Raw genomic sequence first — 57,363 nt, 5'->3', positions numbered from 1 at the left:
ATGCTGTTGTGGAGTTCTTGTGCGTAAATTTGGCATGTGGTCTGCTTAAGCTTAATGATTACCCTGGAAAGCCGTTGATAGTTGATGTCAAGTTGGTGGAGGATTATTTGACCAATGGGGATGTCAGCCGAGGTTTCGATGTCGATGACATATGGAATATCCTATATTTTGTTGGTACAGAAAAACTTACGGATAACCTTGCTCGTCGGAATCTGTTGTCGTGGGATGCTATTGATATGGAGGAGAATTCGGATTTTATCGATTTTATAAAACGAAGCTACGCGGCCATTGAAATAAGTTGACAGAATCGGTTGGTCGTTTCCCAGGCGCCCATATTCGATTCTATGGTGCAAGCACTGTTTTAATGGTGAATTTTATCTTCCTCATTTTGCGTGTAATGTCACAGAATTGGTCTCGGAAACTAGTTGTTTTCGTTGGAATTGCGTGGTTTTCGACGGCTATCAATGCCCAAGTCCCACCTATACAATCTTTTGGCCTAACCAACGGCGAACAAGACCAACGCACGCGCCAACAACAAGAATCCCGCGAGCGCGCCGCCGCGATCAATGCCCCCGCCGTTCGCGGCGAGGCCATCGCGCGCGCTGAGTACCCTGCGTTGCACAATGAAGCCCCATGCTTCCGCATCACGCAGTCCCAGCTCGAAGTCCCAAAAGACCTCCCGCCTGCCATGCAAGCCATCGGCGCTTCGGCGTTGCCCATGGACCCGTTCGCCTTCGCCCAGCAATGGCTATCCCACTACGCAGGCGAATGCATCGGCAAGCAGGGCGAAAAATGAGAGCTATATCTAGCGCGGAAGCATCTCTTCTGAAATTCCTTTGCGGTATCGGCGAGCGAGTTGACCTTCCTGACAACTTAGAAGGCCTAATGGTGCAGAGTCTGGGCGATGGAGGGATGGGAAGTTTTCAGTTGGTAGCCGAGGTGCCTCCCGATTATCAGAGCAGCACATATAAAGAAATGGTCTCGACTGCGCAATCATTCGACTCGGATGGGGTGCTCGTCTTGGCTACGCTCTTCGTCGATAGGGAACATATTCCGTGCGAAATAGACATATGGAAAGTGGATTTTACATCCTTAAGATCTTTTCCAGTGAATTGGGATATTGCTGACATTCCTAGATTGCCGGGGAGTGGTCAAATGTAATGGATATGTGGAGTTTTTTCGAGGGTTTGTATTAACTTATTGTTCTATTTTATATTAGTTAAATAGGATGTGAGTTATCGCGGTTGATGAATTATCAGGCGAGATTTGGTACGGCAGACTTACAATCAACTAGTGACTCCCAACGTTGCGTAAGATCCCATCGGCACCACGGTAGCAGGAATTGGCATGATTGGACTTGGGTACTTGACTGGCGGTAGTGCAACCGCCCCAAGCGAACATATAAGAATCATAATGAAAAAGACGCAGGAAGAACCCGCAGCAAAGCCCGACGAAAGATAAAGGCTGATGGTCAAAGAAGGAGGGGTCTTGCTTCGGGCGGGCGCAACGGCAATGGCGATTGCGGCGGTCCTCTACTCATCTAACGGAATCACCCGAGGTCAGAATAAAAATGAATTGGATGAAAATCTTCTACGCATTGAAGATCTGCATCGTAGTTGGCGGTGCTGCGTCAGTTGGGGCTATTTTTTGGGGGATGGTTTTCGCAGGGGCAGCACAAAAAATAGTTGGATTCGATGAGCGAGAAAGCATGTTATTAGTATTCTGTCCAACGGCTGTCTTGGTGGGAATCTACTTGCTGATTTACCTTCCGTCGCCATTAAGAAACGCCAGGATATTGGGTCGTCCTCTTCGCGAAATGGGACCTTGGTGGAGGAATGGTTGAGGTGGCTCTGCCAGTTTCCCAAAAGTTGAAGAGTAAAAGATTCCGACAATCATTCTCATCCTTAAATGTTTCTGGATTGGCTGGTGAAGCAGCATTTGGCTTTAGCCCCACTCAGAATCCCGGCCTCGCTGGAGGGCTGGCAGCTGCATCTGCGGTAATCGGACCTGGCCTTCAATACGCTGCTCGGGGACCGGTCGGAGTGTTGCGAACCTACTGATCCAAATGAATGCAGGCCCCTTGCCGGGATAGAGAGTCGTCTTAAGGAACGGAAATGAGTTCGGCAGATAATCGTAAGAAAATATTCAAGCGCCTTATTGTGGGCTATCTCAGTCTGACGTATCTCGTTCTTGTGGCGGCAGGCTTCTCCTTGGCTCAGGGGGGCGGGTGGAGGCCGCTTATTGCCGGCTTGCCAGTTTTTCTCACATTCTTCGTGGCTATTACCTACTACTTCGTAAAGGATTTGCGAGCGCAGAAGCGGCGAGATCGTGGCGAATTGGAACCGCCTCCGCGGAGGGGACCATGGGAAGAGGAATAAAGTAGGTGTTTTTGTGTTATTGGAATGTAATCGATGTAGACATTAAGGCTCCCTTGATTACGGGTTTTCGGAGAGCCAGAGCGGAAAAAGGCTAAGCGAACATATCAGGATGATGCTGAAACGAAGCAGGAAGTACTCGTAGCGAAGTCCGATGAAGATAAAGGCTGATGTCGAAACGTTTTGATGCTGGCGTTAGTAGCGCCGCGGTTCGGTCACTGTTGCAAATTCCTATATGTCTCACAATCGCTTCCCCCTCGCGTCCGCAACGACGATTGCGGTCATCCTCTACGCATCCAACGCGATCGCTCAGGTTCCCCAACCTCCCAGTCAATCCGCCGCCCTAACCAACGCCGAACAAGACCAACGCACGCGCCAACAACAAGAATCCCGCGAGCGCGCCGCCGCGATCAATGCCTCTCCAAACATCTATTGAGAAAGATCTAAACAAAAAATAATAGGCATGAACGAAAATCGAAAAAAATTGTACAAAAAATTCTTAGTGGCTTATATCGCATGGATATCGATGCCGTTGTTTGCTCTTGCTTTTAGTCTCGTCCAAGGCGCCAGTTGGAGGCCGGTTCTTGTTGGAGTCCCCGTCTATTTGACGTTTTTTGTCGGACTTACTTATCAGTTTATCAAGGAGCTTCGAGCACTAGCCCGGGATGAGCGAGATGAGCCCCAACCTCCTCCGTGGAAGAGTCCTTGGGAAGAGGATTGAAAGGACGCCAGACGATATTTCGTAGTAATAAACATTTTTTGGGTGGTTGTTATCGAGTTGCGATGAAATGGATTAAATTCAATAAAAAAACTGTACTGGCCGCTTCAATCGGGGGGGCGATCTCTTCTTTCGCCAACGCTCAAATAATTCCAAATTCGAGCCTATCAGCGGCATTGAGCGCTGCCGAACAAGACCAACGCACGCGCCAACAACAAGAATCCCGCGAGCGCGCCGCCGCGATCAATGCCCCCGCCGTTCGCGGCGAGGCCATCGCGCGCGCTGAGTACCCTGCGTTGCACAATGAAGCCCCATGCTTCCGCATCACGCAGTTCCAGCTCGAAGTCCCAAAAGACCTCCCGCCTGCCATGCAAGCCATCGGCGCTTCGGCGTTGCCCATGGACCCGTTCGCCTTCGCCCAGCAATGGCTATCCCACTACGCAGGCGAATGCATCGGCAAGCAGGGCGTTGAAACGCTGGTAAAGGGCCTGTCGCAGACCATCCTGTCAAAAGGCTACGTCACCACCCGCGTCCTGATTCCGACTCAGGATCTATCGTCAGGCACGCTGATCCTGTCCCTGATCCCCGGCGTCATCGGTGACATTCGCTTCAGCGACCCCGACCTCTGGGGTACATGGAAGAGCGCGTTTCCCACCGCCCCGGGCGAACTGCTGAACCTCCGCGATCTCGAGCAAGGGCTCGAGCAGATGAAGCGCGTGGCGAGTCAGGACGTCGGCATGCAGATTGTCCCAACCGCTGTGCCCGGCCGCAGCGATGTCGTGATTGCGGTCAAACGCAACAAGCCATGGACCGTCGTAGCGTCGGTAGACAACTCTGGTTCCAGGTCCACCGGCAAATGGCAGGGCAACGTCAGCGTCGGCATCGACAACCCGCTGGGCCTGAGCGACATTTTCAACATCGGCTACAACCAGGACCTGATGTTCAGCAACAAGGAGCACGGCACGCGCGGATGGAACGGGTTCTATTCGGTGCCATGGGGCTACTGGACCGCAACGCTGTCGGCATACAGCAGCAACTACTTCCAGCAGATCGCGGGCGTGAACACGACGTTTGTGTCGAGCGGGAAGTCGGAGAACGTTGACCTGAAACTGCATCGGGTCCTGAGCCGCAGTCAGAACGACATCTTCGGCATGCAGGTCAGGCTGACGCGCCGTTTCGGCAAGAGCTACATCGAAGACACCGAAATTCCGCAGCAGCATCGCAACAACACGATCGTGGAAGTTGGCGTGACGGACCGCCATTACTTCGGTCAGTCGCAACTGGACGCGACGCTCTCCTTCCGTCAAGGCATCGGCGCGCTTGGGGCGCAGGACGATGCGTTGGCGTGGGATGGCGGCCCCACATGGCGCTACCGGATGATGGTGCTTGACGCCAACCTGTCGGTCCCCTTCAAGGTCGCCGAGCAGGCATTGCGATACGTGACCACCGTAAGAGGCCAGTTCACCAACGACCGCCTCTACTACATCGACGACCTGACAATCGGCAGCCGCTATACCGTGCGAGGTTTCGACGGAGAAAGCCAGTTGGCGGGCGAGAAAGGGTTCTACTGGCGCAACGAACTACAGGCGCCTCTGGGCGCAAGCAACCAGGCCGTGTACGTCGGCGTGGACTACGGCCGTGTCTATGGCCCCTCCACCGAGGCACTGGTCGGCACGCAACTCGCGGGCGCGGTCATTGGCCTGCGCGGCGGTATGGGTTCGGCAAAGTTTGGCGGGGTGTCATACGACGTGTTCCTCGGCACGCCGGTGTACAAGCCAGAGCAGTTCCACACAGCTTCGGTGACGGCAGGATTGCAGGTTGTTTATCAGTACTGAGCAAGACGAACACCGCAGTCGGCAAGCGGCGCCGCAGCGACTTAAATGGGCTTTTAAAATATTTTCCCGGGCCCCATTTGTAAGTTCATAAATCAGGTGACGCAGGTCGCCCCCGGATCAGTTCAGGTCGTTATCAATAAAATGGATGAAATTTCTAAAAAACGAAAAACTGTGTATAAAAAATTTGCGATTGGATATATATGTCTGCTGTGTCTTCCGCTTATGTTCTTAGTCGTTTCGTTGACGAAGGGTGCAGGATGGAAGCCAATTATCGGCGGTCTCCCCGTTTACGTAACAATATTCGTGGGTATAACTTACCAATTGATCAAGGAACTTCGTTCCATTTCCCGTGAAGAGAGAGGGGAGCCCCCCCTCCACCTAAGCGAGGGCCATGGGAAGAAGAATAAAGATAAACGGTGAAACGCCTGTGTGGGCTGTTACGGCGCGGCGATCGGTCAGGCCGAAGAGTATCGGGAGCGCACCATTGGGTAATGTGAGTGTCGAGTTCGAGGGGGGCATGGAAAATCGTGGCGTATTCGAATACCTGGTCAAAAATCAGGCGGATGCTACCGCAGCACTGCTAGCATCCATCCACTATGTAAATGATGTATTCCGTCAAAGTGGTGTTTTTCGCGATCTATTTGTTTTGATCGGCGATCCGATCTGGCAACCAAACACAAGAGTTGTCAAACATCATGGTGCGACAGGTAGACTGCGACTGCGTGGAATTGATTTCGGATCCCCACCCGAGATCACGGGCCTGGTGGAAAATGAAGAAGCGGGATTGAAGTTCTTTAGTATGACAAAAATCTCGGCCGACGCCCTCGATCAATTGCCCGCCGTGTTGACGGCGGGGGCTTGCTGCAATCTCGTTGCTCTCCCCAGCGATGAACACTGGCGCCCATCGTTGGACGAAGGCGGCCCGAGGCGATGTGGACCGCGCTGGGGCGCCGGCTCCATGCCGAGCAGGGCCTGCCGGTCGTGCTGCCGTGGGGCAGTGCCACGGAGCGACAACGTTCAGAGCGGCTGGCCGCGGCGATTCCCCACGCAATCGTGGCCCCGCATACCCGCATCAAGGACGCGGCCGCGCTCATGGGCCACGCCGCCGCGGTCATCGGCGTGGACACCGGCCTCACACATCTGGCCAATGCCCTGAACGTGCCACTGGTCGCGCTCTACACGGACACCGACCCGGCGCAAACGGGCGTGGTGGAGTCCCCCCGCGCGATGAACCTCGGCAATGTCGCACAGTGCCCAACGGTCGACAACGTATGGCACGCCCTCCGCGCGGTGCAGGGCGAATGGAATGACGCGTGAAATGCATGACCATGCTGAAATGCGTCGCTGACCGACTCCGCACCGTCGGGTTCGTGATCGTGGTTTTGCTAACGCTACTCTGGTCCCACCCACGCGCCGAGTTCGACGACGACACAGTCTGGCGGCGGCACATGGGCATTCCACACTTCACGCCCCCATGAAGCATCCCGCGGCTCCGCGTGTCATCATTCCCTGCATCCGCTGACACCACACCCATACCCATACCCATAACAACAAGGAGCCCCCATGATCGCCGTCATCTTCGAAGTCCAGCCCGCCGAGGGCAGGCAGAATGCCTACCTCGACATCGCCGCCACCCTCAAGCCGATACTGGAAACCATCGACGGGTTTATTTCCGTCGAGCGGTTCCAGAGTCTGACCACCCCCGGCAAGATCCTCTCGCTGTCGTTTTTCCGTGACGAGCAGGCGGTCATGGCGTGGCGGAATACGTTCGAGCATCGGCGCGCACAGGAGGCGGGACGCGGTGGCGTGTTTGCCGGCTACCGGCTGCGCGTGGCGCAGGTGCTGCGCGACTACGGCATGGACGAGCGCGACCAGGCGCCGGCCGATAGCCGTGCCGTTCACGATCGCTAATCCGGAACGCATACCAGCATGTCGATCGAACTCTACGTCTTTATCGCCTTCACGTTCCTGCTTGCCGGCTTCGTCAAGGGCGTCGTCGGGCTGGGCCTGCCGACCGTTGCCGTCGGTCTGCTGGGCCTGACCATGCCGCCCGCGCAGGCGGCGGCATTGCTCGTCGCCCCGTCGATGGTCACCAACATCGTCCAGCTGTTCAGCGGCCCGCGCTTCGGCCAACTGGTGCGGCGCCTATGGCCGATGCTCGTGATGATCTGCGCGGGCACGATCGCCTGCGCCGCGCTCGTGCCGGCGAAGATGATGGCTAACGCAACGCCCGCGCTCGGCGTGGCACTCGTGATCTACGCATTGATGGGGCTCGCCGCGGTCAAGCTCAACGTGCCGCCGCGCGCCGAGCGCTGGCTCGCCCCGATCGTCGGCTTCGTGACGGGCGCGATCACCGCCGTGACCGGCGTGTTCGTGATTCCCGCGGTCCCGTATCTGCAGGGCCTCGGGCTGGACAAGGAAAGCCTCATCCAGGCACTCGGCCTGTCGTTCTCGATCTCCACCATCGCGCTGGCCATCGGCCTGGCCATGAACGGCGAGCTGCTGCACACCCCGGTGCTCTGGACCTCGGCACTCGCGCTGGTGCCCGCGCTCGGGGGGATGTTTATCGGCCAATGGCTGCGCCACCGCATCAGCGCGGAACGCTTCCGCAAGCTGTTTTTCTCGGGTCTGCTGATTCTGGGTGCGGAACTCGCATTGCGCGGCGTTTTCTGACGACAGACGCCGCAAATAGCTGACACATTGCCGCCGCAAACTAGTGCACGATCATGGTTTGGCGGATCGGCAACCGTGACGGGCACGGCAAGGGAGGCGAGTCGGCATGAAGCGGCGCACAGGCAGCACCAAACTGTGGACCACGCTGGGCAAGCAGGCCGCGCGCAGTGCGCGGCGGCTGCAACGTAGCGTCACGGATTCGGTCCTGCGCACCGCGCGGCAGCAAAGCACCGCCGTCGGCAAGGCGGTAGGCAACGCCACGCGCCAGGCCCTGTCCGGCGTGGCCACGCCCGCGCGCCCGCCCGTCACCCGCAAGGACGGCACCGGCGGCATCTGGGAGGAAGGGCTATGGGGCCTGGGTTTCGGCCTCGGCCACACGCAGCGCCGCTATCGCCTATATGTCCCCCCCGGCGTCAGCGCCGCGCGCCCGGCGCCGCTGCTGGTCCTGCTGCACGGTTGCGGACAGGATGCCGCCAGCTTTGCGGCCAGCACCCGCGTCGCCACGATCGCGCGCGATGCGCGATGGATCGTGCTGATGCCCGAACAGTCGGTGCAAGCCAACGCGCAGCGTTGCTGGCAGTGGTTCACGCCCGCCACGCGCGGCGCGGCGGAAGCCGCCTTGCTGATGTCCATGATCGACCATATTTGCCGCCGCTATGCGGTGCTGGCGGATCGCGTCTGCGCGATGGGTCTCTCCGCCGGCGGTGCCATGGCCATGATGCTGGGCCTGCGCTATCCGGAACGCTTTGCCGCCATTGCCTCGCACTCGGGCGCGGCGCCATACAGCGCGACCAACGCGGCGCAGGCCGCGCGCGCGATGCGTGGCGAGCGTGGGGCCGATGCGGGCGCCGCGAAGCTCGCCCTTGCTGGCCGTCGTCCGCCGCCACTGGTATTGCTGCACGGCGATGAAGATCCTGTCGTGACGTATGACAGTGCGACGGGCGCGGCGGCGCTATGGCTGGAACTGATGCCTGCGGAAGCGGGCACGGCAACGGCAATGCCCGTCAAGCGCATCCGGCGCGGCGCGCGTCGCGCCATAGAGGTATTCGACTGGCAGGCGCGCGGTGGAGAGGTGCCCGACGGACAGGTCCGCGCTTCGGCGTCGCATCCGTTCCTGCGGCTCGTCAAGGTGAAAGGGCTCCGCCATGCATGGAGCGGCGGAGCGCCCGGACAGGCATTCTCCGATCCGACCGGACCGGACGCACTCAAGATCGCGCTGCGTTTTTTCTCGGTCAATGGACGCGGTGCCGTATGAACATCAGGTCGTGCCGACGGGCTCGAACACGACATCCTCGGCAGGACACGCCACGCAGGGCAGGATATAGCCGTCTTCCTTCTCGTCGAGACTGAGCCCCGGCCACTCGATCCGGTACCGCACGCTGCCTGAATGCAGCTTGCTGAGGCAGGCACGGCAGGTGCCATTGCGGCACGAGCTCGGCAGGCGCATGCCATCGAGCAGGGCGGCTTCCAGCAGGCTCAGGTCGGCCGGCGCCTCGAACGTCGTGCCGTCGGGCAGCACCGTGGCGTGGAACGTGCGATCGTCAGCCATGGTCACCACCATGGTCACCACCGTCGGCACCATCGTCAGGAAAGCGCGCACGCCCATGCGTGGCATCGCGCAACGCGTCGATGGCCTGCGCGCGCATCGCCGCGGGTAACTTGATATCGAGCCGCGCCAGCGCGCCATACGCGGTATCCGCGAGCGAACATCCCTGCGCGGCCGCCTGCTCGAGCCACCGGCGCACGCGCGGCTCGTCGGCATAGTCGACCTCGATGGCCAGCGTGGCGTACGCAATGCGCTCGATCCGTTCGGCCTGCTTCAGCGCCGCGGCAATCGCATCGGTATAGGCGCGCACGAGCCCACCCGCACCGAGCTTCACCCCACCGTAATAGCGCACCACGGTCGCCAGCACGCCGTCGAGGTCATGGTGACGCAGCACTTCGAGAATCGGCCGCCCGGCGGTACCTGATGGTTCGCCGTCATCGGACATGCCCGACTGGCCACCGGCCAGCAGCGCCCAGCAGACATGCGTCGCGGTGGGATGCTCGGCGCGCAGCCGCCCGATCTCCGCCATGGCGGCATCGCGATCGGCGACCGATATGGCCTGGGCGATAAATCGGCTCTTGCGGATTTCGATATCCGCATGCACCGCGGAGGCAAGCGTATAGGTTGGCAAGGCAGGGTTGGCAAGACAGCAGGGAAAAACCGGCGTGGAAGCCTGCAGTGTACCGCTCCGGTGCGAAAGCAGCCCCGGGCTCCTATGCCGAAGTTGTATAGCTGCTATAGCGCCAGCGGTGCTGCTTGCGCGGCATGCCTATGCGATGCTCCGATCCAAACAAAGCCCAATCCACGGGCAAATCAAGGAGACGAGATGGTACGAAGAGATATCCGGTCTGCCGCGGGCAGAGCCGGCGCGGTCGTATCGGCGTTGTTATCCGGCGCGTTGCTTATCGCGGGATCTGCCGCGCAGGCACAAGAGAAATATCCCTCGAAGCCCGTGACGATCGTCGTGGGGTTCCCGCCGGGCACGGCCACCGACACCGTGGCGCGGCTGGTCGGCGAGAAACTCTCCCAGCGGCTGGGGCAGCAGTTCATCGTCGATAACCGGCCCGGTGCCGGCGGCAGCATCGGCGCGGGCATCGGGGCGCGCGCGAAGCCCGATGGCTACACCATCATGATCGGGGCCTCGGCGCCGCAGGCGATCAATCCGCATATCTACAGCAAGCTCTCCTACGACGCGCGCAAGGACTTCTCGCCCATCGGCCTGCTGGTATGGCTCCCGTATCTGTTCGTCGTGGCGCCGGACAATCCCGCGAAGGACCTCAACGGCTGGCTCGAGAACGCCCGCAAGAATCCATCGTCGGTGAACTACGGCACCAGCGGCGTCGGCACGACGAGCCATCTGGTGATGTCGGTGCTGCTGTCGCGCGCGGGCGTCACCATGTCGCATGTCCCTTACAAGGGCAGCACGCAGGTGCAGACGGACATCATCGGCGGGCAGGTCAACGCGACCTTCGACACCATGGTTTCGCTGCTGCCGATGGTCAAGGGCGGCAAGCTCAAGGCACTGGCGGTGAGCACGCCCAAGCGCACCGAGCTGCTGCCCAGTGTCCCCACCGTTGCCGAGCAGGGCTTCCCCGGTTTCGATATGGGCGCGTGGCTCGGTCTCGTCGCGCCGGCGGGCGTGCCGGCCGAGATCCGCAACAAGCTGGCCACGGAGGTCAACGCCATTCTGGCCGAGCCCGAGACGCGCAAGAAGCTGACGCAGCTCGGCGCCGAGGTCCGCACGTCGTCGTCACCCGAGGAGTTCGATGGCTTTCTCAAGCGCGAGTACGAGGACTGGGGAAAGATCGTCCATGAATTCAACGTGAAGGAATCATCGTGACCACATCGGCGCACGCGCTGCTTCAGGTCTTTGCCGATAACGGCCTCGACCGCGTCTTTCTGGTGCCGGGAGAGAGTTACCTCGGTGTGCTCGATGCGCTGAGCGACTTTCCGCACATCGACGTCGTGACCTGCCGGCATGAAGCCGGGGCAAGCTTCATGGCCTGCGCGGATGGGCGCCTGACCAAACGGCCCGGCGTCGTCATGGTGAGCCGGGGGCCGGGCGCCACCAACGCCTCCATCGGCGTCCATAACGCGCAGCAGGACGCCATTCCGCTGATCCTCGTCATTGGCCAGATCCCCAAGGCCGATCTCCGGAAGGAGGCATTCCAGGAGATCGATTACCAGCGGATGTACGGGTCCATCGCCAAATGGGTCGTCGAGGTGACCGACCCCTCGAAGCTCGCGGAGGCCGCATTCAAGGCCATTCGCATTGCCACGTCCGGCACGCCGGGTCCGGTGGTGCTGGTCGTGCCCGAGGATATCCAGCAGCAGACGGTGCCCCAGCCGCACTGGACGGTGTCGCCGCAAGCCGCCACCGTGCCGTCGCCGGGCGCGCTGGAGCAGGTCGTCGATCTCCTGCGCGCCGCGGAGCGCCCGCTGATCATCGCGGGCGGCGCACTGGACTCGGACCGCGGCCGCAATGCCCTACGGCGTCTGGCCGAGGCGGCCCATGTTCCCGTGGCGGTGTCGTTCCGCCAGCACGATATCTTCCCGAACACGCATCCGCTGTTCGTCGGCGATCTGGGGCTCGTGAACCCGCGCGAGCAGATTGCCGCATTCGATCGGAGCGACCTGATTCTCGCCATCGGCACCCGGCTCGGCGATATCACGACGCAGGGCTATGCGTTTCCCAGTTTGCCGAAACCCCGGCAACCGCTCGTCCATGTGTACCCCGACGACCATATCGTCGGATTGCATGTCTCCGCCGATGTCGGGGTAGTGTGCGATCCCGCGTTGTTCGCGGAGGCGCTGGCCGATCGCGTCGAGCGCGCGCTGGTAGACACGCCGGTGGAGACTCGGGCGGGCCGTCAGGCCTGGGCCGACACACTCCACGCCATGCACGCGGACATCGCCCGATGGCCATCGATCGCGGTGGAGGATGGCGTGCCGTTCGCCAGCGTGGTGGAACGGCTGGCCGCCATCGCGCCGCCCAATCTCGCGGTCTGCCTCGATGCGGGCACCTTTGCCGCACCGGTGTACCGTCACTTTTCGTTCGTCTATCCGCAACGGCTGATGGCGCCGCTGTCCGGCGCCATGGGATACGGCACGCCCGCGGCCGTGGCGACGAAGCTGCGTCATCCCGAACGCCCGGTCGTTTGCATGGTGGGCGATGGCGGCTTCCTGATGACCGGCAACGAAATGATCGCGGCGGTCGAGCGCGCGCTGCCCATCGTCTTTATCCTGTCGAACAACAACTGCTATGGCTCGATTCGCGTCCATCAGGACAAGACCTATCCCGGCCGCCATGTGGGTACCACGCTGAGCAATCCGAATTTCGTGGCCATCGCGCGCGCGTTCGGTATCCAGGCCGAGCGTGTGGACGCGGCGGACCAGATCGACGGCGCACTCGATCGGGCTTTCCACGCGCAGGCGCCTTACTTCATCGAAGTGCGGACCAGTCTCGACGCGATACTCCCGCGCGCGTCGCAGCCCGCCGTGCAGGCGCGCTCCGGGAACTAGGGCGCGGCGGATCCGGGCCGGTGTTAAGCTCCGTCGGACACTAGACAGGGGTAACCCGCGATGGATCTGCGTAGACTCGAACTGCTGATGCATGTGGCGACCTTCGGCAGTTTTTCCAAGTCCGCCGCCGTGCTCGGCATTGCGCAACCGGCCCTCGGCCGGCAGATACAGAAGCTCGAGGAGGAGTGCGGCGCCCGGTTGCTCTACCGGCATGGGCGCGGGGTCTCGCTGACGCCGGAAGGCGAGCAGCTGATTGCACGGGCACGGCCCCTCGTCCGGCAGCTCGAAGCCATCGCCACCGATCTCAGGCACGGCAGGGAAGAACCCAAGGGCACCGTGATTCTCGGGCTGACGCCGACGGTCTGCGACCTGATCGGCCTGCGGCTGCTGACGGCGCTGTCCGAGAAGTATCCACACATCACCGTTAATGTCGTATCGGGCTACAGCGGCTATATCCATGAATGGCTCGTCGATGCGCGGCTCGATATCGCCGTGCTGCACGACGCCCGGCGTTCCGCCACGGTCGCCGTCGATCCGGTCGGCATCGCGCGGCTGGCGCTCGTCACCCCGCGTGGCATGAAGATCGGCAATCGCGTCCGCAGGAATATCGCCATCCGAGAGCTGCAGGGCATTCCCCTGGCGCTGCCCGGGCGCAACCATGGCTTGCGCCGGACGCTGGAGTTTGCGGCGGGCCATGCCGGCATCGCGCTCGATGTGCGATACGAGGTCGATGCCCTGCGCCTTGCCATGGACCTCGTGAAGGGCGGCGCGGCATCCACGGTGCTGGCGCGGCCAGCCTACAAGCCCGCGCTCGATGCGGGGCAGGTTTCGGAGGTGCGCATCGACGAACCCACGGTGGAAACCCGGCTGATGGTCGCGGAAGCCTCCAATCGTCCCGTGACGCAGGCCATGCGATACGTGCGGCAGGAGATCAAGTCGATCCTGGCGCAACTGGCACAGACATCCGGGCCGGAGTACGGCCTGGTTCCTTTAACGTAGCAGGAAGCAGAAAGTCGAGACAAAGATGGAAATCCGGATGAATGGGCGCACGGCCATCGTGACGGGCGCAAGCAAGGGACTCGGACTGGCCGTGGCCGAGCAATTCTGCGCATGCGGGGCGGAGGTCGTCCTCGCGGCGCGCGGGGCGGAGGCACTGGAGGCCGCGCGCAGCGCGCTTGCCGGACGATACGGGGCAAAGGTCGCCGCGGTGCCGTGCGACGTGTCCACCGCGGACGGCGTGCGGCGGCTCTACGACGGCGCGATGGATGTCTTCGGCAAGGTCGACATCATCGTCAACAACGCCGGCGTGTCGCGCGCAAGCCCGTTCGAGGCGACCTCCGACGAGGAGTGGCAGGCCGACCTCGACCTCAAGCTGTTCGCGGCCATCCGGCTTACCCGGCTCGTGTGGCCACAGATGAAGGAAAGGCGCTGGGGCCGCATCATCAACGTGCTGAACACCGGCGCGAAGGCGCCCGGCCTGAACTCGCTGCCGACCACGGCGTCCCGCGCCGCGGGCATGGCGCTGACCAAGGCGCTGTCCAAGGAAGGGGCACCGTTCGGCGTGCTCGTGAATGCCCTGCTCGTGGGCCGCATCGAGAGCGACCAGTGGGTGCGCAAGGCCGAGAAGACCGGTGTCGCCCTCGACGCGGTGCTGGCGGAGATGGGTGCCGATATCCCGGCAGGCCGCGTGGGACGGGCGGACGAGTTCGCGGCCATGGCGTGTTTTCTGGCATCGGACCTCGCGTCCTACATCGCGGGCACTGCCATCAACGTGGATGGCGGCGCATCACCGGTTGTCTGACGGTTTGTCGGGAAAGAACGTTACGGACGCAAGCTGACGAAGGGAGGGCAACCTCAGTTGGCGCGGATTTTGTTACGCTTGCAATTTCAGCCGCCGCCAACGTCCCCTCCCATGACCGCTCAGAACCTGGATGCCCGCCGCATGGCGCCCGCCACAGAACGCAACCGCGAACCGATTCTCGCCGTGTTGCGCGACGTGTTGCCCGCCACCGGCACCGTGCTCGAGATCGCGAGCGGCACCGGGCAGCATGCCGTGCACTTTGCCGGGGCATTGCAGGGGCTCGACTGGCAACCCAGCGATCCCGATGCCACCTCGCGCGAGTCCATCGCCGCATGGACCGCGCATACGGGGCTGTCGAACGTGCGGGCGCCGCTGGCCCTCGACGTGCACCGGCAGCCATGGGGCATCGAGCGCGCGGATGCCATCGTCTGCATCAACATGATCCATATCTCGCCGTGGACCGCGACCGAGGCGCTGTTTGCCGGCGCTGGCCAGATCCTGCGCGAGGGCGGCGTGCTGTTCCTCTACGGGCCGTACCGCCGCAACGGATCGCACACGGCGCCGACCAACGCCGCGTTCGACGAGCAGCTGCGCGCGGCCAATTCCACATGGGGTGTGCGCGACATGGAGGCCGTGATCGAGCTCGCGGCCGCCCATGGCCTGACCTGCGAGGCGCAGCTGCCGATGCCGGCCAACAATTTCAGCCTGGTGTTCCGGCGCTGACGAGGCCCGCCGAGCAGGCTATTGCATAGCCTTACCGAGCCTTCCGCAATCGCAAGTTCACAGCGGGGCCGTTTGGCGGGAAGATGAGCGGCATCGAACAGCCGCCCATTCTTCTGCCATGTCCGCTTCCGCCATGTCACGTCCCCTCGAAGGCATCACCGTCGTCTCCCTCGAACAGGCCATTGCCGCGCCGTTCTGCACGCGCCAGCTGGCGGACCTTGGCGCGCGGGTGATCAAGATCGAGCGGCCGGGTCCGGGCGACTTCGCGCGCGCCTACGACACGCGCGTCCGCGGGCTCTCGTCCCACTTCGTGTGGACCAACCGCTCGAAGGAAAGCCTGTCGCTCGACGTCAAGGCGCCTGATGCCGCGCCATTGCTGGAAGCGTTGCTGGCCAGGACCGACGTGCTGGTCCAGAATCTCGCGCCGGGCGCGTCGGCCCGGCTCGGACTCGACTTCGAGACGCTCTCGCAACGCTATCCGCGACTGATCGTCTGCGATATCTCCGGTTACGGCGGCGATGGCCCGTATCGCGACAAGAAGGCCTACGACCTGCTCGTGCAGAGCGAGTCCGGGTTCGTGTCGGTGACCGGCACGCCGGAAGAGGGCGTCAAGGCCGGTGCCTCGGTCGCCGATATCGCTGCCGGCATGTATGCCTACAGCAATATCCTCGCCGCGCTGATCGAGCGCGGCCAGACCGGCCGGGGCAAACGCATCGACGTGTCGATGCTGGAGTCGATGGTCGAGTGGATGAGTTTCCCGATGTATTACGCGTTCGAGGGCGCCGCGCCGCCGCCGCGCGCGGGTGCCGCGCACGCCACCATCTATCCCTATGGCCCGTTCCCGACCGGTGATGGCAAGACCGTGATGCTGGGCCTGCAGAACGAGCGCGAGTGGGCGGTGTTCTGCGATATCGTGCTGGGCGAGCCCGCGCTGGCCACGCACCCCGATTTCTCGAGCAATTCGCTGCGCAGCGCCAACCGGGCCACGCTGCGCGCCCATATCGTCGAAGCGTTCTCGCGGCTCACGGCGGAGCAGGTCGTCGAGCGGCTGGAGCGCGCGAAGATCGCGAACGCCAATGTCAATACCATGGCCGATGTCTGGCAGCACCCGCAACTCGCGGCGCGCGACCGCTGGCGCACGATCGACTCGCCGGTCGGCCCGTTGCCCGCGCTGCTGCCGCCGGGCCAGACCGATGCCTGCATGAACCCGGTGCCGGCGGTGGGCCAGCATACCGATGCCATCCTTGCCGAACTCGGCTACTCGGCCGAGGCGATTGCCGGTCTCCACGCCCGGGAGGTGGTCTGATGGCGGTCCGCAGCTATCTGTTCGTCCCCGCGTCGCGTCCGGACCGCATCGGCAAGGCGATCGCCGCCGGTGCGGATGCCGTGATCGTCGATCTGGAGGATGCCGTCGCGCCGGACGCCAAGGATGCGGCGCGTGCCGCTCTCGCCACAGCGTGGCCGACCCTGCGTCCGCAGGCCGATGCCGCCGGCGTGGCACTGCTCGTCCGCGTGAACGGCGCCGATACGGCATGGTTCGAAGCCGATCTCGCCAGTTGCAGGCAAATGGACGTGGTCGCCGTGGTGCTGCCCAAGGCCGATCCGCCCGCGCTGCGTACCATGCGGACGCAGCTGCCCGATACGCCCTGCCTGGCGTTGCTCGAGACGGCGGCCGGGTTTGACGACCTGCGCGCCGTGGCGCGCTCGCCCGGCGTCGAGCGACTGCTGTTCGGGAGCATCGACCTGATGGCCGACCTCGACGTGGCCGACGACGGCACGCCGCTCGATTACTTCCGCAGCGCCATCGTGGCCGCTTCCCGCGCGGCGGGCCTGCCCGCGCCCGTGGATGGCGTCTGCACCGCGATCGGCGATGCCGACGCGCTGGCCGCGGACACCGCGAGAGGGCGCCGGTTCGGGTTTGGTGCCAAGCTGCTGATCCATCCCAGTCAGGTGGCTGGTGTGCACTCGGCGCTGGCGCCGTCCGCGGACGCCGTGGCCTGGGCACGGCGCGTAGTCGACCAGGCGGCCGCAGCCAATGGGGCCGCCATTGCGGTGGATGGGAAGATGGTCGACAAGCCCGTGCTCGACCGGGCACTACGGATCGTGGCGGCGGCCGCGCGGTGAGGGCCACCGCGGGCACCGCGCGCGCAATAAAATGCGCGCCGCGACACCTCTCCGCGTGTCGGAAACCCGTCAAAACCGCGGCGCCCTCATCACGGCCGCGCAATATTCGCGCGCGTGCGAGCAGGACGCAGGGAATCGCCGAATAATGCCATTCGGGTTTTCCTTTATACGGGGTTAGCCTGATTTCTTGCGTTTTGGCGGTCAGATGAAAGCCGTTTGTAATGCAGGTCGGTTTGAATGACGCTCGGGAGATCGTGCTCAGTCATCAACAAAAACATATTGGACTGCGGTTATCCGGGATAAAGGGCGTCTAAAAAGAAAAATTGCCATTCCGGTGCACCGTTCGGCTGGCACGGTCGTTTACCTCTGACCGTTGTCGACTCGAGCCGAACTGATCGTGCATTTTCCTGTTTCCCGTGCTGCCGTGGCGATGCTGCTGGCCCTGGCGGCCACCGGCGGGCGCGCTGCCAGCCAGCCCCTGCCGCCCGACGGCCCTTGCGTGGCACCGCCCTCGAAGGCCGCGCTGACGCTGCCGCAGGCGCGCCTGGACGCCGAGCGCTGCAACCGAGACATCATTGCCGCGCGCCGAACCGAAGAGGCCAGCCAGGCCGATATCCAGATCGCTTCGCAACGGCCCAATCCGGTGCTCAGCGTCGGCGTGGCCAATATCAACCAGACCTACGGCATTGGGGCGGGCAATCTCCGCAGCAAGACGGTCGATTCGACGTTCCGTGTCGATCAGGTGATCGAGACCGCGAACAAGGGCAACCTGCGCGTGGATGCGGCGCGCAAGTCCAATGCCGCCGCCGGCGAGCAATTGCAGGCCATCGTCGCGCAGCAGGTCGGCGCCGTCGATCAGGCGTGGTACGAGGCCGTGGTCAGCCAGGAGCGCGTGGAAGTCCTGACCGATATGGTCGGGCTGTACGGGCGCACCCAGCAGGCCAACGAAGCGCGCCTCAAGGCCGGCGACGTATCGCGCTCGGACGTGACCAAGCTTCAGCTGGACACGCTGCGCGCGCAGAACGACCTGCGCGCGGCGCAAGCGGACCACGCGCGCGACAAGGCCGCGCTGGCCGCCACGATCGGCGTGCCGGGCACGCTGGCCGACAATCGCCTGATTCCCGACTGGCCGTCGCTCGACACCCCGGTGCCGCCGGTCGATCCCGATACGCTCCAGCGCCGTCCCGACGTGACCGCCGCCGAGGCGCGCCTTGCGGCGGCCGCGGCCAGCCGCGACGTGGCCCGCGCGGGCCGTGTGCCCGACGTGACCGTCGGCGCGCAATACGAGCACTATCCGATCTCGCAGACCAACACCACCGGCAGCGGCAACAGCTGGGGCGTGTTCGTCTCGATTCCGCTGTTCGTGCGCCACAGCTTCGGCGGCGAAGCCCGCCGCGCCGAGGTCGATTACTACGCGGCGCTCGACGATCGCAACCGCATCCTGCTGGAAGCGCAGAACGACATCGAGCGGCTGCGCGCGCAGCTGGAGTCGGCGCGCCTGTCGCTGAAGCAGATGCGCGAGTCCGTGCTGCCCGCGGCCGAGAGCGTGGCCAACAGCGCCGAGTTCGCGTACAGCAAGGGCGCTTCCGGCGTGCTCGATCTGCTGGATTCGCGTCGCGCGCTGCGTCAGACACGGCTGGATGCCGTGGAGGCGCAGGGCGATTATGCCAAGGCGCTCGCCGCCTACCGCACGGCCCTGCAGGCCACCAATACCGATATCAACAAGCTTCCCCAGGTCCGTACCGATGCGCCGCGTCAATAACAGCATGCAGAGATTTACCGAGATGTCCGTCCTGTCCCGCGCCGGCGTGGCCCGGCTCGCCGCCGTCTCGCTGTGCGCGCTCGCGCTCGTGGCGTGCGGCAAGAAGGCCGTGGAAGAGAACGACGACGATCCCAAGGTCGTCGGCCAGGTCATCACGTTCCCGGAAAGCGTCCGCTCGCTGCCCGGCATCGCGAGCCAGCCCGTCAAGCTGGGCGGCGAACGCATGCTGAGCATGCCGGGCCGCCTGGTCTGGGACGAGGACAAGACCGTGCGCATCAGCTCGCCGTTCGCGGGCCGCGTCACCGAGATCCTCGTGCAGCCCGGTACCGCCGTGAAGATGAACCAGCCGCTCGCGATGCTGACCTCGCCGGACTTCGGTCTCGCGCAGGCCGACGCGCGCAAGGCGGCCGCCGATAGCGCCTTCGCGCAGAAGTCGCTGACGCGCCAGCGCGAGCTTTACGATGCCGGCGTGATCGCGCAGAAAGACTTCGAGCAGGCACAGGCGGACAGCGCCCGCGCCATGGCGGACCTCCAGCGCACGCAGGCCGCGCTGCGCATGTACGGCACCGCCAACGACAATGTGAACCAGAAGTTCTCGCTGCGCAGCCCGATCGACGGCCTCGTGGTCGAGCGCAATATCAACCCGGGCCAGGAACTGCGTCCCGACCAGCCGCCCGCCTCGCCGCTGTTCCTGATCACCGATCCGAGCACGCTGTGGGCGCAGCTGGACGCCACGGAAGCGGACCTCGCGCTGTTCAAGCCGGGCGTCACGGTCAAGCTGTCGAGCGCCGCCTATCCGGGCGAGACGTTCCCGGGCACCGTGATCAAGGTGGCCGACTACGTCGATCCGAACTCGCGCAGCGTCAAGGTGCGCCTGGTCGTGCCGAACGCAGACCGCCGCCTCAAGGCCGAGATGTTCGTGACGGCCAAGCTGCAGGCCGCGTCGTTCAAGGGCATCGCCGTACCGTCGAAGGCCGTGTTCCTGGCCGACAACAAGAACTATGTGTTCGTGCGTCCGTCGCAGAACGTGTTCGAGCGCCGTCAGGTGTCGCTCGGCGTGTCGCTGCCCGGCACCACGGAAGTGCTCGAGGGGCTCAAGGATGGCGAAGTCGTCGTGACCGACGGCAACCTGTACCTGCAGGACATCCTGCGCGATGCCACCGCCGTCAACAGCGTGCGCGCCGCCGCCGCCAAGCAGTGAGGACCGCGGCCACATGATCTCGCGCATCGTCAGTTTTGCGCTTCACCAGAAGCTGTTCGTCTGGCTGGGGCTGCTTATTTTCATCGCCGGCGGCCTGGCCGCCTTCAAGAACCTGCCCATCGAGGCATTCCCGGACGTCTCGGACATCCAGGTCAACGTCATCACGTTGTATCCGGGTCGCGCGGCCGAGGAAGTGGAGCGCCAGGTCACGATTCCGATCGAGACCGCGCTCGCGGGCACGCCGAACTCCGTACGCGTGTTCTCGCATACGCAGTTCGGCCTGTCGTTCATGATGGTGACCTTCAACGACAAGGCCACCGACGTGACCGCGCGCCAGCAGATCCTCGAACGCCTGCGTGGCGTCGACCTGCCCGACGGCGTCAGCCCGGAACTCGCGCCGCTTTCCACGGCCATTGGTGAAATCTATCGTTTCCGCCTGACCGGCAAGGGCTACAGCGCGCAGGAGCTGCGCACGCTGCAGGACTGGGTGGTCGAGAAGAACCTGCGCCAGGTGCCTGGCGTGGCGGATCTCGTGACCATCGGCGGCACCATCAAGCAGTACGAGGTCAACCCGAACCTCGCGCGCATGCGCGACGCCAAGATCTCGCTGTCGCAGCTGTTCACGTCGCTGCAGCGCGCGAACTCGAACGCGGGCGGCGGCTCCGTCAGCCACGGCCGCCAGCAGTACCTGCTGCGCTCGCTGGGTAGCTACCGCACCTCGGCCGATATCGCCAATACCGTGGTGGCCGAGAACAACGGCACGCCGATCCTCGTCAAGGACATCGCCGAAGTGAAGATCGGCGCCGCGCCGCCGCAGGGCCTGATGGGCCAGGACAACGAGGACGACATCGTGTCGGGCATCGTGGTCATGCGCAAGGGCGAGAACCCGTCGATCGTGCTGGAGGCGCTGAAGCAGAAGATCGAGCTGCTCAACGACTCGATCCTGCCGAAGGGCGTCAAGATCGTGCCGTACTACGACCGCTCGACGCTCATCGACAAGACGCTGCACACCGTGTTCGGCAACCTCGTCGAGGGCGCGCTGCTTGTGATGGCGGTGCTGTACCTGTTCCTCGCCAACGTGCGCGCGGCGGCCATCGTCGCGCTCGTGATTCCGCTGGCACTGCTGTCGACGTTCCTGGGCCTGACGTGGGTGGGCATTCCGGCCAACTTGCTATCGCTCGGCGCGATGGACTTCGGGATCATCGTCGATGGCGCGGTGATCGTCGTCGAGAATATCTTCAAGCGGCTGGGCGAGCTGAAGGAACAGCAGATCAAGGACAAGAAGGCGCGGCTCTACGCGATTCTGCAGGCCACCACGGAAGTGGGCCGGCCGACCGTGTTCTCGATGGTGATCATCATCGCGGCGCATATCCCGATCTTCACGCTGCAACGGCACGAGGGCAAGATCTTCGCGCCGATGGCGTACACGGTGACGGGCGCGCTGATCGGCTCGCTGATCCTCTCGCTGACCGTGGTGCCGCTGCTGTGCCATCTGCTGCTTACCAAGAACATCTCGCACGAAGACAATTTCATCGTGCGCCACAGCAAGCGGTTGTACGAGCCGATCCTGACGTGGGCGCTCGGCCACAAGAAGGCCGTGGTCGGCGTGTCGCTGGGCCTGCTCGTTGCCACCGTCGGCGTGGGCAAGTTCCTCGGTAGCGAGTTCCTGCCGGAACTCGACGAAGGCTCGATGTGGGTCAGCTTCGACCTGCCCGCATCGGTGTCGATCGACGAGGCCCGCGAACAGGCGCATATCCTGCGCGACGTCATTCGCAAGACGCCCGAGGTCAACACCACGATCTCCAAGGTCGGGCGTCCCGACGACGGTACCGATCCGAAGCTGATCAACACCGTGGAAATCCTGGTCGACCTCAAGGGCGACAAGCAGTGGCGGTCGGGCTACGACAAGCGCAAGATCATCACGGAGATCGACCGCAACCTGCGCGCGCTGCCCGGCATCGAGCCGAACTTCTCGCAGCCGGTGCGTGACAACATCCTCGAGAGCATTTCGCAGATCAAGGGCCAGATCGTCATCAAGGTGCAGAGCGACAGCCTCGAGCACAACAAGCAGGTGGCCGACCAGATCCTGGCCAACGTGCAGACGGTCAAGGGCGTGATGCGCGCGTTCATCGACCGCGATGGCGAGCTGCCCCAGTATGTGCTCGACTTCGATCGTGCCCAGGCGGCGCGCTACGGCATCAACGTGGCCGACGTGCAGGACCTGATGGAAACCGCGCTGGCCGGCAAGGCGGCGACCGAGCTCTGGGAAGGCGAGCGCCACTTCAGCGTGGCCGTCAGGCTGAAGCCCAACGAGCGCGAGCTGCCCAACCTGCCGAACATCTTCATGCAGACGGCCGATGGCGCGCAGGTCCCGCTGTCACAACTTGTGACGTTCCGCGCGGCCTCGGGCGCGATGAACATCAGCCGCGAGAATGGCCAGCGTACGACGTCCATCGGCATCTTCATCCGCGACCGCGACATGGGTAGCGTGGTGAAGGACATGCAGGCACTGGTCAAGAAGAACGTGAAGACCGACGACGTGAAGATCGGCTGGTCGGGCGAATTCGAGAACCAGGAGCGCGCGATGGCTCGGCTGTCGATCGTCGTGCCGCTGTCGGTGCTGCTGATCTTCCTGCTGCTGTTCAACGCGTTCAAGTCGTTCAAGAGCGCCACGCTGATCATCTCGAACATCCCGTTCGCGCTGATCGGTGGGGTGTTCGCGCTGTTCCTGACGGGCATTCCGCTGTCGGTGTCGGCGGCTATCGGCTTTATCGCGCTGTTCGGCCAGGCCGTGCTGAACGGCGTGGTGATGGTGACGTACTTCAATCAGCTGCGCGACGAAGGCATGCCGCTGCGGCAGGCCGTGATCACGGGCTCGATGGACCGCCTGCGCACGGTGCTGATGACGGCGCTGCTGGCCATGCTGGGCCTGTTCCCGATGGCCATCTCCCGCGCCATCGGCTCGGAAACCCAGCGCCCGCTGGCCATCGTGATCATCGGCGGCCTGATCACCGCCACCATGCTCACGCTGATCGTGCTGCCGACGCTCTACGAATGGATGGTCGGCCGCAGCTGGCCGGATGAAGAAGTCGAAGGCAAGACCGCCGGCGCGTAAGCCACACGGTAGTCCCTCTCCCATCGGGGAGAGGGACCGCCTTCCGTCCGGGGTTCAGTCCCGTCCGTGGGGCCGGCAGATCAGCGCCCCGAGCAACAATCCCACTCCCATCGCCATGCCCAGCGCGCGCACCGGCTCCCGGTGCACGTAGTCGCGTGCGCACTCCTGCGCGTGCTCCATGCGGCTGCATGCATTTTCCTTCAGCGAATGCAACGCGCTGGACCCGCGCTCGGCCTTGGCCAGAAACGTCTTCTTGGCCGCGTCGAGGGCCTCACCTGTCAGGTTGGGAAGCTGGGTCAGCAGATCGTCGAGATCGCGCGCGAGCTGGTCGGTGCTTGCGCGCAGTTGCGACGTCGCCTGGGAAGCAGAGTCCTGCGGATCGAGATTGTTGGGGTCCATGACGTTCTCCGTGATGAGGGATGTGAGAACGTGGTCCCGCGCAGAATCCGTACCAGCCGGTCAAATCGCCGGAAGCACTGGAAATACCGTGACGGACGGTATCAGCCGTGGAAGAACCGCACCCGCAGGCATGAGCGATTTTGTAATTTCCGCCCATGCCCGCGCAGGGTGAAAGGGGAGGATCACCCCTTGCGATGCGCGTCCCGATCGAGCGCCACTTCCGCCTCGTTACCGCTGAGGCCCTTGTAATAGAGATGCACGCCGATCGCGAGCGAATCATGGCGAATCTCGTTCAGGGCCTTCCACGCCTTCACAGGGTCCTTGAAGACGAGGTAGTGGGCTTCCTGCTCGATCAGCTCGGCCACCTGATGCAGCCCGTGCACATGCAGCGCATTGACCAGCGCGTCGAGGCTGCGGTGCGTGCGCGCATCGGTACGCGGATAGAGCATGTGCAGCACGGCCACACGCTGCTCGGCCATCGTGCCGGACCAGGCGGTGACGATGTCCTGATGGCGGATCGCGGTCACCACATCATCGGCGGCAACAGCGGCAACTTCGTTCGAAGCGGGAAGCAGGGTTTCAGGCGTGAGTCGCATGATGGGGCTCCTTGTTCAGACCAATCGGCAGGGCGATTCGAAGTCCTTACTCTAGGCCAATCATTGCGGAGTAACAGCCCGATTCCGATAACTGACTGTTTCGGTTTGCGAACGAATCGGACGGGAACTTTCGACCTTTCAGCCTTTGAAAGAAATGGCCAAGGCACAGCGCGGGCCAGCGGGTCATGCAGGCCGGACGGTGCGGCAGGCGATAGCGCGGCGTATATTAGCGCTTTGATTTTTTCTTACAAATCGGGGGAGCGATGGATCTGCAATTGAAGGGCAAGGTCGTGCTGGTCACGGGTGGCAGCAAGGGCATCGGCCTCGCGTGCGCGCGCCTGTTCGCGCAGGAGGGCGCAAAGGTGGCCATTGCCGCGCGTCAACCGGAGGGTCTGGATGCGGCCGTGGCTCAACTGGCCGCCGAAGGTCTCGATGCCAGGGGCTTCGCCGCCGACCTGACCGTGCCCGCGCAGGCCGCGGACCTCAAGGCGCGCGTGGAAGCCGCGCTCGGTCCCATCGACGTGCTGGTCAACTCCGCCGGCGCGGCCAAGCGCACGCCCGCGGAAGAACTGACCGCCGCGCACTGGCACGCGGCGATGGAGGCCAAGTACTTCACGTACATCCACATGATGGAAGCCGTGTTGCCAGGCATGGCCGAGCGGCGCACCGGCAATATCGTCAACGTGGTGGGTGTGGGCGGCCGTGTCGCCTCGACGTTCCACCTCGGCGGGGGCGCGGCCAACGCGGCGCTGATGCTTGCTTCGACGGGCCTCGCCCACGCCTACGCGAAGCATGGCATCCGCATCAATGCGGTCAATCCGGGGACGACCGAGACCGATCGCTACCATGCGCGCATGGAGGTGGAAGCCGCGGCGGCCAAGGTCAGCAAGGAAGAAGCCATGCGCGCGCTCACCGACAAGATGCCGATGGGTCGTCTCGCCACGCCCGGGGAAGTCGCGGACATGGTCGTCTTTCTCGGTTCGGGCCGCGCGGCCTACGTGAACGGTGCGGTCATCGCCATCGATGGCGCCGTCAATCCCGTGCCCTGATCGGTGTCATAAAAACGGTACCGCAAAAAACAAAACGCCCCACTCCGCCAGGAGAGGGGCGTTCCGCGGCGCCGCCCGAAGGAGGCGCCGGCGGGCCGAAGCCCGAAGTGTGTCTTATTGCTTCTTGGCGCCGTCGGTGTACGGATCGGCCTTGCCCGTCTTCGCACCGTCGGTGTACGGGTCACGCGCGCCCGACTTGGCCCCGTCCGTGTACGGATCGCGCTTGCTGTTCACGAGGTCCGAACGGGTCGAGCCCGACTTGGCGCCATCGGTGTACGGGTCGAACTTGCCGGTCTTGGCGCCGTCCGTGTACGGATCGGGCTTGCCGGTCTTGGCGCCCTGGGTGTACGGGTCAACTTGCTTTTGCTGCGCAATGGCCAGCGGCGCGGCAACCACGGCCGCGGCCGCGACGATCAGACTGGTGAGATGGGTCTTCTTCATAAGGTGCCTCGCGATGTAGTAATTGGGCGCGATCCGAATACCTGTGTCGACTGCGCCCCGCGTCGATCGGACAGGCAGCTTAATGCTGCACTCTGCAAGCATAGCCCTCTGTCAGTGCAGACGACACTATGCCTTAGTTTTAGATGAAGCACGCATTGGTTGTGCCATCGGTGTGGATGTCTTAATGTCCATATGTAGGCGAGGCGGTTGTAGCTTGTACCGGTAAAAGCGTCAAACTGGCAGGATCTGCGCATATCTTGCTTAGTGCTCCCGGCTTCGTCCGCTACGGGGATGCCGCGTCTCACGAATTGCATGCCGTGGCACATCCTCCACATCCCCGGCGGCCGTGTCCGCGACCAGTACGGCAGGCACGCCCAGCCAGTGCCCCCAGACATCGAGCCACGCGCGCTGGGAGGCGCAGCCGAGCTCGAGCAAGGCGGAGGCGTAGTGGAGCGGAATGCTCAGCGCCGGAATCTGGTTGGTCATCTGCCGTACGTACAGCGATTCCGGGTCCTGCATCACGAACATCGATGCCCAGTCGAAACGGGCCTCGTCGAACATCGACCGCGCAAAATCGGTATTCAGGCCCATCAGCCGGGCCCAGTTCTCGTTCCATTGCTGCCCTTCGGCGGCGCCCATGGCCTGCAGGTGCGGGAAAAACGCCGTCATCGGCCACAGAGTCGGTGGAATGCTTTGCATGGCGAACTCCAGTGAGATGCGCTGCGGGAAGAAAGCCTACCGGCATTCTGGACGCGTTCAACGCGGGGATGAACCCGGGTAAGCAGGGGGGTAGGCTGGCACGGATGTCGCAACAATGCCAGACATTTGGTTTCCGCAAGGAGCTTGCCATGGCAACGACCCGTCATCGTCCCGCCAGCGGCGGCGCGCGCCGCAAGGCGCGGCGCTGGTCGCAGCACGTGACCGAGACCAGCGACGCGATGGACCTGAAGCACGACATCTTCAAGTCCGGCACTGCGGAGGAAGTGGCCGCTTCGCTCAAGAACTCCGCCACGCGTAGCCGCCGCCGCAAGGGCACGCCATTCCAGTCGGCGATGTCCATGCTGAACTTCTATATCAACCGGGCGGGCCGCAATCTGCCCAGGGAGCGCCTGGCCACGCTGCGGCGTGCCAAAGGCAAGCTGCGCGAGGCATTCGGCCGTACGGCATGAGCCTTCACGATTTGTGATCCCCCCATGCCGAACAGGGGCTGGGCGGGAGACCTCGCGAGCGTTAGAGTGGGTGATTCCGCCGGGCAGCAACGGCCCGGCGCATAACACCAGAGGTTCCGAGGAGACACCAAGATGAAATCGATGCCACGCCGCCATGCGCGTCGTACAGCGCTGAAGGCCATGCTCAGTGCCGCGCTGATCGCCACGGGCGCCACCCTCCCGATGGCCCATGCCGCCGATGCGTGGCCCAGCAAGCCGATCACGCTGGTCGTGCCGTTCGCCGCGGGCGGCACCACCGATATCGTGGGCCGGGCCGTCGGCCAGAAGCTGGGCGAAGCGCTGGGCCAGCCCGTGGTCGTGGACAACCGTCCCGGCGCCGGCGGCACGCTGGGCGCGGCCAACGTGGCGCGGGCCCAGCCGGACGGCTACACGTTCCTGCTGGCCACCATCGCCCACACGATGGCGCCCGGCATCTACAAGTCGCTGCCTTACGACTTCCAGAAGGACCTCGAGCCCATCGGCATGGTCGCCTCCACGCCGAATGTGCTGATCGTCAACGAGCAGATCCCCGTGAAGACCGTGCAGGAGCTCATCGCCTACATCAAGGCGCATCCGGGCAAGGTCAACTACGGTTCGGCCGGTATCGGCAGCACGGAACACCTGTCAGGCGAACTGTTCCGTTCGGCCACGGGCACCGATATCTCGCACGTGCCTTACAAGGGCGGCGCGCCGATGATGACGGACATCATCGCCGGCCAGATCCAGATGGCCATCGAGACCAGCCCGTCGGCGAACCCGCATATCAAGAGCGGCAAGGTGCGCGCGCTGGCCGTGACGTCGGCCAGGCGCTCGGCCGCTTATCCCGGCGTGCCGACCGTGGCCGAGAGCGGCGTGCCGGGCTATGAAGTGGTGACGTGGTACGCGTTGATGGCGCCGCGGGGCACGCCCGATGCGATCAAGCAGCGCGCGGGCGCGGAGCTGGCCAAGGTGCTCAAGCAGCCCGACGTCGTCAAGCGCTTCGACGAGCAGGGCGTGACCGCCGGCGATATGAACGCACCGCAGCTGGCGGCGTTTATCAAGACCGAAACCACGAAGTGGATCAAGGTTGCCAAGGACTCGGGCGCGAAGGCCGAGTAACGCCTGACGCCAAATAAGAAACCGCGCCATCCGGCGCGGTTTTTTTTTATGCGGGCAGCCCGCTCAGACCGCGGACTTCAGCACCTTGCCCGTCTCGAAGAACGCCTGCAGATTGTCGAATACGAGATCCGCCATCGCCTTGCGCGTCTCGTGCGTGCCGCTGGCCACGTGAGGCAGCAGCACCACGTTGTCGAGCTTGAACAGCGCTTCCGGCACGTGCGGCTCGTTCTCGAAGACATCGAGCCCCGCGCCCGCGATGCGCTTGTTTGCGAGCGCATCGACCAGCGCCGCTTCATCGACCACGGTACCGCGCGCGATATTGATCAGATAGCCCTTGGGGCCGAGCGCCTCGAGCACGCTGGCCGAGACCAGATGCTTCGTCGTCGGGCCACCCGACGTCGCCAGCACCAGAAAATCCGCCCACGACGCAAGCGCTTCGATCGACGGCTCGAAGCCGTACGACACGCCTTCCTGCGGCTTGCGGCCGAAGTAACGCACTTCCATGTCGAAGCCGCTCGACCGTTTGGCAATCACATGGCCGATGCGGCCGAGACCCACGATGCCGAGGCGCTTGCCGCTCACGCGCGTGGTCAGCGGGTAGGGCGCCTTGGGCCACTCGCCACGACGCACGTAACGATCCGCCGCGCTGATCTGGCGCGCGGCATCCATCAGCAGCGCGAACGCGGTATCCGCCACGCAGTCGTTGAGCACGTCGGGCGTGTACCCCACCGCGATACCGCGCGCACGCGCGGCGTCGAGGTCGATCTTGTCGAGACCCACGCCAAAGCTGGAGATCACGCGCAGCGCGGGCAAGGCCGCGATGGTCGCCGCATCGACGCCGGTGGCGGCGCGCGCGGTCAGCGCGACGAATTCGCCGCCGTGCTTCGCAAGATAGCCAGCCGGATCCTTTTCGGCCCAGAACGGATGCACGTCGAAGTGTTCGGCGAGTCGGGCTTCGATATGTTCGGGCAGGCGGCCATGCTGCAGAAGGCGGGGTTTCATGCGAATGTTTCCTGTTGGGGTATCGAGACGGCCATTATCGGCCAGAAGCCTTGCGCCATGCGGCGAAATCCGCGCGCGCCTGTTCGGTCGTGGCCGGATAGAGGCCGATGATCGAGCGGCCCTTCTTCACTTCCTCGGTGACGAAGTCCTCGAACGCGGTCATCTCGACTGCCTCGGTGGCAATTTCCTCGGCGAGTTCGCGCGGAATGATGACCACGCCTTCGCCATCGCCCACGACCACATCGCCCGGGAACACCGCCACGTCGCCGCAGCCGATCGGCACGTCGAACTCCAGCGCCTGATGCATCGTGAGGTTGGTCGGCGCGGAGGCGCGCTGGTGATACGACGGGATATCGAGCTGCGCGATCTCGGGCGAGTCCCGCAGGCCGCCATCGGTCACGATTCCCGCGCATCCACGCTGCATCAGCCGCGTGACGAGAATCGAGCCAGCCGACGCCGCGCGCGCATCCTTGCGGCTGTCGATCACGAGCACGGCACCTGGCGGGCATTGCTCGATCGCCTGCCGTTGCGGATGGTTCGGGTCCTGGAACACGGTGATCGGATTGAGGTCCTCGCGCGCGGGGATATAGCGCAGCGTGAAGGCCTCGCCGACCATCGTCCCGTGCTTCGCGGCATGCCTCGGATCGAGCGGATGCACGTCCTGGATAAACTGGTTGCGCAGGCCGCGCTTGAACAGGGCGGTGCAGAGCGTGGCCGTGCTGACGGACTTGAGCCTGTCGTGGAGGGAAGGGCTGAGCTGGGTCATGAGGGTCCTGTCGCTTCGGTCAGTAGATGCTCGGTTCGCCCGCGGACTCGCCGAAGTCGGTCTGCAGGAAGTCGAAGTCGCAACCGTCGTGAGCCTGCCGGATATGCTGCGCGAACATCCAGCCGTAGCCGCGCCCGAATTTCGGCGGCAGCGGCTGCCACGCGGCGCGGCGTCGCGCGAGTTCTTCGTCGGAGACCTCCAGATGGATGCGGCGCTGGTCGATATCGACGGAAATCATGTCGCCCGTCCGTACCAGCGCGAACGGCCCCCCGATATACGCTTCCGGCGACACGTGGAGGATGCAGGCACCGTAGCTCGTGCCGCTCATGCGCGCATCGGACATACGCAGCATGTCGCGCACGCCCGCCTGCACGAGCTTCTTCGGAATCGGCAACATGCCCCACTCGGGCATGCCGGGGCCGCCCTGCGGGCCCGCGTTGCGCAGGATCAGCACATGGTCCGCGGTCACGTCGAGGTCGTCGCGCTCGATCGCGGCCTTCATCGACGGATAATCGTCGAACACGAGCGCTGGCCCCGTATGTTTGTAGAAGCGCGGCTCGCACGCGCTCGGCTTGATCACGCAGCCATCGGGCGCGATATTGCCCTTCAGCACGGCCAGCGCGCCTTCCTGATACAGCGCGTTCTCGCGCGAGCGAATGACGTCGTCGTTGTACACCTCCGCGCCCGCGATGTTCTCGCCAAGCGTGCGGCCGGTGACCGTCGGTGCGTCCAGATGCAGCTTGTCCGTGATGCGGCTCATCAGCGCCGGCAGGCCGCCCGCGTAGTAGAAGTCCTCCATGAGGTACTTGTCGCCGCTCGGCCGGATATTCGCGAGCACCGGCACGTGGCGGCTCATCGCGTCGAAGTCTTCCAGCCCGATGTCATGGCCCGCGCGCCGCGCCATCGCAATCACGTGGATGATCGCGTTCGTCGAGCACCCCATCGCCATGGCCACGGCAATCGCATTCTCGTACGACGCATGTGTCTGTACGCGCGCGGGCGTCAGGTCCTCCCACACCATTTCCACGATGCGGCGGCCGGACTCCGAGCACATGCGGATATGGTTGGCGTCGGCGGCGGGAATCGACGAAGCGCCGGTCAGCGACATGCCGATGGACTCGGCGATCGCGGTCATCGTGCTCGCCGTGCCCATCGTCATGCAGGTGCCGTGGCTGCGCGCGATGCCGCCTTCGATCCCGATCCACTCGGTCTTGCTGATGTTCCCCGCGCGGCGTTCGTCCCAGTATTTCCACGCGTCGGAGCCCGAGCCCAGCACATTGCCCTTGTAGTTGCCGCGCAGCATCGGCCCGGCCGGCACGTAGATGGCCGGCACGCCCGCGCTGGTCGCGCCCATCAGCAACCCCGGCGTGGTCTTGTCGCAGCCGCCCATGAGCACGGCGCCGTCGATCGGATGGGACCGAATGAGCTCCTCGGTCTCCATCGCGAGCAGATTGCGGTAGAGCATCGTGGTCGGCTTGACCGAACTCTCGGAGAGCGAGATCGCGGGAAGTTCGATGGGAAAGCCGCCGGCCTGCAGGATGCCGCGCTTGACGTCGTCAACGCGCTGCTTGAAGTGCGAATGGCAGGGATTGATATCGGACCAGGTATTGATGATCGCGATGACCGGCTTGCCCATCCACTCGTCGGGCGCGTAGCCCATCTGCATGATGCGGGAGCGATGACCGGAGGAACGCAGGTCGTCGGGGGCAAACCAGCGCGCGCTGCGCAGCGCGTCGGGCGTTTTTCGTGCCGTCATGGTTGTCTCTTCCATGTCCATATAGATGGCGGAGCCGGTCTGCATGGCCGGCCTTGATGCCGACGATTAAAGCACTAATATATTAGTACGTCAACGACGTTGCCCGGACGGCTTTCGGCTAGAATCGCGCCCCAATATGGAAACCTTGCTGCAGGAACCTTCGACCCTGTTCCAGTTCGACCGCACGCGCCAGGCGGCGCCGCAGGTGTTCGAGCATATGCGCGAGCAGATCATCGCGCTCGCGCTGCCGCCCGGCACGGTGCTGTCGCGGATCGATCTGGCCGCGCAGTACGGCATCAGCCAGACGCCGGTCCGCGACGCGCTGATCCGTCTGGCGGAGGAAGGGCTCGTAGACATCTTTCCGCAGCACGCGACGCGCGTGAGCCGCATCGACGTCGCACTGGCGCGCCAGGCGCATTTCCTGCGGCGTTCCGTGGAACTGGAGATCGTCCGTACGCTGGCCGCGGCACCCGATGCCCGGCTGATCGAAAAACTGCGTGCGACGGTGGCGCGCGCCACGCGCATGCTCGAGGTGCATGCGCTGGACGAATTCAGCGACAACGATCAGGCCTTCCACCGCGCGCTGTACGATGCGGCCAATGTCCCGGACCTCCACGCGCTCGTGCGCCGGCAGAGCGGTCACCTGGACAGGCTGCGACGCCTGCATCTGCCCATCGCCGGCAAGGCGCATGAAGTCCTGCGCGACCACGCGGCCATCGTGGAGGCCATTGCCGTGGGCAACGGCGTGCGCGCGGAGGCGGTGCTGCGTGAGCATCTGTCGGGCACGCTCGCGCATATCGACGATATCCGCGCGCGGTATGGGAATTACCTCAAATAGTCATCACCGCGTCGCCGCGACATCGATCTCGCTGCGCACGTAGTGGTCGGTCAGGCAGCCCATGACGATGTTCTCCACGGCCTTGCGCGTGGGGGCATCGCGCACGGTCCCGCGCAGCGTTACAGCACCGTCGATCATGTCGATGCTGATGATGCCCGGGTCCACGACCATCGATAGCCGTTCATGCAGCACCTCCAGGCGCTGCGCATCGTTCAGCGGCTCGAGCGGTCGCATATCGTCGCCGTCGAACTGGCCGAGCGCCGCGGGGCCCGGTAGCGGCCGCTGCCCGGACTGCGCGAATTCGGGCGGAAGCTTGTCCGAACCCGGCGCCACACCATACATGCCGTAGCGCTCGACGCCGGCAGGCTCGTTTGAGCCCGGCTGCGGCCGATATGGCTGCTTTGGCAGATTCGTATGCGAGCCTGGCGCGGGATCGTCCGCCGCGCGTACCGGACGCTCGGGTCGGCTCTTCTCGTCATTCACGCCACTGTGGCCGCCATAGTGAAAATCGGTGAGCGGTGGAGCAATTCGGTTCTTTTGCATGATGGTCTCCAGTGCGAGTCAGGGATCGTCATGCCTTGCGCCGCAAGGTCCGTTCCACTCGAAGGAACGCCGCAAAATCACGCAATTTGGCCGGCTTTCGCCCGTGTGGCGGAGGTAGTTATTGCAAGGCTTGTTGCAACGGCTTGCAATGCCATGGGTTGCGCAATATGCGTGTGACTGCTAAATCAGGAGAAGGGCACCGCGCGGAATGCCAGCAGATGGAGGGAAACAAAAATCTATGGAAGAACGAATCGCCACGGCACTCGACCTCGGTCGGGTGCTTCAGGGGGCACGAACGATTGCCGGTCTCAGTCAGGCGGAGGCCGCGGCGCGGCTGAACGTGAGCCAGAGCTGGATTTCTCATATGGAGCTCAATCCGGAGACCATCAGCGCGGCCCAGCTGCTCGCGCTGATGGAGGTCTACGAACTGGCGCTATACATCAAGCGCTGAGCGCCGGGGGAGTGTCTGCGGGCGCTTACTCGGTCAGCGCGCGACCCTGTGTTTCGGGCAGCGTCAGCGCGGCGAGGATGACGACGCCGTATGCGACGGCGGCGAACAGGCCGATTGCGTGGCCGAGGCTCATACCCTGCGACACGTGTCCGATCAGGAACGGGAACGTGGCCCCCACCGCGCGGCCGAAGTTGTAGCAGAAGCCCTGTCCGCTGCCGCGAATGCGCGTGGGATAGAGCTCGGTGAGGAACGCACCCATGCCGGAGAAGATACCCGACGCGCAGAACCCGAGCGGAAATCCCAGCACGAGCATCAGCACGTTGTCGAGCTGCAACTGCGTATAGACCGTCGCCACGATCACCGATGCGACCGCAAACAGCATGAAGGCCCGCCGGCGGCCAAGTCTGTCGCTGGCCCACGCACCGGCCAGATACCCGCAGTACGAGCCCACGATCACGACGCCGAGGTAGGCACCCGTGCCGATCACGCTGAGCCCGCGCTCGGTCTTGAGGTAGGTCGGCAACCACGTCGTAATCGCGTAGTAGCCGCCCTGCACGCCAGTGGCGAGCACGGACGCGCGGAGCGTGGTCCAGGCGATATCGCCGCGAAAGATGTCGAGGAACGATGCACGCTGCGCGTCGCCCGCGGCTTGCGCCGCCTGCTGGCGCTGATGCACCTCCGGCTCCTCGACGTAGCGGCGAATCCAGATCACGAACGGCGCGGGCGCGATGCCGATGGCAAACAGCACGCGCCACGCGTACTCGGGCGGCACCAGCGAGAACACGAGCGTGAACAGCAGCGTCGATAGTCCCCAGCCGATGGCCCATCCCGCCTGGACGATGCCCACCGCCTTGCCGCGATCCTTCGCGCGGATGACTTCGCCGATGAGCACCGCACCCGCGGTCCACTCGCCGCCGAAGCCCAGGCCCATCAGCCCGCGCGCCCATAGCAGTTGCCCGAAGTTCTGCGCGAACGCGCACAGCAGTGTGAAGAACGCGAACCACACGATGGTGATCTGCAGCGTACGCACGCGGCCGATACGGTCCGACAGCACGCCCGCGATCCAGCCGCCGGCCGCAGACGTCAGCAGCGTGACGGTGCCGATCAATCCCGCATCGCCGCGCGTGATACCCCACGCCGCGATCAGCGTGGGAATCACGAAGCTCAGGAACTGCGTGTCCATCGCGTCGAGGATGTAGCCGAGCTTGCAAGACCAGAACGCGTTGCGCTGCGGGCGCGTCATATGGCCGTACCATGTGCTCGCGCCGTCCTGCACGTCCGCGCCCGGAAGATTCGTTTCGATATCGATCGCCATCGCTGGTAGCTCCCTCGTTGCTAGATGACCGCGAGCGTGCGGTTCGGAATGTCGGTGACCAGCATGTGGCCCGGCTTGTGCGCGATCGCGAACGGCAGGCGCGCGCTTTCGATCGCGGCCTGTGGCGTCACGCCGCAGGCCCAGAACACGGGCACTTCGTCCTCGTGCACGGGCACCGCGTCGCCAAAGTCGGGCTGCCACAGATCGCGAATGCCGATCAGCGTGGGATCGCCGAGGTGCACGGGCGCGCCATGCACGCCGGGAAAGCGGCTCGTGATCTGGATCGCGCGAATCGCATCGGCGGCTTTCATCGGGCGCATCGATACGACGAGGTTGCCGCCGAAGGGACCAGCGGGGTGATTCGGCATGTTCGTGCGGAACATCGGCACGTTCACGCCGCAATCGACATGGCGCAGCGGAATGCCTTCCTGCTTGAGCATCTCCTCGAACGAGAACGAGCAGCCGATCGCGAACACGACCAGATCGTCGCGCCACAGCGCTCGCAGATCCTGCACCTCATCGGTGCGCTCGCCGTGCGCGTAAACGTAATAGGCGGGGACGTCCGTGCGAATGTCGAGGTCCTCGCCCAGCGCGGGGATCTGCCACTGCCCGGGCTCGCCGACCGCGAGCAACGGGCACGGCTTCGGATTCAGGAAGCAGAAGCGCAGGAAGTCGTCGGCATGGGCCTTCGGCAGGATCGCGAGGTTCGCCTGCGCATACTCGCCGCAGAAGCCCGCCGTGGGGCCAGTGACGAGCCGCTCGCGCACCGCCCTGCGCAGTTGCGAGGGCAGGGCGTTGGACCGGTCGGGGGATGACATGAGGGACATGGATGGAACGAGCGGCTTATGAAGGTTCCAACCTTAGAAGTAAAAAAAATGTCTGGCGACGAAGTTATTTCTGCCGGCAGCGTCAAGTATTTGTGAACACGTGCGGGTCATTTCCCCCAAAGCCACGGTTGACGCCGCATCCGCACGATCGTCCGCACCATGGGCATACGCAGGCCGCCGCCGTGTCTCAGGGTAAATACGCAGTTCAACGTACGGCCAGCACCGCGCGCTGGGGCCCGACGCGGGCCGCGTACTGTTCCACCGTCATGTCGATGAGATCGAGAATGCGCTGCGTGGCCTGAAAGCCGATATCGGTGCGCCACGAGGCCGTGACCGGCAGCGCGGGCGGCTGCGGCAGCGCGTCGTCCAGCACGACGAGCTCGCCGCGCGCCAGCGGTTCCTCGACGATCGCGGGTGGAATCACCCCCACGCCGAAGCCGCCGATCAGCAGCCGGACCATCGCGGCCACCGAGTTGATGCCGTTGAGCCGCGCGCGCGCCATGCCGTGCTCGCGCAGCAGCTGCGCCAGGTCCTGATACGGCCGTGAATGCCGCGAGAACGTGATGATGCGATCGCGCGCGGTGTCGGGCAGGTCGGGCGCCGCGATCCATGCAAGCGGATGGCTGAGCAGCGCGGTGCTGGCGATACCGCTCTCGTGCGTGAGGTCGGTATGCAGCGCGATATCGATCTGACCCTCGCGCAGCAGCGTATGCAGCCGCAGCGCCGTATCGACGACCAGCTCCACCTCGAGGTTCGGATGGCGCCGCGTCACGGCCGTGACCATCTCGGCGAGCCATGTGTGCACGACGGTTTCCATCGCGCCGATGCGCACCACGCCGCTCGCGTTCTCGTCCGCGCGCAGGGCCGTGCGCAGCCGCTCCACCGATTCGCTCACCGCTTCGGCCTCCGCCAGCACGCGCAAGCCGGCGGCCGTCAGGCGCACGGTCTTCGAGTTGCGCTCGAGCAGGCGCACGTCCAGCTCGCGCTCCAGCGCGGAGATGCGGCTCGATACCGATGCCTGCGTGGTGAAGAGCTTGTCCGCGGCGAGGCTGAAGCTGCGCAGCCGCGCGACCCAGACGAACGTTTCGATGAACTTGAGATTCATGGCGCGTGCGAGAACGGTGCGAATGCCCGCGAGCAGGCATCAAAGTGGGGCAGTGTAGGGCATCGGAAAGGAGCATGCGATTTTCTTATGCATTGGGCCGAAGATTTCTAGTTGGACCGGGGCCGCCGTCGTTTTGCAGAATGCCCGAAAAATTCCACATGCCACCGTGCATACGCCACCGAAGCTGCCGAAGAGGAAGACTGCCACCATGCCTACCCCCGCTCCCACCCCATCGTTCGCATCCGACACCGCCCGCCGCTGGCAATTCTGGGTCGACCGTGGAGGTACCTTCACGGACATCGTCGCGCTGCGTCCCGACGGCGGCTTTGTCACGCACAAGCTGCTCTCCGAAAACCCCTCGCGTTATCCAGACGCGGTGATCCAGGGCATTCGCGACCTGCTCGGCCTTGCCGCCGACGCGCCGCTGCCGCACGAACGCATCGAAGTGGTCAAGATGGGCACCACGGTCGCGACCAACGCGCTGCTCGAGCGCAAGGGCGCCCGCACGGTGCTGGCCATCACGCGGGGGTTCGGCGACCAGCTGCGCATCGGCTATCAGGACCGGCCCGACATCTTCGCGCGCCATATCGCGCTGCACGACCAGCTCTACGAGCGCGTGGTCGAGATCGAGGAGCGCGTGGACGCGCAGGGCAACGTGCTACGGACGCTCGACGAAGCCGCGACGCGCGCCGCGCTGACCGATGCCTATACGGCCGGCATCCGCGCGATCGCCATCGTGCTGATGCATGGCTATCGTCACGGCGAACATGAACGCCGCGTGGCGAAGATCGCGCGCGAAATCGGCTATACGCAGATCTCCGTGAGCCACGAGGCCAGCCCGCTGATGAAGATCGTCGGTCGCGCCGACACCACGCTGATGGACGCGTACCTGTCGCCGATCCTGCGCGACTACGTCGGCCGCGTGACGCGGCACACGGGTCCCACGCCGCTGATGTTCATGCAGTCCAGCGGCGGGCTGGCCAGCGCCCAGCGCTTCCAGGGCAAGGACGCGATCCTGTCCGGCCCCGCCGGCGGTGTGGTCGGCGCGGTCAAGACGTGTGCCAACGTCGGCGAACATCGCGTGATCGGCTTCGATATGGGCGGCACATCGACGGACGTCATGCACTACGACGGCGAATACGAGCGCGTATTCGAGACGCAGGTGGCGGGCGTGCGCGTGCGCGCGCCGATGATGCACGTGCATACCGTGGCGGCCGGCGGTGGTTCGATCTGCACGTTCGAGAACGGACGCTTCAAGGTCGGGCCGGAATCGGCCGGCGCCAATCCCGGGCCCGCCTGCTATCGCAACGGCGGCCCGCTGACGGTCACCGATTGCAACGTGATGCTTGGCCGCATCCAGCCCGAGCACTTCCCGCATGTCTTCGGCCCCGAAGGCAACGAGCCCATCGACGTGGACGTCGTGCGCGAGCGCTTTGCGCTGCTGGCCCACGACGTGGCCGCGCAGAGCGGCGTGGCCATGACGCCGGAGGCCGTGGCCGAAGGGTTCCTGTCGGTGGCGGTGGACAGCATGGCGCGCGCGATCAAGATGATCTCGGTGGAGCGCGGCTATGACGTCAGCGACTATGCGATGTGTTCGTTCGGCGGCGCGGGCGGCCAGCACGCCTGCCGCGTGGCCGACGTGCTCGGCATCGGCCGCGTGGTGATCCATCCGTTCGCGGGGGTGCTGTCCGCGCTTGGCATGGGCCTGTCCGACCTGCGCGCGCTACGCGAATTCGCGGTGGAAGAGGTGCTCGACGACCGCGCAGTGTCGGCACTGGAAGGCGTATGGGCGCGCGTGGCCGACGAGGCCGGCGGCGAGCTCGCGGCACAGCAGGTGCCGCCCAATGCGGTGACCTACGTCGAGCGCGCGCGTATCAAGTACAAGGACACCGATACCCCGATCGAAGTCGATCGTGCCGATGCCGCCGACATGGGGCTTGCGTTCGAGCAGGCGCATCGCCAGCGCTTCGGCTTTGCGATGGAAGGCAAGCCGCTGGTCATCGAGTCCATCGCCGTGGAAGCGATCGGCGTGATGGATGTGGCGGGCACGCGCGAAGGCGCGCTGGCCGCGGCGGGCCATCAGGGCAAGTCCGCCGCCGCGGGCAATGCCGTGCCGGCGAACGAAACCGTGACGCTGCACGTGACGTCGGAAGACGACGGCGCACAAGCCGGCTGGGGCGACGTCCCGCTGCGCCGCCGCCGCGCGCTCGCCGCGGGCGACAGCGTGGCGGGCCCGGCGCTGATCAGCGAGGACATCTCGACCATCGTCGTCGAACCGGGCTGGACCGCGACCGTCCTCGACGATGGCACGCTGCGCCTCGCGCGCACCGGCGAACGCAGCCGTCATGGCGGCATCACGACGGAACGCCATCCGGTGCATCTGGAGATCTTCAACAATCTGTTCATGTCCATCGCGCAGCAGATGGGCACCACGCTCGAGAAGACCTCGCGTTCGGTCAATATGAAGGAGCGCCTCGACTTCTCGTGCGCGCTGTTCGACGCGGAGGGCAACCTCATCGCCAACGCGCCGCATATCCCGGTGCACCTCGGTTCGATGAGCGACAGCGTTCGCGCCGTGATCGACGGCCACCGCGCGCATATGGCGCCCGGCGACGTCTACATGCTGAACCTGCCCTACAACGGCGGCACGCACCTGCCGGACATCACCGTGGTCATGCCCGTGTTCGATCGCAACGACGGCGACCTGCTGTTCTACGTAGCCGCGCGCGGCCACCACGGCGACGTGGGCGGCATCACGCCGGGCTCGATGCCGTCGGCCAGCGTGTCGATCGAGCAGGAAGGCGTGCTGCTGGACAATGTGCGTATCGCGCGCAATGGCGTGTTCCTCGAGCAGTCCGTGCGCGAGCTGTTCGCGAGCGGCCCGCATCCGGCGCGCAATATCGACCAGAACATCGCCGATCTGATTGCACAGGTTGCCGCGTGCGAAACCGGCGTCAACGAGCTCATGCGGGCCATCCACCACTACGGCCGCGATGTCGTCATGGCCTATATGGGCCACGTGCAGGACAACGCCGAGGAAGCGGTGCGCCGCGCCGCGAAGCACCTCAAGGAAGGCGAGTACGCGTGCGAGATGGACGACGGCGCGGTGATCCGCGTGCGCGTGTCGATCGATCGCGAGCGCGGCCAGGTCAAGGTGGACTTCACGGGCACGAGCACGCAGCGGCCGACGAACTTCAACGCGCCGCGCTCCATCTGCAAGGCGGCGGTGCTGTATGTGTTCCGTACGCTGATCGACGAAGCGATTCCGATGAACGAAGGCGTGCTGCGCCCGATCGATATCGTGATTCCGACGGGCTCGATGCTGAACCCCGTGTACCCGGCCGCCGTGGTCGCGGGCAACGTGGAAGTCTCGCAGGCCGCGACCGACGCGCTGTACGGCGCGCTGGGCGTGCTGGCCGCCTCGCAGGGCACGATGAACAATTTCACGTTCGGCGACGCCCAGCGGCAGTATTACGAGACGATCGCCGGCGGCTCGGGTGCCGGTCATGGCCATCACGGTACGTCGGCGGTGCAGACGCATATGACCAACTCGCGCATGACCGATCCGGAAGTGCTCGAGACGCGCTTCCCGGTACTCGTCGAAACGCATGCGATCCGCTACGGCAGCGGTGGCGACGGCAAATGGCGCGGCGGCGACGGCGCGATCCGCAAGATCCGCTTCCGCGAGCCGATGACCGCGAGCATCCTCGCGGGACGCCGTCGCGTGCGGCCGTTCGGCCTGGCCGGTGGCAGCGATGCGGCCGCGGGCTGCAACTGGATCGAACGCGCGGATGGCGCCGTCGAGCACTTCGGTGCCACCCACACCGCCACGGTGAATGCCGGCGACGCGTTCGTGATCGAAACGCCGGGAGGCGGTGGCTACGGCAGGGCCTGAGGCCCGGCGGTCGCCTGGCGCGCGCTCAATGCAGATAGCCGAGCGCGCGCCACCACAGGTAGTCCAGCGGCAGCAGCACGACGACCGTGATCGCGGCCAGCGCGAGGCACAGTCGCGTGCCGTGCCGCAACCCCACGCCGCCGAGCTGCATCGCGATCATGATCGGCGGCGACTGGTAAGGCAGGAATACGGTGGAGAACACCGGCACCTGCAGCATCAGCACGGTCTCCAGCGGCAGCCCCGTGGCCGTGGCCAGATCCTTCGCCAGCGGTGTCAGCACGGCCGGCAACGCCGGCAGCGTCGATACCAGTCCCAGCGCGGCGCCCATGGCGCTCAACGCGCCCACGTTTCCCACGGTATGGCCCGGTGCGAGCGGCAGCCAATGCAGCAGCGCGCCGCTGATCGCGGTGCCGAGCCCCGTCGACTCCACGACCGCGCCCAGACCGAGAAAGCCGGCCACGTACAGCAGCGGCACGAGGTGTACCTGCTCGTTCAGCGCTTTCGACGGCACGAGCCCGATGCCGGGCAGCAGACAGACGATGCACGCGGCCAGCGAAATCCATGCGGGCGAGATGCCGTGCCACGCATCGGTGGCGAATCCGGCGACGGCCACCGCGAGAATCACGGCGAGCAGGCGTTCCTGCCGGCTCATCGCGGCATGGCTCGCGCCCTGCTGGGGCGGCATCGGCCCGCTCTCCGGAAACAACTTGCACACGAGCCAGACCAGGATCACGGTCTTCAGCAGGCCCAGCACCGGAAAATGCAGCAGCAGGTAACTGCCGTAGCTGAGGTTGATGCCATAGAGCGAGCTCGCGGCGCCGAGCAGCACGCTGTTCGGGATATTGGCCGGCAGGATCGTCGCGGGCGGCATATAGCTCGCCGCGGCCACGGTCAGCACCATGCCGATGCGCCCGTTCGAGTGCGGACCGAAGCCGAGCCGATCCGCGAGCGCCAGCACGATCGGCATCAGCAGCAGCACGCGTCCGGTCGTCGAGGGCATCAGGAACGCGAGGCCGACCGACGTTGCGGCGACCGTCGCGATGACCTGCGTGTAGCGATTGGCGCGTTGATGGAAGATACGGTCCGCCAGCCGCAGCGCCAGCCCCGTATTGCGCAGCGCGACACCGGTGACGGCGCCGCCGAACATCAGCCACCACGCGGCCGAGGAAAAGCCCGAGAACACGACGGCCGGCGGCGCGATATGGAACACCACGGCGCAGAGGAAGAACAACAGCGTGGTGGTCGGCTCGGGCAGCACGCCCACGGCCCAGCAGCACACCGTCGACAGCACGAGCGCCGCGGCCAGGATCAGCTTGGGCGAGGCGCCCGCCGCGTGGCCGGCGATCGTCGCCACGGCAATGCACGCGAGAATCAGCAGGGCGGCGCGAATCGAGTCTGCCGCGCGTCCGGTCGTCACGGCGGCCGGGGCGGCGGGGGTGGTGGTCATGGCGATTGTCTCGGCTATGGCACCGTCCGCGTGCGCGTCGGTGCGTATTGTCGTGGTCCGGCAATCGTACGACGACGCGCGCCCCCCGAGTTACATTTTTTAGGCAACCCCTTACGATTTCAGGCCACGACGCCTTATCGCGCCTTGCGAAACGTGAGGTTGATGCGCTCGTGGCCCAGCAATGGATGGTCGCCATCGGCCAGCGGCGCAATCCCGTGGAATACCAGCCTCGATGGGCCGCCCCAGACGACGACGTCGCCATGGGCGAGCCGCACGCGCGCGGGCCGGTCGGCCCGGCGCAGTCCGCCAAACAGAAACGTTGCGGGCAGTCCTAGCGACACCGAAACGATCGGCGCGCGCATGTCCTGTTCGTCCCGGTCCTGATGCAGGGACAGCCGCGTTCCGGGCAGATACCGGTTGATCAGGCAGGCATCGGGCACGAACCCGTCATACCCGCCCGCGGCCGCGGCCCGCGCGGCCAGGGACAGAAACGGCGCGGGCAGCGACGGCCACGGCAGTCCGCTGTCGGGGTCGATCGGATCGTAGCGATAGCCCGCGCGGTCCGACACCCAGCCATAGCTGCCGCAGTTGGTCATGGCCACGGACATGCGCAGGCCACCGGGCGTGATCAGGTGCCGCCAGGGCGCGCTGGCCGTGACGTCGCCCACTGCGGCGAGCAACGCCTGGTCGTCGTCGCGGGCGAAGCGCCGCAACAACACCGCGCCGGGCGCGAGGGTCTCGGTCGGATCGTCATCGGGTTCCGGCGGCAGCGAGTCGAAGAGGTCGAAAGTCATGATGCATTGGGGGGAATCACCCCAGGAACGAGGCGCGCCGTGGCGCACTCCTCCAGACCGCCCGATTATGCCCCCGTTTGGCGCCGGCCCCCGTCCGCGTGCACCATCGCGGAAATTAACGGGGAGGGTATTTACAAGCCATCCAATTAATTTATCATCCGCGTGTCATCGGCATCGATTATTTACCGCTAGCGATTTGCAAGCATTTTCGAACGGTTTTATCGAGTCAGATGGTTCGACACGTGCGAATTTAAAAAGAAAGCACGTTCATACAAAAAAGGGTCAATGATGCATCAGGGAAACGACGCGCCATCGCGCTGGATGGCGGCCGCCTGTCGTCTGCTGGGCGCGGGCATGTTCGCCGGGATACTGGCGCTGACGGGCTGCGGCGGCGGCGATGGATCCGGCGGCAGCGGCGCCAGCGGCGGCAACGGTGGCAATGGCAGTAGCGGCGGCACCGGTCCCTCGACCAACCAGCCGTTGCCGGTGGGCGCCTTTACGCCGCTGAGCTGGTCCAGCGTCGAGCCGTCTACCCAATACACGCTGGCGGACGGCACGCTCGTGACCCGCGTCGGCGGCCGCGTGCGCGATCGTCACGCGCGCGAATCGTCGGAAACGGGCACCAATGCCGGCGGCGATCTCTATGGCATTTTCGCGCCGCATTATTTTGAACGCCGGACCCACGCGATTACCATTTATGACAACGTATCGCCTGCCAATCCGGCGGAGCGAATCCTCACGTTGGTCATCAAGCCGCAATGGTGGATGTATGGCACCAATTTCCGCTTCGGGTTTATCGGCCGCCGCGATGGCGACGATCCGGGCCCGACCGCGGTGGCCCTGTACGGCGACAACGGCGGCGTCAAGCGCCTGCCGGTGGGCATGCTCAAGGACGGCCAGGAGCTGAGCACGCCCATCGCCAACTACGACAGTCTGGGCGAGGATCCGGACAGCAACTACGACACCGACCTCAACGTGCCGCCGCAGGATGGCGAGTTCGTGCTGGTCAAGCAGATCAAGACGCTGCCGCGCCTGAACCGCGGGCTGCGCAATGGCGATCTGGTCGAATTCGAGCTCGGCATCTTTCTCGCGGGCAGGCAGGGCGATGCGCTGGGCCGCTTCAACTACTACGCCGACGTCATCACCTACAAGGTCGGCTCGCCCGGCGTGGTGCCGTGGTTCCGCGGCCCATGCTGCGACGCCGCCGCGATTCCGTGGGATACGAAGCTGATTCCGATCGAAGCGTTCGCGGGCGGACCGATGATGACGCTGCACGAGGATGCGTCGAACGAACCGGAGATGCAGCTGCTGCAGGCGTCGCCGAACATCGCCGGCCGCAATATCCAGCCGTTCGTGGAAGGCCGCCGCCTGTTCCACTCGTCGTTCCTGACCGGCGCGCACGTGGAGGCCGGCAATCCGACGCTGTTCGACACGCTCGCGAACCGCGCGGGCCCGAAGTTTCAGGAAGCGGCCTGCGTGCAGTGCCACACGAACAACGGCAAGAGCTCGCCGGGCTTCAACGTACCGCTCAACAATATGGTCGTGCTGACGGGTTCGGCCGATGCCAATGGCAACGTCGTGCCCGATAGCCGCTTCGGCGGCCGTATCTGGCAGGGCCTCGTCACCGATGGCGGCCGCACGTGGGATGGCCGCAATGCGATCCTGCGCGTGTCGAGCTATCGCAATACGTCGGGCAAGTATCCGGATGGCACCGCCTATACCCTGCAAACGCCGGTCTACACGCTGACGGACGTCAGCGGCAACACGCTGCCGATGCCGGACCGCATGTCGGTGCGCGCGTCGCCGCACCTTGCGGGCATGGGCCTGCTGGAAGCGGTGCCCGAATCCACGCTCGTCGCGCTGGCGCAGGCCAGCGCGACGGATCCGGACGGCACGCTCGGCCGCGTGCAGGTCGTGCCCGACGCGCTCGATCCGCGCCTCTCGCGTGTGGGCCGCTTCGGCTGGAAGGCATCGTCGTCCACGGTGCTGCAGCAGACCGCCGACGCGCTCAATGGCGACATGGGTGTGACCACGTCGATGCTGCCCAGGCATTTCTGCGGCCGCGCGACGGCCGGCAGCGATTGCCGTGCCGCCGATGCGAACAGCCCCGAGCTTGCCGATGCCGATGTCGACCGCATCTCGCACTACCTGAGCCTGCTCGGCGTTCCGGCCCAGCGTCATTTCAGGGGCCAGCAGTTCAACGGCATTCCGGCACCGACCATCGTCGAGCAGCTCAAGCAGGGCGGGGCTACCATCACCGCCGCGCAGCAGGCCGAGAGCCGCATGCAGGATCGCGTGGCGCGCGGCGGCCAGCTGTTCACGCAGGCCCGCTGCACGTCGTGCCACGCGGCGTCGCTCACGACCGGCGGCGCCCACAAATTTGCCGAACTGCGCAACCAGCTGATCCATCCGTACACGGATCTGTTGCTGCACGACATGGGGCAGGACCTTGCGGACAACTATCCGCAGGGCAACGCCAGCGGCGCCGAATGGCGTACCGCGCCGCTCTGGGGGCTGGGCCTGCTCGCGAGCATCGATCCGAATACGCGCTACCTGCACGACGGCCGCGCGCGCACCATCGAGGAAGCGATTCTCTGGCACGGCGGCCAGGGCAGCGCCGCACGGGACCGGTTCAAGGCACTGAGCGCCGACGACCGTCAGCAACTGATCGACTTTGTGAAATCCCTATGATGACCCTGCAAACGAATGCGATGGCAACGTTCCCCGTGAATCGGGGCGCAATGTGGCGGCGCGCGGCGGGCTGGCTCGGCGCGGCACTGCTCGTGATGACGCTCGCCGCCTGCGGTGGCGGTGACGACGCGAGCGTCGGCGGCGGTACCGGCGGTGCGCCGTCGTCGGGCTCGGGCAGCAACGGCAATACCGGCACGGGCGGTACCGGTGGCACGGGCAACAACGGCGGCACCGGCAACAGCGGTGGCACGGGCAACGTCGGCACGCCGGGCGTGACCAAGAGCGCCAAGCGCGGCGTGGCCTACGACCTGCGCAGCGCCAACGACCTCGGCGCGCTCGCACCCGGGGTGAGCTGGTGGTACAACTGGGGCTCGCAACCCAACAGCGCCGCGGCGTCCGATACCAGCACCGCCTACAACATGGACTACATCCCCATGCTGTGGAACGGCAACTTCGACGGCAATGCCATCGAGGCCTACCTGCGCGCGCATCCGAAGATCAAGTACCTGCTGCTGCTGAACGAACCGAACCTTGGCGACCAGGCCAACCTGCAACCCCGCGACGCGGCGGCACTGTGGCCGCGTTACGAGGCCGTGGCGCAGCACACGGGCGTCAAGCTCGTGGGTCCGGCGATCACGTGGGGCAACATGGGGAACGGGTTCAACGATCCGGTGGCATGGCTGGACGCGTTCTACACCGAGTACCGCGCCGCCAACGGCAACCGCGATCCGCAGATCGACTACATCGCGTTCCACTGGTACGACTATGGCCTGTCGGGACAGCTGGATCGTCTCGTGAAATACGGCAAGCCGTTCTGGGTCACCGAGTTCGCCAACTGGCACGTCGGCGACGGCAACGCGGCCATCGATTCGGCGGCCAAGCAGATGGCCCAGATGAAAGACATGGTCGCGACCTGCGAGCAGCGCACGGATGTGTTCCGCTATGCGTGGTTCACGGGGCGCTGGGACAACGATACGCACTTCACGAGCCTGCTTGGCGCGGATGGGCAGCTGACGGACCTGGGGAAGCTTTATATCAGCCTGCCATTCTGAGGACGCTCCCCCTCTTGCCTCAGGACTTGGGCAACCGTGGGTTTTCTCCCCTCCCCCCTTGGGGAGAGGGGCCGGGGGAGAGGGGTATAGAGAATCTACTGTTTTTGGCTTTCTCCCCTCTCCCATGGGGAGAGGGGCCGGGGGAGAGGGGGTATAGAAAATCTACTGTTTTAGGTTTTCTCCCCTCTCCCATGGGGAGAGGGGCCGGGGGAGAGGGCCAACCTCACTTCACCCGAGCCATCCCCTCCAGCAATGCCTTGTGGAATGCCCCCGGATCCTGCATCTGCGGCGCATGCCCAAGCTCCGGAAACTCCACGAGCGTCGCGTTCGGCAACGCCTTGGCCGTAGCCTTCGCCAGCTCCGGATACCGCCCCAGCAAAGGCTGCACCTCCGCCGGTGCCGCATCCTTGCCGATCGCCGTCGTATCCCGATCGCCGATCAGCAGCAACGTCGGCGTCTTGATCGCCCCGAGCTCGTACACCACCGGCTGCGTATAGATCATGTCGTACAGCAGCGCCGAGTTCCAGGCCACGATCTGCTTCCCCGGCCCGCGATACATGCCCGCGAGCATCTGCACCCAGGGCTCGTACTCCGGCTTCCACTGCCCGAAGTAGTACGTCGCCTGCTCGTACTTGCGAATCCGGTCCGCCGTCGTTCCGAGCTCGCGCTGATACCACTGATCCACGGACAGGGACGGCACCCCCTTGGCCTTCCAGTCCTCGAGCCCGATCGGGTTCACGAGCACGAGCTGCTGCGTCTCCTTCGGATACATCAGCGCATAACGCATCGCCAGCATCCCGCCCGTGGAATGCCCGATGACCGTCGCCTGCCCGATGCCCAGCGAGGTCAGCAGCGCATGCGTGTTGCGCGCGAGCTGCTGGAACGTGTACTGGTAGCGCTGCGGCTTGGTGGACTTGCAGAAGCCGATCTGGTCCGGCGCGATCACGCGATAGCCGGCGCCCGTCAGTTGCTTGATGGTCTCCTGCCAGGTCGCGGCGCAAAAGTTCTTGCCATGCAGCAGCACGGCGGTACGGCCATTGGGCGCGGCGGTCGGCTGCACGTCGAGGTAGGCCATCTGCATCGGCTCTTCCTGCGACGTGAACGAGAAGCGCTGCACCGGCGCAGGATAATCGAAGCCTTCGAGCTCAGGCCCATAGGCGGGACCATCGTCGGCGGCCATGGCCGCCAACGGCGCGGCGAGCGCGCAGGCGCTCAGCGTGGCAGTGACAAAGAGGGAACGAAGGGGCGGCATGAGGAAACTCGCGTCGGGGAGAGGAAGATGGTCGCACAAACTGACCCCCACGCATGGGCAAAGTTCCTATGCCCGGCGTCCTCCGCTCAGCGCGAACGCACGGCCTGCCGCGCCGGACGCCCCTCCCGCGGACTGGAGGCGCTGGTCGAACTGGTCGAGCTGGCCAAACTGCGCGCATCGCTCTTGGCCGCGGATCCCGTACGTCCGAGATCCACGCCGGGCAGCAGGTGCAGCAACCGCACGAGCTCGGATTGCCGATGCGTCCCGGTCTTGCGCAGGGTATCGCGAATATGCACGCGCACCGTATGCGGCGACAGAAACTCGCGCTCGGCAATCTCGTTGAGCGTCTCGCCGGCCGCCAGCCGGATCGCAATGATGCTCTCCTTGCGCGACAGGCCGAACAGCGAGGTCAGCACCGCCGCGTCGAGCACCGATCGCGATTCGGAATTGCCCATCAGCAGCATGGCCGCCGGCAACTGCCAGGGGCCTTCGACGGGCTGGCGCGACACCAGCGGCACCACGATCAGCGGCACAGGCTGTCCGCCGGAGGTGATATGCATCCAGGAACCGGCAGCCGCGGTACCGTTGCGGCCACCGAGCGCGGCAGACTGCAGCATCTTCGACAGCACGCCCTGCAGCGGCTCTGTCCGCGCGCGCAGCATCCCATGTTCGAGCGAGAGGTGGGAATCGGCCTGCACCAGCGACTCGGCCCAGCTGTTGGCATAGCGCACGCGCAGGTCGGCCTGCAGCACCATCACGCCGAAGTCGAGCGTGTCGAGCCCGGCCAGTCCCATCGAGGCCAGCCCGCTGAGTTCGAAGTTGCGATGCTGCATGCGCGCGGCACGTGCCCAGTGGGGCATGACATGCGCGAGCCGGCGTTCGCGATGATCGTTCGACAGATCGCCCGTCGCGGCACTTCCGGCCATCGCGCTCATCAGCACGCAGACGTCGCTGGTATCGAACAGCCGGATCCCCTGTTCGAGGCCATGGCAGTCGAACGTGTGCGTCATGGCCTGCGGGCGCATGGCGATCAGCGGGCTGTCCACGGCGCGGGTGAACGTATCGATCGCCGATCCGTTGCCATGCCCGACGTACTCGGGCACCACCCGCATGCTCTCGGGCATGGCGGCGGCGTTGGTAAAGCAGCCGTGCGGCGTCACGCCAAGGCGCGTCTCACCCGCGAGCTTGTCCCAGATCAGATAGCGTGGACTCGTCGTGCAGGTGTACTGGGAAAATAAATCGAGGGCGACCGGCATGGCGGCCACGTCCATCGCCGACTCGTAAATGCAGTCGACGAGGTGATGGAATTGATCGTCGGTAGACGGGTGTTCGCCCATAATGATTTTCCCCGGTGGCAAACGCCTTGTTTCCTCAGACCACTGCGGCGAGGCGTGGTCCTTATATGTATGCTGACCATCGTCGCCCCGGCGGGTGCCGGCGGCAACGCTTCTCTTGTCGCGACTCTCGGGCGGGATGGCGACTGGTGCCTTCCGCTTCGTATAGACCAATCATCGGCCAAAAACCCAATGCGGGAGAATCCCGCCTTGGAGGGGGCTGACAGCAGCGGCTTTCGCCGTCCCTACTCAGATTGCGGGAAAGTTGGCAATCACGTAGGTCCTGTCATGCCTGGTCCTATCGCCTCGTTGCGCGGGCACCCGGCATTGCGCATCACACGCCCGTTCCAACAATCGATAGCTCGCGCAATACTACGCGCCGGCCTTGCGATTGCAATCAGTCAAGCGTTTGATTCGACAGGGTTTGCGCAAAAACGACAGCCATATGCCATAGGCGTCCCATTTCGCAATTTCGGCATTAAGCGAGAATCCGTCAGGCAGAATTCGTGGCTGCGGAAGTGATGGTTGCTGCTCCCGCGGCTTTGGCAATATCGTCGGCGGCAGCCTGCCCAGCCTGGATCTCGGCATCCGTATGCGCGGCGCCGCCATCCACCTGCACCGTCACGCGCGGGGCGGCCATGCGGATACCGGCTTTGTCGAAATTGCGCTTGAGGCGGACGTTGAACGCGCGCGCGATTTCGGATTGCATGAGCGGCCGCGTCTTGTACTGCGCAAGCACGACGATGCCATTCGGGTCGAATCGGTCGAGACCGAGGATATCGAGGCTCGACAGCAGGTTGCGCGAATAGCGGTGATCGCGCGACACCTCCGTGCCCGTGCTCCGGATGATCTCCAGCGCGCGATCGAAGTCGCTGTCGTAGGCCACGGAGATATTGAACACGGCGTACGCGTACCCGCGCGACAGGTTCTTGACGGCCTTGATCTGGCTATAGGGCAGCGTATGGAGCGCGCCCTTGCCGTCGCGCAGGCGCACGGTCCGGATGGTCATGCCTTCCACCACGCCCGAATGGTCGGGCAGCTCGATCGAATCGCCGATCGCGATCGAGTCCTCGATCACGATGAACAGGCCCGTGATCAGATCCTGCACGAGACTCTGCGCGCCGAAACCGATGGCCAGGCCCACCACGCCCGCGCCCGCGAGCAGCGGCGTGACGTTGACCCCAAGGTTCGCGAGCACCGCGATCAGCGCGATGATCAGCAGCGCAACGAACGACGCGTTGCGCACCAGCGGCAGGATCGTCTTCGCGCGCAGGCTCGGCTGCTGCCCGACGCGGCCATGCGTGGGGGAGAGCGTCTGCGTGATCGCGGTATCGATCAGCAGCCAGATCAGCCACGCGAGCAACACGATGGCAATCACGCTCACGGTGGCCTGCACCACGTGCCGGCCGAACAGCGTCGATTGCGCGAGCTGCATCAGCGAGGTATCCCAGACCCGCGCGGTGATCTCCAGGAACGCAAACCAGATGACCACGCGCATGAGCGCCACCGCAAAGCGGCCGAAGCGCGCGATATAGGCGGAGCGCAGGCGATCGCGCAGGCGCGGCGGCCGTGTGGTCGATTTGGGCGAGCGGCCGACCACGAGGTTCAGCAACGTCGCGGCCACGAACAGCGTCACCGATACCACGGCGCGGCGCAGGATCTCGTCGGCCCGTCCGCTGGCCATCAGCGTGCCGAGCACGGACGCGATGACCACCGCCAGCACGGGCAGATGCCATGCCTGGCCCGCCAGCCGCAGCACGTCCATCCATGCGGGGTAGGACTGGCGTGTCGCGAGCGGCCGGAACGAGATCAGGTGGCCGATCTGCCGGCGGAACCGGATGGCGAATATCGCGATCAGGACGGCCGCGAGAATATTGGCAAAGGTGCCGATCAGCGCGGACAGGCTCGCGCCCAGCGCCGCGATCACCCGGCTGTCGGTGGCCGCCTCGCCCAGCGCGGCCAGCGCGCCCGTGGCAAACAGCAGCCACGGCGAATGGTGCAGCAGGTCGCGCACGGCAGTGGCGCGATGCGCGGACGAGAACACCGCGAAGATCACCTGGCAGAACGCTGTCAGCAGCGCGCCGCAGACGATCGACAGCGCCACCAGCACCGCGGCCATGCTCGCGGGGGTCCGGCCGAAGACCTGATAGGTCAGCAGCACGGTCAGCGCGAAGGCGACGATCCAGGGTCCGATGCGGCGCATGAAATAGATGCCCACGTCGATCCACGAGGGCACGCTGGGCAAATGCGTCGGCCGTGCCGGCTGCAGCCGGCGCTGATGGAGGCGCCGCCCGAGTTCCCAGAGCAGCCATCCCGCGACGCCCCATGCCACCAGCACGGTCCCGAACTCGCGAATCGAGACGATCTTCGGCCGCGTGTCGTGCATGGTCAGGGCGGCGTGCCATTCCTCGCCCGCAAAGCGGATACGCCAGCTCCAGTACTGGAGCGCGCCGTGCTGCTTGTCCAGGCTGCTATCGACCTGATCGAGCGCCTTCGTCACCACGCCGATCAGTCCCGCCTGCGCGCCGCTGGCCGGTCCGGGCGCCGCCACGCCCGAGGCGTCGAGCCCGCTCCGCAGCGTTTTCAACTGATCGACGAGGGCCTGGCGCTGCTTGTCGTTCTGCAGCGTGCCGATGATCTGATCGAGCGATTGCGCGAGCGGCTCGCTCGCGGGCGGCGACGCGCTGGCCTCGAGCTTCTGCGCCGCGGCGATCAGCGGATTGGCCGACGCCGCGTGGGCGGGCGGCGCGGCCAGCATCGTCAGACTCAGCCAGGTCAGCAGGACGAACGCCAATGCCGGACGCACGAGATCCCGAATGGAGCGAGGGCGCGGCGGCAGAAGCATGGGCGTCAGGTCATCGTTCGACATGCGCGTCACTGTAGCGCATCGGGAGGCGCTGGGTACCTCTGGACATTCTCCGCACGCAACCTCTCGTCGCCCCGTCCCGTTCCCTGTCACCGCCCGTAACGTAACCCGTAACGTCCCGCGTCCCACGGTGTTCCCCGGTCCGCGCCCCCGGCGCAAGTAGGGTGGCAAACGCCGGAACGCCCGCCCCGCGCGGCCCGGCGCCCCGCTGGCAGTGTCGCCCGCCGTTCGCCCGCGGCCCCGCTGTCCATTGGCATGCGCTTTGCAGAGATAGCCCGACACGACACCACGCATGCAAACCGAGGGACCGGGGAGAGACACCATGCAACATGCCGCAGCCTATACCGACCATGCCGCCATGCACGGCAGCGCGTTCCGTTTCGACGCTTCCTGCCGGATGCCGCTCGAGGCCCAGTTTGAAGCCCGGATTGCCGCCGCGATCGACGCCGCGATGCTGAGCCGGCGCGATGCGTACGCCGGCCAGCCGCAGGCGTGGCAGCTGTTCTGCGAAGCCTCCCACGTGGCCACGCTGCGTGCGCCGCTTCGCGACGCCTTTATCGCCCGCGTGGCCGAGCAACGCGGCGCAGACATCGCGCTGCGCCTTGCCGCCAAGGCCGATGCGATCCGCGAGGCCGCCATTGCGCGCGATCGCGAAGCGCTGGCGGTCTGATTGCCGCGCTCGCTATTGTTCGTATTATCCGTACAGTGTTCGCGAAAGAGTACCGATTATCTTCCGCATTCGGTCGTCCATAGTGAGGTCAAGCGCGCCGGACATCTCCGGCACGCACCGACCCAGGAGAACGATCATGAATGCAGCGACTCAATCCCAGACCTCCCACAACGCGGGTACCGCCGCCGACGGCCGCAAGGTCGCGCTCGTCACGGGCGGCTCGCGTGGCATCGGCGCCGCGATTGCCGAGCGGCTGGCCGGCGACGGCTTTGCCGTTATCGTCAACTACGCGGGCCGCGCTTCGGAAGCCGAAGCGCTGGTTGCCCGCATCGTCAAGGCCGGCGGCCGCGCGGTCGCGGCGCAGGCCGACGTCAGCGATCCGGCCGCGGTGGCGCGCCTGTTCGATACGGCAGAGACCGCGTTCGGCGGCATCGATGTGCTCGTCAACAGCGCCGGCATCATGAAGGTCGCCACCATGGCCGAGTCCACCGACGAGCTGTTCGACCGGCAGGTGGCCATCAACCTCAAGGGCACGTTCAACACGCTGCGCGAAGCTGCGCGCCGCCTGCGTTCGGGCGGCCGCATCGTCAACGTGTCGTCGAGCGTGGTGGGGCTCTATCAGCCGATGTACGCCGCCTATGCGGCGACCAAGGCGGGTGTGGAAGCAATGACGCACGTGCTGACCAAGGAAATGCGCGGTCGCGAGATCACTGTGAACACGGTCGCGCCGGGCCCCATCGCCACGCAGTTGTTCTTCGAGGGCAAGTCGGAAGAGGTCATCGCGCGTGCGGCCAAGGCGCCCCCGCTCGAACGCCTGGGCAAGCCGGAAGAAGTCGCATCGGTGGTCTCGATGCTGGCCGGCCCCGACGGTTCCTGGGTCAATGGCCAGACCATCCGCGTGAACGGCGGCGTGATCTGAGCGCACGACGAGATCCGGGCGCGGGCGCCATCGCCGACAACTCAGGCGAAGGTCAGCGCCTCCCGGCGCCCGGGCAGGTCGAGGTGCGGCACGTTGTTGAAGCTCAGCAACCGCTGCGTGTCGCGCCCGACGATGACCTCGCAGAACGCCGTATTGCGGAACTGCAGGTTGAGCTCGATCGCCGTCGCGGTCGGCGCGCCGAGCAGGTCCGCCACCGCGCGGCCGATCGCGCCACCCGAGCTCACCACGAGCAGCGCATCCTCGCGCGCGGCGCCTTCCGTCGCATGGGTCAGTGCGCCCCGCATGCGGGCGCCGAAGTCCGCCCAGGTCTCGGGCATGCCCGCAAGGCGGTCCTCGGTCCACGCCTGAAAGGCCGCGCGGAACGTGCGCCAGTAGTCGCGATAGTCGCCGTTCTGATGGGCGCGATGATCGGCCCCATCGGTGAAGCATCGATACAGCGCCTCGCCGTCGTACTCGTTGAGACCCGCGTGCGTGCCGATATCGAGGCCCGCCGCGCCGCTCGCCACCCCCATGCCCGCAAGAATTTCGGCCGCTGTGTCCTGCTGGCGCACGAGAGAGCCGGCCAGCACTCGGCGAAAAGCCACGCCGCGATCGCGGAAATATTCGCCGAGCCAGCGCGCCTGCTGCCGGCCGACGTCGGAAAGGCGGTCATAGTTCTCGGCGCCGAAGGAAGCCTGTCCGTGACGGACAAGAAAGAGCATGGCCATGGAAGCACCAGGAGAGGGTTGACGACGAGCGATTCTAGGCGGTCGCTCCGGCATGGAAGAAGCATGTCCCCTAACAATTCATACGAAGTATTGTCGCGCTGCATGGGGGGTATCGGGCGTTTTGCTTCGGTGCTATATATCTTGCGCGCCCCCCTTTGTAACCATCTCGAACCGCCTTTCTGCCGCCGCTCATGACCCACAACGGTGACGACATCGAGGCCGCCATGGTGCGGCTGCTGTATCGTCAGTCGCACGGCATCCTGTTTGCCAATTTCGTGATTCCGGCGGCGGTCGTCTACGCGCTACGCGACACCCCCTCCTACCATCTGCTGCTCGCATGGATGGGCGCCATCTATGTGCTCACGTTCTGCCGCATCGGTCTGTCGCTGAAGTTCTTCCGGCACGGCGACTCGGCAACGACTACCCCCAGGCAGTGGGTCACGCGCTTCGCCATTTTCTCGTGGCTGTCCGCGGCGTTATGGGGGTTCCTCGGTTCCCTGTGGCTGCTCCCACCCGAACCGGAGTGGGTGGCCTTCGCATGCATCGTGCTGGCCGGCATGGCCTGCGGCGCAATGCCCGGCCTGTCGGCGCGGCTGGGCGTGTACATCGGCTTTATGACCATCATGGTGGCGCCGTTCGTGATCACATGCATGCTGCGCGACGAGTCGATCTACAGCGTGTTCCTGATGTTCGCGCTCGCGTTGTACGTGGTTAACGTCTACTTCGGCCGCGTGACGTACCGCAACCTGCTGTCGGGCGTGCAGCTGCGCTTCGAGAATGTCGCGCTGATCGGGCAACTGGAGCGGGAACGCGACCGCGCCAATGCCGCCAACCTCGCCAAGACCCGTTTCCTCGCCGCCGCCAGCCACGATCTGCGCCAGCCGCTGCATGCGCTGGGTTTGCTGTCGGCCTCGCTGTCGGCGGTCGCCGAGCGCGGCGATGTCGGCGCCGATGGCGCGCGCCAGCTCGGCCGGCGCCTCGACACCACGCTCGAGCGCATGGGTGGCTTGCTCGACGGGCTGCTCGACGTGTCGCGTCTCGACGCGGGCCTCGTCACCATACGCCGCCGGCCGCTGCCGCTCGCGACGCTGCTCGACGATATCCGCGACGAGTATGTGGAGCAGGCCCGCCGCCAGGGCTGCCGGCTGGACGTGGTAGTCACCGAAGCCTGGATCGACAGCGATCCCGAACTGCTGCGGCGGATTCTGGATAACCTGCTCAGCAACGCCATCCGCTATGCGCCCATGGCGCGCATTCTCGTCGGCGCGCGGCGCCGGCCCGGCGCGATGGAGATCCAGGTCATCGACAGCGGCCCCGGCATCGCGCCCGAGCAGCAGGCACTCGTCTTCGAGGAGTTCGCGCAACTGACCGATGCGCCGGCGGAGCAGGGGCTCGGCCTCGGGCTCGCGATCGTACGCCGGCTGGCCGGCCTGCTCGGCCATCCCATCTCGTTGCGCTCGACGCCCGGCAAGGGCAGCAATTTCTCCGTCACCGTGCCGCTCGCGCGCGACGGTGCCGCGCCGTCCGCGATCGATGCGCCGCTATCGGCGTTTTCGGGTGGCGTCCAGCCGCTGGAGTGCTATGGCGTGATGCTCGTGGACGACGATCCCCAGATCCTGTCCGCGCTGAGCGACCTGCTCAAGTTCTGGGGGCATCTGGTCTACGCGGGCGCCTCGGTCGAGGAGGCCTGCGCCGCGCACCAGCGCGCGCGCGAGCAGGGCCCGGCACCCGTGCATCTGGTCCTCGCGGACTTCCGGCTGGCCAATCAGGTCACCGGGGACCAGGCGATCGCGTGGCTGCGCGAATATCTCGATGCGCCCGTCCCGGGCCTGATCGTCACCGGCGATACCGCGCCGGACCGATTGCGCGCGCTCCATGCCAGCGGTTATCGCGTGCTGCACAAGCCGATCTCCGCGGACGCACTGCGCCTGGCCATCGCGCAAACCGTGCAGGATGCGCGCGATGGGCTGGAAGACGAAAACGACTAGCCGGTCGCCCTGGTGCGATTGAGCAGCGCCGCGCAGCGGCCCATGAGTGTCTGGGTGCAGCACGCGGTGCCGCTCCATTCCCCACCCGTCACCTTGCCATCGGGCCCGGCCACGAGCTTGCGCTGGCAGCGCGCCGTGGATGGCGTCGGATCGACGGCCCCCTCGCGCGGACCGCTGCCCGGGGGGTGCGCGGCGGGAACCTCGTCGACCCACACGTAAGCGGTACCGCCGGGCACGGACTGCACCGACTGCGGCGGTCCCCATTGCGCCTTCGCTTCCTCGATGGGCGCCGATTTCCAGGAGTCGAACACGCGCTGCATCGCATTGCCTTCAAAGCTACCGCACGCGGCAAGCAGGAGCAGGGCACAGGGCGCGGCGAGCGCGCGCGAAACGAGGCGGAGGGGCAACGCGGACATGGCGGCTCCAGCGAGTTGACGGGCCCTGAGCCGCAGACTATCCGAGCGGTATCAGGGAAGGCAATCCGCATATGTGTGTCGGCGCACGGAACGGCATCCGTTGCACGATCAAGCGAACAAAGGCTGCTGCAGGATGCTGGCGGACTGAGTCTTTCGTTTCGTGGCACGCGTCGGCGCCTGCGCGGCCGGGGCGGGCAGCAGTGGCGGCAACGCGGTCAGCATGAATGGGCGCGTGGCTTCGATCGGCACCGCGTCGGCGATCAGTGTGGCCAGGTGCGGCAGCAGGATCTGATAGGTATCGGCATCGAAACGCACCGGATTTGCCTCGCCGTTGCCGGTCACGAGTCCGGCGGCCGCTTCGAGCTGCGCGACCGAGCCCAGATAGCACCAGTCCTCGACCACATGCCATGGCTGCGGAGCCGGTCCTTCGCGCCATGCAATCGCCCCCGCGAACGGCCACGGCCGCAGCGCCGAGGTTTGCAGCGCCGCTACCAGCCGTTCGCGATGGCTCGCCATCGTCTC

General features: G+C 65.2%; 51 protein-coding genes (2 of these 51 running past the window's edge). 30 read left to right on the top strand and 21 right to left on the bottom strand.

Going from position 1 to position 57,363, the window contains the following annotated elements; all coding sequences use genetic code 11:
* From FOB72_RS24230 to FOB72_RS24180, 9 genes are all read left to right on the top strand, one after another.
* Positions 1-302, top strand: partial view of a hypothetical protein gene (locus FOB72_RS24230; RefSeq protein WP_150375206.1) — the 3' portion only. The gene continues 79 nt to the left of window position 1, outside the view; only the last 302 of its 381 coding nucleotides appear in the window; its start codon lies beyond the left edge, outside the window; its stop codon occupies positions 300-302.
* Positions 299-796, top strand: coding sequence for a hypothetical protein (locus tag FOB72_RS24225; RefSeq protein WP_150375205.1), 498 nt, complete (start codon positions 299-301; stop codon positions 794-796). Before FOB72_RS24230 ends, FOB72_RS24225 begins: the two co-directional genes overlap by 4 nt.
* Positions 745-1,161: a DUF6984 family protein gene (locus FOB72_RS33000; protein WP_411859879.1), complete on the top strand. Its 417-nt coding sequence runs from the start codon at positions 745-747 to the stop codon at positions 1,159-1,161. Before FOB72_RS24225 ends, FOB72_RS33000 begins: the two co-directional genes overlap by 52 nt.
* A gap of 1,449 nt (positions 1,162-2,610) precedes the next feature.
* On the top strand, positions 2,611-2,811 hold the full coding sequence (locus FOB72_RS24215) for a hypothetical protein (protein WP_150375204.1): 201 nt from the start codon (positions 2,611-2,613) through the stop codon (positions 2,809-2,811).
* Positions 2,812-3,158: 347 nt separating this feature from the next.
* A complete protein-coding gene (locus tag FOB72_RS24205; RefSeq protein WP_150375202.1) occupies positions 3,159-4,928 on the top strand; it encodes a ShlB/FhaC/HecB family hemolysin secretion/activation protein in 1,770 nt (589 codons plus the stop codon).
* 930 nt (positions 4,929-5,858) lie between these two features.
* Positions 5,859-6,245, top strand: coding sequence for a glycosyltransferase family 9 protein (locus tag FOB72_RS24195; RefSeq protein ID WP_150375201.1), 387 nt, complete (start codon positions 5,859-5,861; stop codon positions 6,243-6,245).
* Positions 6,246-6,491: 246 nt separating this feature from the next.
* Positions 6,492-6,839, top strand: a complete 348-nt coding sequence (locus tag FOB72_RS24190; protein WP_150375200.1) for an antibiotic biosynthesis monooxygenase family protein — start codon at positions 6,492-6,494, stop codon at positions 6,837-6,839.
* A gap of 18 nt (positions 6,840-6,857) precedes the next feature.
* Positions 6,858-7,601 (top strand): sulfite exporter TauE/SafE family protein, encoded by a 744-nt coding sequence (locus FOB72_RS24185; protein WP_150375199.1) that lies wholly within the window; start codon positions 6,858-6,860, stop codon positions 7,599-7,601.
* Between the two features lie 106 nt (positions 7,602-7,707).
* Positions 7,708-8,856: an alpha/beta hydrolase family esterase gene (locus FOB72_RS24180; RefSeq protein WP_150375198.1), complete on the top strand. Its 1,149-nt coding sequence runs from the start codon at positions 7,708-7,710 to the stop codon at positions 8,854-8,856.
* Positions 8,857-8,859: 3 nt separating this feature from the next.
* Here FOB72_RS24180 and FOB72_RS24175 read toward each other — a convergent pair whose 3' ends face one another.
* Together FOB72_RS24175 and FOB72_RS24170 are read right to left on the bottom strand one after the other, a co-directional pair.
* Positions 8,860-9,150: a 2Fe-2S iron-sulfur cluster-binding protein gene (locus FOB72_RS24175; protein WP_150375197.1), complete on the bottom strand. Its 291-nt coding sequence runs from the start codon at positions 9,148-9,150 to the stop codon at positions 8,860-8,862.
* Positions 9,143-9,778 carry an IMPACT family protein gene (locus tag FOB72_RS24170; protein ID WP_150375196.1) on the bottom strand — a complete coding sequence of 212 codons (636 nt, stop codon included), beginning with the start codon at positions 9,776-9,778 and terminating at the stop codon, positions 9,143-9,145. The genes FOB72_RS24175 and FOB72_RS24170 overlap by 8 nt, the downstream gene beginning before the upstream one ends.
* 195 nt (positions 9,779-9,973) lie before the next feature.
* Here FOB72_RS24170 and FOB72_RS24165 point away from each other — a divergent pair, with 195 nt between their 5' ends.
* From FOB72_RS24165 to FOB72_RS24120, 10 genes are all read left to right on the top strand, one after another.
* The gene (locus FOB72_RS24165; RefSeq protein WP_150375195.1) at positions 9,974-10,987 is read left to right on the top strand and encodes a Bug family tripartite tricarboxylate transporter substrate binding protein; all 1,014 of its coding nucleotides are present in this window, start codon (positions 9,974-9,976) and stop codon (positions 10,985-10,987) included.
* A complete protein-coding gene (locus FOB72_RS24160) occupies positions 10,984-12,669 on the top strand; it encodes a thiamine pyrophosphate-dependent enzyme (protein WP_223851784.1) in 1,686 nt (561 codons plus the stop codon). The genes FOB72_RS24165 and FOB72_RS24160 overlap by 4 nt, the downstream gene beginning before the upstream one ends.
* A gap of 60 nt (positions 12,670-12,729) precedes the next feature.
* Positions 12,730-13,668: a LysR family transcriptional regulator gene (locus FOB72_RS24155; RefSeq protein WP_150375193.1), complete on the top strand. Its 939-nt coding sequence runs from the start codon at positions 12,730-12,732 to the stop codon at positions 13,666-13,668.
* A 25-nt stretch (positions 13,669-13,693) separates the two neighbouring features.
* Entirely contained in the window at positions 13,694-14,470 is a 777-nt protein-coding gene (locus FOB72_RS24150) for an SDR family oxidoreductase (protein ID WP_150375192.1), read from the top strand.
* Between the two features lie 111 nt (positions 14,471-14,581).
* Positions 14,582-15,193, top strand: coding sequence for a DUF938 domain-containing protein (locus FOB72_RS24145; protein ID WP_150375191.1), 612 nt, complete (start codon positions 14,582-14,584; stop codon positions 15,191-15,193).
* A gap of 133 nt (positions 15,194-15,326) precedes the next feature.
* Positions 15,327-16,499 carry a CaiB/BaiF CoA transferase family protein gene (locus tag FOB72_RS24140; RefSeq protein ID WP_150375190.1) on the top strand — a complete coding sequence of 391 codons (1,173 nt, stop codon included), beginning with the start codon at positions 15,327-15,329 and terminating at the stop codon, positions 16,497-16,499.
* The gene (locus FOB72_RS24135) at positions 16,499-17,317 is read left to right on the top strand and encodes an HpcH/HpaI aldolase/citrate lyase family protein (RefSeq protein ID WP_150375189.1); all 819 of its coding nucleotides are present in this window, start codon (positions 16,499-16,501) and stop codon (positions 17,315-17,317) included. The genes FOB72_RS24140 and FOB72_RS24135 overlap by 1 nt, the downstream gene beginning before the upstream one ends.
* A 397-nt stretch (positions 17,318-17,714) precedes the next feature.
* Positions 17,715-19,079 (top strand): TolC family protein, encoded by a 1,365-nt coding sequence (locus tag FOB72_RS24130; RefSeq protein ID WP_411859878.1) that lies wholly within the window; start codon positions 17,715-17,717, stop codon positions 19,077-19,079.
* Positions 19,080-19,101: 22 nt separating this feature from the next.
* Positions 19,102-20,280 (top strand): efflux RND transporter periplasmic adaptor subunit, encoded by a 1,179-nt coding sequence (locus FOB72_RS24125; protein WP_223851783.1) that lies wholly within the window; start codon positions 19,102-19,104, stop codon positions 20,278-20,280.
* 13 nt (positions 20,281-20,293) lie between these two features.
* Positions 20,294-23,395 (top strand): efflux RND transporter permease subunit, encoded by a 3,102-nt coding sequence (locus FOB72_RS24120; RefSeq protein ID WP_150375187.1) that lies wholly within the window; start codon positions 20,294-20,296, stop codon positions 23,393-23,395.
* Positions 23,396-23,449: 54 nt separating this feature from the next.
* On the opposite strand, the gene FOB72_RS24115 is transcribed toward FOB72_RS24120, so the two are convergent.
* Positions 23,450-23,794: a YqjD family protein gene (locus FOB72_RS24115; protein WP_150375186.1), complete on the bottom strand. Its 345-nt coding sequence runs from the start codon at positions 23,792-23,794 to the stop codon at positions 23,450-23,452.
* Positions 23,795-23,976: 182 nt separating this feature from the next.
* Entirely contained in the window at positions 23,977-24,390 is a 414-nt protein-coding gene (locus FOB72_RS24110; RefSeq protein ID WP_150375185.1) for a hypothetical protein, read from the bottom strand.
* A 263-nt stretch (positions 24,391-24,653) separates the two neighbouring features.
* On the opposite strand from FOB72_RS24110, the gene FOB72_RS24105 reads away from it, so the two are divergent.
* Entirely contained in the window at positions 24,654-25,439 is a 786-nt protein-coding gene (locus FOB72_RS24105; RefSeq protein ID WP_150375184.1) for an SDR family NAD(P)-dependent oxidoreductase, read from the top strand.
* A gap of 114 nt (positions 25,440-25,553) precedes the next feature.
* Here FOB72_RS24105 and FOB72_RS24100 read toward each other — a convergent pair whose 3' ends face one another.
* Positions 25,554-25,880 carry a hypothetical protein gene (locus tag FOB72_RS24100; RefSeq protein WP_150375183.1) on the bottom strand — a complete coding sequence of 109 codons (327 nt, stop codon included), beginning with the start codon at positions 25,878-25,880 and terminating at the stop codon, positions 25,554-25,556.
* A gap of 261 nt (positions 25,881-26,141) precedes the next feature.
* On the bottom strand, positions 26,142-26,579 hold the full coding sequence (locus FOB72_RS24095) for a polyhydroxyalkanoate granule-associated phasin (RefSeq protein ID WP_150375182.1): 438 nt from the start codon (positions 26,577-26,579) through the stop codon (positions 26,142-26,144).
* Positions 26,580-26,728: 149 nt separating this feature from the next.
* On the opposite strand from FOB72_RS24095, the gene FOB72_RS24090 reads away from it, so the two are divergent.
* Together FOB72_RS24090 and FOB72_RS24085 are read left to right on the top strand one after the other, a co-directional pair.
* A complete protein-coding gene (locus tag FOB72_RS24090; RefSeq protein WP_223851782.1) occupies positions 26,729-27,049 on the top strand; it encodes a DUF3175 domain-containing protein in 321 nt (106 codons plus the stop codon).
* Positions 27,050-27,181: 132 nt separating this feature from the next.
* A complete protein-coding gene (locus tag FOB72_RS24085) occupies positions 27,182-28,186 on the top strand; it encodes a Bug family tripartite tricarboxylate transporter substrate binding protein (RefSeq protein WP_411859877.1) in 1,005 nt (334 codons plus the stop codon).
* 63 nt (positions 28,187-28,249) lie between these two features.
* On the opposite strand, the gene FOB72_RS24080 is transcribed toward FOB72_RS24085, so the two are convergent.
* From FOB72_RS24080 to araD, 3 genes are read right to left on the bottom strand one after another with little or no spacing between them, the layout of a single operon-like run.
* Positions 28,250-29,188, bottom strand: coding sequence for a 2-hydroxyacid dehydrogenase (locus FOB72_RS24080; RefSeq protein WP_150375180.1), 939 nt, complete (start codon positions 29,186-29,188; stop codon positions 28,250-28,252).
* 34 nt (positions 29,189-29,222) lie between these two features.
* Positions 29,223-29,954, bottom strand: a complete 732-nt coding sequence (locus FOB72_RS24075; RefSeq protein WP_150375179.1) for a ribonuclease activity regulator RraA — start codon at positions 29,952-29,954, stop codon at positions 29,223-29,225.
* A gap of 19 nt (positions 29,955-29,973) precedes the next feature.
* The gene (gene araD, locus FOB72_RS24070; RefSeq protein ID WP_150375178.1) at positions 29,974-31,710 is read right to left on the bottom strand and encodes an L-arabinonate dehydratase; all 1,737 of its coding nucleotides are present in this window, start codon (positions 31,708-31,710) and stop codon (positions 29,974-29,976) included.
* 136 nt (positions 31,711-31,846) lie between these two features.
* Here araD and FOB72_RS24065 point away from each other — a divergent pair, with 136 nt between their 5' ends.
* Positions 31,847-32,548, top strand: coding sequence for a GntR family transcriptional regulator (locus FOB72_RS24065; RefSeq protein ID WP_150375177.1), 702 nt, complete (start codon positions 31,847-31,849; stop codon positions 32,546-32,548).
* 3 nt (positions 32,549-32,551) lie between these two features.
* On the opposite strand, the gene FOB72_RS24060 is transcribed toward FOB72_RS24065, so the two are convergent.
* Positions 32,552-33,091, bottom strand: coding sequence for a hypothetical protein (locus FOB72_RS24060; protein ID WP_150375176.1), 540 nt, complete (start codon positions 33,089-33,091; stop codon positions 32,552-32,554).
* A 238-nt stretch (positions 33,092-33,329) separates the two neighbouring features.
* On the opposite strand from FOB72_RS24060, the gene FOB72_RS24055 reads away from it, so the two are divergent.
* Positions 33,330-33,542 carry a helix-turn-helix domain-containing protein gene (locus FOB72_RS24055; RefSeq protein WP_150375175.1) on the top strand — a complete coding sequence of 71 codons (213 nt, stop codon included), beginning with the start codon at positions 33,330-33,332 and terminating at the stop codon, positions 33,540-33,542.
* A 25-nt stretch (positions 33,543-33,567) separates the two neighbouring features.
* On the opposite strand, the gene FOB72_RS24050 is transcribed toward FOB72_RS24055, so the two are convergent.
* From FOB72_RS24050 to FOB72_RS24040, 3 genes are all read right to left on the bottom strand, one after another.
* Complete coding sequence (locus tag FOB72_RS24050; RefSeq protein ID WP_223851796.1) at positions 33,568-34,785, bottom strand: MFS transporter; 1,218 nt, start codon at positions 34,783-34,785, stop codon at positions 33,568-33,570.
* 92 nt (positions 34,786-34,877) lie between these two features.
* Positions 34,878-35,675, bottom strand: a complete 798-nt coding sequence (locus FOB72_RS24045) for a putative hydro-lyase (RefSeq protein ID WP_150375173.1) — start codon at positions 35,673-35,675, stop codon at positions 34,878-34,880.
* Positions 35,676-35,889: 214 nt separating this feature from the next.
* Entirely contained in the window at positions 35,890-36,789 is a 900-nt protein-coding gene (locus FOB72_RS24040) for a LysR family transcriptional regulator (protein WP_150375172.1), read from the bottom strand.
* A gap of 208 nt (positions 36,790-36,997) precedes the next feature.
* Between FOB72_RS24040 and FOB72_RS24035 the strand changes: the two genes are divergently transcribed.
* Positions 36,998-40,684: a hydantoinase B/oxoprolinase family protein gene (locus FOB72_RS24035; RefSeq protein ID WP_150375171.1), complete on the top strand. Its 3,687-nt coding sequence runs from the start codon at positions 36,998-37,000 to the stop codon at positions 40,682-40,684.
* Positions 40,685-40,709: 25 nt separating this feature from the next.
* On the opposite strand, the gene FOB72_RS24030 is transcribed toward FOB72_RS24035, so the two are convergent.
* Both FOB72_RS24030 and alkB read right to left on the bottom strand, forming a co-directional pair.
* A complete protein-coding gene (locus FOB72_RS24030; protein WP_150375170.1) occupies positions 40,710-42,131 on the bottom strand; it encodes an SLC13 family permease in 1,422 nt (473 codons plus the stop codon).
* 134 nt (positions 42,132-42,265) lie between these two features.
* Positions 42,266-42,925 (bottom strand): DNA oxidative demethylase AlkB, encoded by a 660-nt coding sequence (gene alkB, locus FOB72_RS24025; RefSeq protein WP_150375169.1) that lies wholly within the window; start codon positions 42,923-42,925, stop codon positions 42,266-42,268.
* Between the two features lie 285 nt (positions 42,926-43,210).
* Between alkB and FOB72_RS24020 the strand changes: the two genes are divergently transcribed.
* Both FOB72_RS24020 and FOB72_RS24015 read left to right on the top strand, forming a co-directional pair.
* Entirely contained in the window at positions 43,211-45,616 is a 2,406-nt protein-coding gene (locus tag FOB72_RS24020) for a di-heme oxidoredictase family protein (protein ID WP_150375168.1), read from the top strand.
* A complete protein-coding gene (locus FOB72_RS24015) occupies positions 45,613-46,668 on the top strand; it encodes a glycoside hydrolase family protein (protein ID WP_223851781.1) in 1,056 nt (351 codons plus the stop codon). Before FOB72_RS24020 ends, FOB72_RS24015 begins: the two co-directional genes overlap by 4 nt.
* Positions 46,669-46,891: 223 nt before the next feature.
* Here FOB72_RS24015 and FOB72_RS24010 read toward each other — a convergent pair whose 3' ends face one another.
* The 3 genes from FOB72_RS24010 to FOB72_RS24000 form a co-directional block, all read right to left on the bottom strand.
* The gene (locus FOB72_RS24010; protein ID WP_150375167.1) at positions 46,892-47,920 is read right to left on the bottom strand and encodes an alpha/beta fold hydrolase; all 1,029 of its coding nucleotides are present in this window, start codon (positions 47,918-47,920) and stop codon (positions 46,892-46,894) included.
* An 86-nt stretch (positions 47,921-48,006) separates the two neighbouring features.
* Positions 48,007-49,257: a helix-turn-helix transcriptional regulator gene (locus FOB72_RS24005; protein WP_150375166.1), complete on the bottom strand. Its 1,251-nt coding sequence runs from the start codon at positions 49,255-49,257 to the stop codon at positions 48,007-48,009.
* 490 nt (positions 49,258-49,747) lie between these two features.
* The gene (locus FOB72_RS24000) at positions 49,748-52,123 is read right to left on the bottom strand and encodes a mechanosensitive ion channel family protein (protein ID WP_411859876.1); all 2,376 of its coding nucleotides are present in this window, start codon (positions 52,121-52,123) and stop codon (positions 49,748-49,750) included.
* 319 nt (positions 52,124-52,442) lie between these two features.
* Here FOB72_RS24000 and FOB72_RS23995 point away from each other — a divergent pair, with 319 nt between their 5' ends.
* Together FOB72_RS23995 and FOB72_RS23990 are read left to right on the top strand one after the other, a co-directional pair.
* On the top strand, positions 52,443-52,790 hold the full coding sequence (locus FOB72_RS23995; RefSeq protein WP_223851780.1) for a hypothetical protein: 348 nt from the start codon (positions 52,443-52,445) through the stop codon (positions 52,788-52,790).
* Between the two features lie 136 nt (positions 52,791-52,926).
* The gene (locus FOB72_RS23990; RefSeq protein WP_150375165.1) at positions 52,927-53,709 is read left to right on the top strand and encodes an SDR family oxidoreductase; all 783 of its coding nucleotides are present in this window, start codon (positions 52,927-52,929) and stop codon (positions 53,707-53,709) included.
* Between the two features lie 41 nt (positions 53,710-53,750).
* Here the strand turns inward: FOB72_RS23990 and FOB72_RS23985 are convergent, their stop codons facing one another.
* Positions 53,751-54,437, bottom strand: a complete 687-nt coding sequence (locus FOB72_RS23985; protein ID WP_150375164.1) for a histidine phosphatase family protein — start codon at positions 54,435-54,437, stop codon at positions 53,751-53,753.
* 191 nt (positions 54,438-54,628) lie between these two features.
* Between FOB72_RS23985 and FOB72_RS23980 the strand changes: the two genes are divergently transcribed.
* Positions 54,629-56,425 (top strand): ATP-binding protein, encoded by a 1,797-nt coding sequence (locus FOB72_RS23980; RefSeq protein ID WP_223851779.1) that lies wholly within the window; start codon positions 54,629-54,631, stop codon positions 56,423-56,425.
* On the opposite strand, the gene FOB72_RS23975 is transcribed toward FOB72_RS23980, so the two are convergent.
* Both FOB72_RS23975 and FOB72_RS23970 read right to left on the bottom strand, forming a co-directional pair.
* Entirely contained in the window at positions 56,422-56,841 is a 420-nt protein-coding gene (locus tag FOB72_RS23975; protein WP_191002396.1) for a hypothetical protein, read from the bottom strand. The two genes, FOB72_RS23980 and FOB72_RS23975, sit on opposite strands and share 4 nt — an antisense overlap.
* A 108-nt stretch (positions 56,842-56,949) precedes the next feature.
* Positions 56,950-57,363, bottom strand: the end of a protein-coding gene (locus FOB72_RS23970) for a 3'-5' exonuclease family protein (protein ID WP_150375163.1). The gene runs 1,194 nt beyond the window's last position; 414 of the gene's 1,608 nt are visible here — the last part of the coding sequence; its start codon lies off the right edge, out of view; its stop codon occupies positions 56,950-56,952.

The organism is Cupriavidus pauculus (assembly GCF_008693385.1).
GTDB classification, from domain to species: domain Bacteria; phylum Pseudomonadota; class Gammaproteobacteria; order Burkholderiales; family Burkholderiaceae; genus Cupriavidus; species Cupriavidus pauculus_D.
This window is presented reverse-complemented; position numbering and strand designations above follow the sequence as displayed.

Bases quoted from the DNA above. Each gene is read 5' to 3' on its own strand.
- FOB72_RS23975 (WP_191002396.1), bottom strand. From the start codon at position 56,841: ATGTCCGCGTTGCCCCTCCGCCTCGTTTCGCGCGCGCTCGCCGCGCCC.
- alkB (WP_150375169.1), bottom strand. From the start codon at position 42,925: ATGACTTTCGACCTCTTCGACTCGCTGCCGCCGGAACCCGATGACGAT.
- FOB72_RS24215 (WP_150375204.1), top strand. From the start codon at position 2,611: ATGTCTCACAATCGCTTCCCCCTCGCGTCCGCAACGACGATTGCGGTC.
- FOB72_RS24140 (WP_150375190.1), top strand. From the start codon at position 15,327: ATGTCACGTCCCCTCGAAGGCATCACCGTCGTCTCCCTCGAACAGGCC.
- FOB72_RS24010 (WP_150375167.1), bottom strand. From the start codon at position 47,920: ATGCCGCCCCTTCGTTCCCTCTTTGTCACTGCCACGCTGAGCGCCTGC.
- FOB72_RS24005 (WP_150375166.1), bottom strand. From the start codon at position 49,257: ATGGGCGAACACCCGTCTACCGACGATCAATTCCATCACCTCGTCGAC.
- FOB72_RS24045 (WP_150375173.1), bottom strand. From the start codon at position 35,675: ATGTCATCCCCCGACCGGTCCAACGCCCTGCCCTCGCAACTGCGCAGG.
- FOB72_RS24090 (WP_223851782.1), top strand. From the start codon at position 26,729: ATGGCAACGACCCGTCATCGTCCCGCCAGCGGCGGCGCGCGCCGCAAG.
- FOB72_RS24035 (WP_150375171.1), top strand. From the start codon at position 36,998: ATGCCTACCCCCGCTCCCACCCCATCGTTCGCATCCGACACCGCCCGC.
- FOB72_RS24100 (WP_150375183.1), bottom strand. From the start codon at position 25,880: ATGAAGAAGACCCATCTCACCAGTCTGATCGTCGCGGCCGCGGCCGTG.
- FOB72_RS23980 (WP_223851779.1), top strand. From the start codon at position 54,629: ATGACCCACAACGGTGACGACATCGAGGCCGCCATGGTGCGGCTGCTG.
- FOB72_RS24205 (WP_150375202.1), top strand. From the start codon at position 3,159: ATGAAATGGATTAAATTCAATAAAAAAACTGTACTGGCCGCTTCAATC.
- FOB72_RS24000 (WP_411859876.1), bottom strand. From the start codon at position 52,123: ATGTCGAACGATGACCTGACGCCCATGCTTCTGCCGCCGCGCCCTCGC.
- FOB72_RS24075 (WP_150375179.1), bottom strand. From the start codon at position 29,954: ATGACCCAGCTCAGCCCTTCCCTCCACGACAGGCTCAAGTCCGTCAGC.
- FOB72_RS24080 (WP_150375180.1), bottom strand. From the start codon at position 29,188: ATGAAACCCCGCCTTCTGCAGCATGGCCGCCTGCCCGAACATATCGAA.
- FOB72_RS24050 (WP_223851796.1), bottom strand. From the start codon at position 34,785: ATGACGCGCCCGCAGCGCAACGCGTTCTGGTCTTGCAAGCTCGGCTAC.
- FOB72_RS24175 (WP_150375197.1), bottom strand. From the start codon at position 9,150: ATGGCTGACGATCGCACGTTCCACGCCACGGTGCTGCCCGACGGCACG.
- araD (WP_150375178.1), bottom strand. From the start codon at position 31,710: ATGACGGCACGAAAAACGCCCGACGCGCTGCGCAGCGCGCGCTGGTTT.
- FOB72_RS24135 (WP_150375189.1), top strand. From the start codon at position 16,499: ATGGCGGTCCGCAGCTATCTGTTCGTCCCCGCGTCGCGTCCGGACCGC.
- FOB72_RS24030 (WP_150375170.1), bottom strand. From the start codon at position 42,131: ATGACCACCACCCCCGCCGCCCCGGCCGCCGTGACGACCGGACGCGCG.
- FOB72_RS24085 (WP_411859877.1), top strand. From the start codon at position 27,182: ATGAAATCGATGCCACGCCGCCATGCGCGTCGTACAGCGCTGAAGGCC.
- FOB72_RS24105 (WP_150375184.1), top strand. From the start codon at position 24,654: ATGGATCTGCAATTGAAGGGCAAGGTCGTGCTGGTCACGGGTGGCAGC.
- FOB72_RS23985 (WP_150375164.1), bottom strand. From the start codon at position 54,437: ATGGCCATGCTCTTTCTTGTCCGTCACGGACAGGCTTCCTTCGGCGCC.
- FOB72_RS24095 (WP_150375182.1), bottom strand. From the start codon at position 26,579: ATGCAAAGCATTCCACCGACTCTGTGGCCGATGACGGCGTTTTTCCCG.
- FOB72_RS24040 (WP_150375172.1), bottom strand. From the start codon at position 36,789: ATGAATCTCAAGTTCATCGAAACGTTCGTCTGGGTCGCGCGGCTGCGC.
- FOB72_RS24165 (WP_150375195.1), top strand. From the start codon at position 9,974: ATGGTACGAAGAGATATCCGGTCTGCCGCGGGCAGAGCCGGCGCGGTC.
- FOB72_RS24060 (WP_150375176.1), bottom strand. From the start codon at position 33,091: ATGCAAAAGAACCGAATTGCTCCACCGCTCACCGATTTTCACTATGGC.
- FOB72_RS24180 (WP_150375198.1), top strand. From the start codon at position 7,708: ATGAAGCGGCGCACAGGCAGCACCAAACTGTGGACCACGCTGGGCAAG.
- FOB72_RS24120 (WP_150375187.1), top strand. From the start codon at position 20,294: ATGATCTCGCGCATCGTCAGTTTTGCGCTTCACCAGAAGCTGTTCGTC.
- FOB72_RS24125 (WP_223851783.1), top strand. From the start codon at position 19,102: ATGTCCGTCCTGTCCCGCGCCGGCGTGGCCCGGCTCGCCGCCGTCTCG.
- FOB72_RS24055 (WP_150375175.1), top strand. From the start codon at position 33,330: ATGGAAGAACGAATCGCCACGGCACTCGACCTCGGTCGGGTGCTTCAG.
- FOB72_RS24065 (WP_150375177.1), top strand. From the start codon at position 31,847: ATGGAAACCTTGCTGCAGGAACCTTCGACCCTGTTCCAGTTCGACCGC.
- FOB72_RS23995 (WP_223851780.1), top strand. From the start codon at position 52,443: ATGCAACATGCCGCAGCCTATACCGACCATGCCGCCATGCACGGCAGC.
- FOB72_RS24150 (WP_150375192.1), top strand. From the start codon at position 13,694: ATGGAAATCCGGATGAATGGGCGCACGGCCATCGTGACGGGCGCAAGC.
- FOB72_RS24115 (WP_150375186.1), bottom strand. From the start codon at position 23,794: ATGGACCCCAACAATCTCGATCCGCAGGACTCTGCTTCCCAGGCGACG.
- FOB72_RS24110 (WP_150375185.1), bottom strand. From the start codon at position 24,390: ATGCGACTCACGCCTGAAACCCTGCTTCCCGCTTCGAACGAAGTTGCC.
- FOB72_RS24185 (WP_150375199.1), top strand. From the start codon at position 6,858: ATGTCGATCGAACTCTACGTCTTTATCGCCTTCACGTTCCTGCTTGCC.
- FOB72_RS24155 (WP_150375193.1), top strand. From the start codon at position 12,730: ATGGATCTGCGTAGACTCGAACTGCTGATGCATGTGGCGACCTTCGGC.
- FOB72_RS24190 (WP_150375200.1), top strand. From the start codon at position 6,492: ATGATCGCCGTCATCTTCGAAGTCCAGCCCGCCGAGGGCAGGCAGAAT.
- FOB72_RS24195 (WP_150375201.1), top strand. From the start codon at position 5,859: ATGTGGACCGCGCTGGGGCGCCGGCTCCATGCCGAGCAGGGCCTGCCG.
- FOB72_RS24015 (WP_223851781.1), top strand. From the start codon at position 45,613: ATGATGACCCTGCAAACGAATGCGATGGCAACGTTCCCCGTGAATCGG.
- FOB72_RS33000 (WP_411859879.1), top strand. From the start codon at position 745: ATGGCTATCCCACTACGCAGGCGAATGCATCGGCAAGCAGGGCGAAAA.
- FOB72_RS23990 (WP_150375165.1), top strand. From the start codon at position 52,927: ATGAATGCAGCGACTCAATCCCAGACCTCCCACAACGCGGGTACCGCC.
- FOB72_RS24020 (WP_150375168.1), top strand. From the start codon at position 43,211: ATGATGCATCAGGGAAACGACGCGCCATCGCGCTGGATGGCGGCCGCC.
- FOB72_RS24145 (WP_150375191.1), top strand. From the start codon at position 14,582: ATGACCGCTCAGAACCTGGATGCCCGCCGCATGGCGCCCGCCACAGAA.